This is a genomic window from Sphingomonas yabuuchiae (assembly GCF_001477495.1).
GTDB lineage: Bacteria > Pseudomonadota > Alphaproteobacteria > Sphingomonadales > Sphingomonadaceae > Sphingomonas > Sphingomonas yabuuchiae_A.
In genome coordinates this window covers 55232-112902 of sequence record NZ_LDTF01000009.1, presented here as the reverse complement: position 1 = coordinate 112902, position 57671 = coordinate 55232, and the positions used below count along the sequence as shown (strand labels likewise).

Here is a 57671-nt window from a genome sequence, read left to right as displayed (position 1 = left end):
CGCCGGTGTCGAGGTCGTTCATCTGCGTGCGCAAGGCATTGCGCCAGTCGGTCACCTTGCGGGTGAAGACGATATAAAGGACGACCATCGCGATGGTGGTGACGACCAGCACGGGTCCGAAGCTGCGCCCGAAGATCGCCAGGACCAGTCCCAGTTCCAGCACGGTCGGCGCGATGTTGAAGAGCAGGAAATACAGCATCGTGTCGATGCTCTTGGTCCCCCGCTCGACGACCTTGGTGACGGCGCCCGTCCGCCGCTCCAGATGGAAGCGCAGCGACAGGCGGTGGAGGTGGCGGAACACGTCCGCTGACAGGCGTCGGGTCGCATCCTGCCCGACCATCTCGAACACCGCATTGCGCAGATTGTCGAACAGGGTGGTCGCGAACCGCGCGCCCGCATAGCCGACGACCAGCAGGATCACGAGCGTCACCGCACTCCGATCGTTCGCCGCCATCCGGTCGACCGCATATTTGAACGTATAGGCCGCCCCCAACACCTGGACCAGCTTGGACAGGATGACGAGCGCCATCGCCGCCACGATCCGCAGGCGCAGGCCGGGCTCTCCGGCGGGCCAGAGATAGGGGAGGAAGCGGCGGAGCGTCGGGATCAGCGGCCGGTCGGCCGTCCCGGCGGTGGGATCGATTGGGGGCATGTCCGAACCATGTCGGATGATCGGGCCTGCAGTTCAATCCCGATGGCATGGCCGACGCAGCTGTCCCTAGCGAAAAAGGCAATCTGTCCCGCCGCCCGACAGGCGCGAAATCGGAACCTCCGGCCGCGCTGATGTGTTTTTCCTTCCAAGTGGAGGCGGTTATGCAGCCAGTTTTTTTCGTGATGGCGATCCTGGGTTGTGGCGACGGCAGCGTGGACTGCACGGAGGCGCGCATGGTCCCCGCCCGCTATGAAACCATGGCGAAGTGCCGGGCCGACCTGGCCAACCGCATCGCCGCCAACACCGACGTCCCCTATCCCGTGATCGGCGCCGATTGCCGCCGCATGGGTGCACAGATGGTCAAGACCGAACGCAAGCCGACCAAGGGCTGAAGCCCTTTCTCCGTTCTGGCTGAACGGGGGTATGTGCGCGGGCTTAACGCGGTCGTGTCCACAGCCCTGGATCGCGTGGGGTAATTCGCATCCTATCCCGTCGCGCGGCCTGGATGCTGGCGCGCGTCATGAAGCCGAGCTTCTCCAGCTTGCCGGTGCCGACCCGCCCATCCCAGGCCCTGCGCCCGCGCTTGGCCACCTTGCGCCCGATCGCGCCATAGATCGCCGCCGCCGACAACACCGCCCAGGCCGAACGATAGGAGAGCGCGGGCGTCCCCATCCGCGCACTCGCCTCGAACAAGGCGGCCTGATCGGTCAGTCGCCGTGCCAGGGCGCTCAGGCCGGGCCGGTGCGACGGCGCCATGATCGCGTCGGGCGCGATGCTCTTATAGGCCAGCCACTGGCGCGGCAGATAATGCCGCCCCGCCCCCGCATCCTCGGCGATGTCGCGCGCGATATTGGCCAGCTGAAACGCCATGCCCAGGTCGCAGGCGCGGTCGAGCACCGCGTCATCGTCCGGCGCGACGCCCATCGTCACCGCCATCATGCAGCCGACGACGCCCGCCACGTGATAGCAATAGCGGTAGAGATCGTCCTCGGTCTCCGGCCGCCAGTCCTGGGCATCCAGCGCGAATCCGGCGATCAGGTCGCGCGGCCAGCGATGCGGCATCCCTGTCTCGGCCACGACCACACGGAGCGCGTCGAAGGCCGGGTCGCCGACCACCCGGCCAGCCAGTGCCGCCTCGGTCTTCTCGGTCAATTCGGCCAGCCGCACGGGCGCATCGGCGACGCGGGTCATGCCATGGCCATGATCCTGCCCGTCGGCGATATCGTCGCAGCGGCGGCACCAGGCATAGAGCAGCCAGGCCCGCGCGCGCGTCTCGGGATCGAACAACAGGCTCGCCGCCGCAAAGCTCTTCGAGCCCCTGGCGATCGAGGCCCGCGCCGCCGCCACCAGCGCGTCGCGCTCGGTCGGGGCGGCGGCGTCGCTCACAGATCGTCCGCGTTCATGCGCACGATCGGCTGGGTCGGCACATGCGCGCCCATCCGGTCGAGCAGGCCGTCGAGCGTGGTGTCGACGATCAGCAGCTCGCGATGCTGCGGCCGTAGGAAACCGACCTCGCCCATCTTCTCCCAGAAGGCGACGAGATGGTCGTAATAGCCGCCGGTGTTGAGCAGTCCGACCGGATCGGCATGATAGCCCAGCTGCGCCCAGCTCAGCGCTTCCCACAGTTCGTCCATCGTCCCGGTGCCGCCCGCGATGGTGATGAAACCGTCCGACAGGTCGGTGAACGCCTTCTTGCGCTCGTGCATGCCCGGCACGACGTGCAGCTCGGTCAGGCCGCGATGCGCGACCTCGGCATCGACCAGCGCCTGCGGGATGATGCCGATCACCTCGCCGCCCGCCGCCAGTGCCGCATCCGCCACCGCACCCATCAGGCCCAGCCGCCCGCCGCCATAGACGACGCCGATCCCCCGCTCCGCCAGTCCACGCCCGACCTCGCGCGCGGTCTCGATATATTGGGGGTCGGAGGGGGTCGCCGACCCGCAGTAAATGGCCAATCGCTTCATGGGCCAAAGCGCTAGGCCATGGGGCCGGACGGGGCAAGCGGGGTTGCGATTCACATGATGCCGATATCATGCAGCCATTGTCGGACCTGGCCGGGCCAGCGGGTCGTGATCGGATCGGCGGTCGGGCGCAGGCCGAAGGCATGGCCACCCTTGGCATAAACCCGCATATCGACGGGCACACCCGCATCGTTCAGCGCCAACGCATAGGCCAATGGCTGGCGGATATCGTCCGTTCGATCGTTCATCGCATGGAGGATCAGCGTCGGCGGTGCCTGGGGGCTGATCGTTACCCAAGGACGTAGCTCCAGGCTGTTGCGCCCCTTGCTGTCATCCAGCATTCGCGCGGTGTAGGCGATGATCGCGAAATCGGGCCGGGATGACAACCGATCGGCTGCGTCGGTGGCGGGATAGGTCCGCTCCGTCGTATTGCTCATATTCGCGACCAGATAGGCCCCCGCCGAAAAGCCAATCGCGCCAATCCGGTGTGGATCGATGCCATAGGTCGCCGCCTGCGCGCGCAGCAATCCCATCGCACGCTGCGCATCCTCCAGCGCCAAAAGCCGTTTCGGCCGCTGCTGCCGGCCTTTCACGATAGGCCAAGCCTGCGGCACCCGATATTTCAGCATGGCGCATGTCATGCCCTGTCGCACCGCCCAGCCACAGATTTCGGTGCCTTCCAAGTCCGTCGCCACCACCTCGAACCCGCCGCCGGGCAGGACGAGGATCGCGGCCCCACTATTATGATCCTTGGGCCGATAGACGGTCATGGTCGGGCGCGTGACATAGCTGGCCCAATGCCAGAGGCGACCGCCGACCATGCCGGTGCCGTTGCCGGTCGCCTCCGGCCGGCCGCCGCTATCGGGTTTGGCAAGCGGTATGCCCTCGGGCCAGAGGGGAATCTGCACCCCGCCATCGGCGGGCTGCCACCCGCCGACGCGTTCATGCTTGTCGAGGGGCGGCGGCTTTTGCCTCGTCTCAGCCGATGCCACTCCGGCGATGATCAGCCCGAGGGCGAGCAAAATTCCGGACCGCGACACGTCTGCCTCCTCCACGATGGCGTTGAGGGAGGAATGCTACGAGGGCAGGATATCGCCGACAAAGCATGATGGCTCGCGCCAGGCGCGAATTTATCTCATGCCGCCACGGCGCGCATGAAAAGGGCGGCGCCGACCAGCGGCACCGCCCCTTTCGCTGTACCGTTCGGCTTACTTGCCGCGCAGCGTGTTCAGCAGCGCGAGGCCCACGACGCCGCCCAGGGCCGCAGAGGCGAAGGGGCGATCCTTCACGAACTGGCGCGCCTGGTCGAGCAGCGGGCGGACCGTCTGGTCGACGCTGGTCTTGGCATCGCCGAACGCCTTCTGCGTCTTGCCGCTCAGCTGTTCGCCCTTGCCCTCGGCTTCCATCGACTCGTCGCCCAGCATGGCGCCCATGCCCTGCTTGACCTTGCCGCCGAAGTCGGTGGCCGCACCATTCATCGTGTCGGTGTTCATGGAACATCTCCTCTTTGGCTTTGGGATGATGGAGGGTCAAAATCCCGGGGCGCACGGAAGTTTCCTGGTATCTTTGCACTATCGCGATAAGGAAATCCGGCCTCGGCCCGTGCGACGACGCGCCGGAGGGTCCCACCACCCTTCCCCCGCCCCCATGGCATCGCTACATGCACGGCGATGGTCGCCGACCCCCTTGCCAAGCTCCACGAAGTTTTCGGGTACAACCAGTTCCGCGGCGTGCAGGAACAGGTGGTCGACCGTGTCCTCAACCGACAGCGCACGCTGGCGGTCATGCCGACAGGTGCGGGCAAGTCGCTCTGCTACCAGTTGCCCGCCGTGATGATGGACGGGTGCTGCGTCGTGGTCAGCCCGCTGATCGCGCTGATGCATGACCAGCTGCGTGCGGCCGAGGCGGTCGGCATCCGCGCCGCCACGCTGACCAGCGTCGACCAGAATCGCGGGGAGACAATGGCGCGCTTCCGCGACGGCCAGCTCGACCTGCTGTACGTGGCGCCGGAGCGCGCATCGTCGGGACATTTCCGCGAGCTGCTCGCCTCCGCGCCGCTCAGCCTGTTCGCGATCGACGAAGCGCACTGCGTCAGCGAATGGGGGCACGACTTCCGCCCCGACTATCGCCTGCTCGAACCGCTGATGGACGCCTTTCCCGAGGTGCCCCGGCTCGCGCTGACCGCGACCGCCGATGCGCATACCCGCGCCGACATCGCCAAGCAGCTGGGTATTCCCGCCGAGGGGATGATCGTCTCGGGCTTCGACCGGCCTAATATTCGCTATGCGATCAGCCCCAAGGCGAATGTGAACTTGCAGATCGCGCGGGTGGTCGCCGACACGCCCGGCCCCGGCATCGTCTATGCCCAGACGCGCGCGGCGACCGAGAAGCTGGCCGAGGCGCTGGCGCGGACCGGCCGCCCGGTACGTGCCTATCATGCTGGGCTGGACCCGGCGGTGCGCGCGAAGAACCAGGCCGATTTCGTGGCCTCCGAAGACATGGTGATCTGCGCCACCGTCGCCTTCGGCATGGGCATCGACAAGCCGGATGTCCGCTTCGTCGCCCATGCGGGCCTGCCGAAGTCGATCGAGGCCTATTACCAGGAGACGGGGCGCGCAGGGAGAGACGGCGATCCGTCGGTCGCGCATCTCTTCTGGGGCGCGGACGACTTCGCCCGTGCGCGGCAGCGCATGGCCGAGGTCGAGCCGGAGCGGCAGGCGGGCGAGCGCGCGCGTCTGTCGGCGCTGGGCGCATTAGTCGAGACGGGCGGATGCCGCCGCCGCATCCTGCTACGCCATTTCGGCGAGGAACTGGCGGAGGACTGCGGCAATTGCGACAATTGCCTCGGCAGCCCCGATGCGGTCGATGCGACCACGACCGCGCAGAAATTCCTGTCGGCGGTGTTCCGCACCGGCCAAATGTTCGGCGCGGGCTATATCGAGCAGGTGCTGACCGGCCAGTCGACCGAGCGCAGCCTGATGAACGGGCATGAGGCGCTGTCGGTCTGGAACATCGTGTCGGGCGATGAGGTGGCGCTGCTGAAGCCCGTCCACCGCGCGCTGCTGCTGCGCGATGCGTTGCGCACCAATCACCATGGCGGGCTGGAGTTCGGCCCCGCCGCACGCGCGCTGATCAAGGGCGAGGCGCGGCTGTCGCTGGTCGTACCGCCCAAGCGCGAGAAGAAGGGCCGCCGCGCCGCGCCCGTCGCCGCCAATCCGGCGGACAATCCGCTGTTCGAGGCGCTGCGCGCCAAGCGCCGCGAGCTGGCGCAGGAGGCGGGGGTCCCGCCCTATGTCATCTTCCACGACTCGGTGCTGCGCGACATGGCGGCGCAGCGGCCGACCGGCCGCGCGGCGCTGTCGCTGCTGTCCGGCATCGGCGCGCGCAAGCTGGATGCTTATGGCGAGGCGTTTCTGGCGGTGATCCGCGACGCGGGCTAAGCTCTCGGGCCATGAGCGCCCCGATCCTGACCACCGACCGCCTGACCCTGCGCGGCCATCATCCCGACAATCTCGATGCCCTGGCGGCGATGTGGGCCGATCCGGCGGTTTACGGCATGATCGGCGGCAAGCCTCGCGCTCGCGAAGATGTCTGGATTCGGATGTTGCGGTCGGTCGGGTGCTGGACCGTGTTCGGCTATGGTGCCTGGGTGGTGTGCGACCGGACGACCGGGCAGGTGCTGGGCGATATGGGCCTGCTGGAATCGCGGCGCGAGATCACCCCGGAACTGACGGTGCCGGAGGCGGGGTGGACGCTGATCCCGGCAGCGCAGGGCAAGGGCTATGCGGGCGAGGCGATGCGCGCGATACTCGGCTGGGCGGAGGCGCAAGGGATCGGGCGGACCTGCTGCATCATCGATCCGGGCAATAGCGCGTCGATCCGGCTGGCAGAAAAGCTGGGGTACGGCGCGCCGGTCGAGGGGATCTATCATGAGCGGCCGATCCGGATTTTCCACCGGGGGTGATCCGCCCCTTGCCCAGCCTCCGTTCGCACTGAGCGAAGTCGAAGTGCACGGGATGCGCTCGCCGATAGTGTGAGGCGTAGGCTTCGACTTCGCTCAGTGCGAACGGATGTGGGGTTCGCGCGGACATGCGGAGACGCGGAGACGCGGAGGTGTCACGTCCGGCCGACAGGCCGCTCCTCCATCATCAACGATGCGGCAGGGGCAGCGGGCGAAGGAATGGCCGACGCCGACCCCAGACCCAACCCCTCTGCGTCTCCGCGCCTCCGCGCGAACAAAAGCCCGCGCACCGGACGTTCGCGGTTCAAGCCCCGCCCCCGATAGGGTACAAGGCCCCCGTGACGCTTGCCCTGATCCTGTCCGCCATCGCCATGACGCTGATCGTCGGTGTCCGCTATCTGCTCGCCTCGGGGGCATTCGCGCTGGCGACCAAGGCGCGGCATCCGAACCTCTATGCCGGGCTCGATCCGCAGATCCGGCGGGAAATCTGGTGGAGCCTCGCCTCCGCCGCGATCTACGGCGTGCCGGCCGGGATCGTCGCCTGGGGCTGGCAGAATCGCGGCTGGACGCAAATCTATGCCGACGTCCAAGCCTGGCCGCTCTGGTACTGGCCGGTCTCGGTGCTGCTCTATCTGATCGCGCACGACACTTGGTTCTACTGGACGCATCGCTGGATGCACCGGCCCGCCGTCTTCAAGGCCGCGCACGCCGTCCACCACGCCAGCCGACCGCCGACCGCCTGGGCCGCCATGGCCTTTCATCCGATCGAAGCGGTGACGGGCGCTGTGGTAATTCCGCTACTTGTGTTTCTGATTCCGATTCACATCGGCGCACTCGGCTTGGTGCTGACCATCATGACCGTTATGGGCGTGACCAACCACATGGGTTGGGAGATCTTTCCGCGATTCCTGTGGCAGGGGCACCTGGGGGGGTGGCTCATCACGGCAAGCCATCATCAACGGCATCATGAGCAATATGGGTGCAATTATGGACTCTATTTCCGGTTCTGGGATCGATTGTGCGGCACGGACCGGGGGCTCGGGGATTTCGGGCGCGCCCATGCGCAGGCCGCGCGCCGCGCTTCTGGTGCTGGCCGCCCTGCCGCTGATCAGCGCCGCGCCGGTCAGCCGACTGGACATCGGGATCGACCAGCTCCGCTCGGCCAAGGGCATGATCCGGCTGTGCCTGACCGCCGACCCGGATAACTTCCCGCAATGCGTCGACGATGCCCGCGCGCTGACCCGTTCGGTTCCCGCCGGGCAGCGGGGCATCCATCTCGACGGCCTGCCGCACGGCAATTACGCCGCGGCCGTCATCCATGACGAGAACAACAACGCCAAGCTCGACACGCTGGCGGGCATCCCGCGCGAGGGCTTCGGCTTTTCGCGCAATCCGGTGATCCGGTTCGGCCCGCCGCGCTTTGCCGCGGCGCGGTTCATGCTCGATTCTGTTGCCGAAACACAACAGATCAAAATGCGGTACATCTTCTGACACAATCCGCCGGAGCGAAATCGTTACCGTAGCGTTGCATTTCGGATAACCGAATTCAGGGAGTTTTCCGTCTTGCGCCTATTTTCGCGCGTTTCCGCCCCGCTAATCGCCATGGGTGCGCTGTCCCTGTCGGTCCCCGCTTTTGCGCAGGATTCCACAATATCCAGCAACCCCGCCGCCGCCGAGATGGCTGGCCAGCTGGGCAAGAACACCGTCACCGTAGGCCTGGGCGCGGCTTACCTGCCGCGCTACGAAGGGTCGAAGGACTATTCCTTCTCCCCCGCGCCCGCCGCGCTCGCCTATATCGACGGGCACACCATCACCTATATCGGCAACCGCATCTCGGTCGACCTGATCGGCGACAAGACCAATCGCGACTGGGATATCCAGGCCGGGCCGATCGGCGTCGTCAATCTCGACCGCACCACCACGTCGGGGATCGGCAACCGGCAGGTGGCCGCGCTGGGCAAGATCGGCGCGGCGGTCGAGCTGGGCGGCTATGTCGGCATCGGCAAGATCGGCGTCGTCACCAGCCCCTATGACCGGCTCTCCGTCTCGGTCAGCTATCGCCATGACGTGACCGGCGTGCACGACAGCGGCATCTGGCAGCCTTCGGTCAACTATTTCACGCCGCTGTCGACCAAGGCGGCGGTCGGCCTGTTCGCCACCGCCGAGCATGCCGGGCGCGGCTATGCCCGCCGCTATTTCTCGATCACGCCGGACCAGAGCGCGGCGAGCGGCCTGCCCGTCTATAATGCGCGCGCCGGTTGGAAGGACTGGTCGGTCGGCGGCCTCGCCACCTATTCGATCACCGGCAATTTGCTGAAGGGATGGAAGATCGTGGGCGGCCTGACCTATGGCCGCGAGCTCGGCAATTTCGCCGACAGCCCGATCGTGTCGCAGGTCGGCTCGCGCAGCCAGTGGCTGAGCGCGCTGGGCGTGGCGTACACGTTCTAAACCTCGATCCTCCCCGGCACGGGGAGGTGGCAGGCCGCCAGGCCTGACGTAGGGGGGGCTTCGGCACGGGACGTCCTTGGCGGAGATCCCCCTCCACCACCGCTTCGCGGTGGTCCCCCTCCCCGTGCCGGGGAGGATTTTCACTCCTGCGGGCATTCCCCCGGCTGGGTCACCGGCGCGCCGCCCATATACCATTGGCTGCGGTCGCCCATCGTCTCGCGGTCGTGGTAGCACACCCGCGCCTTGGACGATTTCAGGTCGATCTGGACCGTCCAGTTGTTGTCGGCGCAGTCATGCGGGGTACAGCCATGCGCGGCGATCCCCTGTTCCCCCTGGCGGAAGATCGGCACCGTCACTGCGCCGCGCGACATGATCCGCTGGACCAGCTTCTGGTCGCCGACCGCATCGTGCAGCGCGCTCGCCACCTCGGTCCGGTCGAAGAAGCTGACCCCATCGACCGCATCGCCGGGATAGTGTCCGATATAGCTGGTCAGCGGATTGACCTGCGCCACGCCCGCCATCGGGGTGGGCCGTGCCGTGCCCGGCGGGGTGAAGTTGCCTGGGGCGACATCCGAGTCGGTATCCCCACCCTGCCCGCCGCACGCCGACAGCGCGAGCAGAGCCAAGGGGGCAAGGATGGCGAAACGGCGCATGTCTCTCTCCTGACGAATCTCTTATCGGCGGGAACGCTTCGGGGCTGCGGCCGGTTGCCCCTTCATGTCATCCCCGCCGTCCCATGATGCCGCGCTGGTCCGCTTTGTCGAGGCCCAGGCGACCAGTTTTGCCACCGCGCTGGCCGAACTGCGATCCGGCCGGAAGCAAAGCCATTGGATGTGGTATGTCTTCCCACAGATCGCCGGGCTGGGCCGCAGCCCGACGGCGATATTCTATGCCATCGCCGATGCCGGGGAAGCGCGGGCCTATCTGGCGCATCCATTGCTCGGTCCACGCCTGATTGACGCGGTGGCCGCCGCGATCGCTGCGCCGGGTTCGGCCGAGGCGATCTTCGGCACGGTCGATGCGATGAAGCTGCGCTCGTCGCTGACCCTGTTCGCCGCCGTCGCCGATGATCCGACGCCGTTCCGCAAGGGGCTGGAGCGTTTCTTCGACGGGCGGGAAGACCCTGCGACTCGGGCGAGGCTCGACCATCCCTGACGGTAGTGGCCGAGCCTCCATCGGCTCACTTGCCCTGATTCACTTGATCGTGACGGGGCCGGGGCCGGTGACGCTGGCCGACTGGTCGGCGGTCAGCACGATCGTCCACTGGGTCGTGCCGTCGCATACCGCGTTCCAGGTCGGGTTGCCGTTGGTGGCGGCGGCTTCCTTCATCGCGGTGACCGACTGGCAGCTGGCGCCGCTGGGTCCGGCATCGCGGATCGCGCGGAACAGGACGCCGCGACGCTGGCCCTCGGGCAGCGCCCGGATCTTCGCCCCGAGCGTGTCGGCGGTCATCTCGGTACCGTTGGTGGTGACGGCCGCCGCGCTGTTATCGGCCGTCTCGGTCTTGGAGCCGCACGCCGCCAGCGGCAGCGCGGCGGCCATCACGGCCAGGAGAATCGTGGAACGCTGCATGATCCAGTTCCTTTCCTATCGGCGGCCGCAGGAGGGCGACCGTATCGCCTGCATAACGATCATCGGCGACGCCGGTTGCGCGTATCCGTCGCGAACGGCAAGACACATTCATGAGCGACGTTCGATTGCACGAAAGCTGGCTGTCGGTGCTGCGGCCCGAATTCGACGAACCCTATATGAAGGCGCTGAAGACCTTTCTGGCCGAGGAGCGCGAGGGCGGGCAGCGTGTCTTCCCCCGCCCGTCCGAGTGGTTCCGCGCGCTCGACCTGACGCCGCTCGATCAGGTGCGCGTCGTCATCCTGGGGCAGGACCCCTATCATGGCGAGGGGCAGGCGCATGGCCTGGCCTTCTCGGTCCAGCCCGGCGTCCGGCCGCCGCCCAGCCTAGTCAATATCTATAAGGAGATGGCGACCGACCTCGGCATCGCGCCGCCCTCCCACGGCCTGCTCGACCACTGGGCACGGCAGGGAGTGTTGCTGCTCAACTCGGTGCTGACCGTGCGCATGGGCCAGGCCGCCTCGCACCAGGGGCGCGGCTGGGAGCGGTTCACCGACGCCGTGATCCGCGCCGTCGCCGCCAAGGCCGAGCCGGTCGTCTTCATCCTGTGGGGTGCCTATGCCCAGAAAAAGGCCGGGTTCGTACGTGAGATGGGCGCGGGGCGGCACTGCGTCCTGACCTCGGTCCACCCCTCGCCCTTGTCGGCGCGGGGCGGCTTTTTCGGGTCGAAGCCCTTTTCCAAGGCCAATGACTTTCTGGTCGAGCATGGCCAACAGCCGATCGACTGGGCGCTGCCGCCCCTTTCCTGATCTGTAATCACACTGGCATCATTTGGCGTACGAGCGCATAGCGCCCGCCATTCCACCGATCAGGACAAGGATTTCGGGCGATGGCCGACGACGACTATGTGTATGACGAAGCGACCGGCGAATGGATCAGCGCAGCCGACGCCGCCGCCAGGGGCGGAGCGACCAACGACGATGACGCGGTCGTGGTGCGGGACTCGGTCGGCAATGTGCTGAACGACGGGGATCAGGTGACGCTGATCAAGGACCTGACCGTCAAGGGCGCAGGCCAGACACTGAAGCGCGGCACTCTCATCAAGTCGATCCGCCTGACCGGCGACGCGCAGGAAATCGACTGCAAGTTCGACGGGATCAAGGGCTTGGTCCTGCGCGCGGAGTTTGTGCGGAAGCGGTAAGGGTTGACGTTCGGGAAGCAGTAGGAGAGCTTCGGCTCATGCAAGCCGTCTCCTACGCCGAAGCGTCCGAAAATCTGGAGGCGATGATCGACAAGGTCGTCGCCGACCGCGCGCCATTGGCGATCACGCTTGAGCGTGGCGAAGGCGCGGTGCTGGTGTCGGCCAGCGAATGGGCAGCGATCAAAAAGACGATTTCCAGCCCCCGCTTGGCGCGCGTCGCTTAAGTCGACTCTGGTGGATTCCGAAATGGCAAGCGTTTCGGAAGTGCGCTGATGATCGAGGAGGCGCGCCCCGTGGCAATATTCCGCACGTCCGCCGCCCGATCCGCAATCGTCCGCGTAATATCACCCAGCCGTCGGCCGAACGTCGCAGCCGCGTCTCCTACCATACGCTTGAGTTCCGCAAGATTTTCCTTGGATAGTAGAGCCTTGATGGTGTCGACGGCAAAGTCGGCCACCGCCTTGATAAGTTGCCGTCCAGCGGCAAAGGCGTCTGCCACCGTGTCGAGAACCTTGGCGCGTTCGTCTTCGCTCAAGGCATTCCAACCATAATGAATCGCACCGATGGCAGCGCACGTCATCATGACGGGGTTGGCAAGAGAAGCGGTCCCTGCAACCGGCATCGCTCAGGCACCCAGGAGTGTCCTTCCCAGACCGATCAGCATCAGGCCATTATCGGAGCCTACACCGAAGCCAATCTGAACTGCTTCCAAGACATGTCCGCACCGGCTCAACAGCGCGTTGTCTAGCCCCTTGAGGGTTTCGATATGGCTTGAGACGAAGCTGGAGGCATCGGAAAACCCGTAAACCTGCGCAAGAGCCGTCACCCCCGCCGTCGCTACTTGAAGCATTGTCCCCCCTGCCCTGTAGTCTCAAGCTACACGCAAACGCAGGGCCACATCCACCAGTTATCTGCAAATTTTCTTAGTATTGGATCATTGGTGTGCCAGATTGAGCGAAGGAACAGGACGGATCGACATTCCTCCCCTGGCAGGGGAGGTGGCAGGCCGTCAGGCCTGACGGAGGGGTGTCGCCCTATCGATAGTAGGACACTCCTCCGCTTGAATGTCGACTGGACCTAGCCACGGACGCAAAGCCTAGACAGCGACCATTCCGCCAATCTTTTGAGAACGCGAAATTCTCGTGCTGGGCGTCGCCTTCGACTTCGGTCAGGCTGAACGGAGGTGGGAATTTGAGGCCGCACCCTGCTAGTGCGGCCCGCTTTCATCACTCCGCTGGAAGGTAAACCTCCCCGCCCTTCTCGCGGAATTTCTCGCTCATTTCCTGCATCCCCGCCTCGGCATCCTCGGCCGCGACGAAGGTTTCGACCGGCGCGTTCTGCTTGGCCGCGAATTCCCGAACCTCCTGCGTGATTTTCATCGAGCAGAATTTCGGACCGCACATCGAACAGAAATGGGCGGTCTTGGCGCCTTCCGCCGGGAGCGTCTGGTCGTGGTAGGATTCCGCCGTGTCGGGATCGAGCGACAGGTTGAACTGGTCGCGCCAGCGGAATTCGAACCGCGCCCGTGACAGTGCGTCGTCGCGCATCTTGGCGGCGGGGTGTCCCTTGGCGAGGTCGGCGGCGTGGGCGGCGAGCTTATAGGTCACCACGCCGACCTTCACGTCGTCGCGGTCGGGCAGGCCCAGATGCTCCTTGGGCGTGACGTAGCAGAGCATCGCCGTGCCGTACCAGCCGATCATCGCGGCACCGATGCCACTGGTGATATGGTCGTATCCCGGCGCGATATCGGTCGTTAGCGGCCCGAGCGTGTAGAAGGGCGCCTCGCCGCACGCCTCCAGCTGCTTGTCCATATTCTGCTTGATCTTGTGCATCGGCACATGGCCGGGGCCTTCGATCATCACCTGCACGTCCTGCGCCCAGGCGCGCTTGGTCAGCTCGCCCAGCGTGTAGAGCTCGGCGAACTGCGCTTCGTCATTGGCGTCGGCGATGGCACCGGGACGCAGGCCGTCGCCCAGCGAATAGGCGATGTCGTACGCCTTCATGATCTCGGTGATCTCGTCGAAGCGTTCGTAGAGGAACGACTCCTTGTGATGCGCCAGGCACCATTTCGCCATGATCGAGCCGCCGCGCGACACGATGCCGGTCACCCGCTTGGCGGTCAGCGGGATATAGGGCAGGCGCACGCCCGCATGGATGGTGAAATAGTCGACGCCCTGCTCAGCCTGTTCAATCAGCGTGTCGCGGAAGATTTCCCAAGTCAGTTCCTCGGCGATGCCGCCGACCTTTTCCAGCGCCTGATAGATAGGCACCGTGCCGATCGGCACCGGCGAGTTGCGGATGATCCACTCGCGCGTGTCGTGGATGTTGCGCCCCGTCGACAGGTCCATGACCGTGTCCGCGCCCCAGCGGATCGACCAGACCAGCTTGTCGACTTCGGAGGCGACGTTGGAGGCGACCGCCGAATTGCCGATATTGGCGTTGATCTTGACCAGGAAGTTGCGGCCGATCGCCATCGGCTCGGATTCGGGGTGGTTGATGTTGTTGGGGATGATCGCCCGGCCGCGCGCCACTTCGTCGCGGACGAATTCGGGCGTGACGTAATCGGGGATGCTCGCACCGAAGCTCTCGCCGTCGCGGACATACTCCTTCAGCATCTCGCGGCCCAGATTTTCGCGGGTCGCGACATATTCCATCTCGGGCGTGATGATGCCGCGCCGCGCATAGTGCATCTGGCTGACGTTCATGCCGGGCTTGGCCCGCAGCGGACGGTTCAGCCCGGTGCGCGGGAATTGCGGCACGCCGCCGGACCGGTCGGGGCCGAGCTGGCCGTTGTCCTCGGGGCGGATCTCGCGACCGTCATAGGCCTCGACATCGCCGCGTCCCTCGATCCAGTTGCGACGGATCTGCGGCAGGCCCGCCATGATGTCGATGCGGGCATTCGGGTCGGTATAGGCGCCGCTGGTGTCGTACACGCGCAGCGGCGGCTCGCCCGAGGAGGGGTCGAGATGAATTTCGCGCATCGCGACGTTCAGCGGGCCGACGTGAATCTTCTTCGAGCCACGAATGGGGCCGGTGGTCACGCCGATTTCGGCCTTTGCGGGGATATCTGCCATAGTTGTCCACTCCATGCGGAGGAAACGGACCATGAGAGATGGGGCCGCTCCCTCCCTACGCCGGTGTCAGCCGGATCAGGTTCAGCGGGTCGGGGGCTCTTGCCCCCCTCTCAAGCGCAGGCCAGCGCTCCCCCGGGGATGGACCCGTCATAAGCGAGTTCGCGGCGGATAAGAAGCGGTTTTGCGTGAACGTGGATCAGCCCCGTGATGCATACAAAATGCCCCGACCGGCCAGGGGACTAGCGACCGATCGGGGCATACGGCCCTTGGAGGGGACCTTGGGAGGGGGTTTTAGCCGCTGGCTGCGCTGGTGCGGACAGTGCCGTTCAGGCCGCTGGGGAAGAAGCCGCCGCCGTTCACCGCCGCCTTGTTGAGGTACACGACATTCAGCACTTGGCCGGGCGTGCGGACAAAGGCGATGGCGTTGGAATCGGCGGGAACCAGGTTCGCCACCTGCGCGCCGTTCACCGTCGCCACCAGGCCCTGGTCGAGATCGGTCGAGCCGTCCAGGCTGTCACGCGCGTCCGAGATCTTGCCCGCATTGGTGATCAGCGACGCGGTGCTCAGTCCCTTGCGGTACAGCGTCGTGCGGACCAGACCGGCGTGATAGGCCTCGGCCGCGTGGATGCCCGCCGCCGCCTCGACAAAGGTCTTGTTGGTCAGCAGGGTGACGCCGCCCATATAGGCGGTGACGCCGACATCTTCGAACAGGAACGCGCCGAGCAGGAAATTCTCGTCCGAGGCGTAAGGGTCGAAGGTCGATCCGCTGCTGATGACGCCCGCCGCGACCGCCGCCGCCGTGAACGCGCCGTTGGCGTCGCCCGACAGGTTGATCGCGGGCTGCGCCACCGCCGCACTGCCCAGCGCCGTGCGCAGGAAGGTGACATGGGCGATCTCGTCATAGGCGATCTCGCGCGCATATTGCGCCACGATCGGGTCCTTGAACTGGACCTGACGCGGCTGGCCCGCACCATTGGTGGCGCTGGTGTTGATCGCGACCGAGCCTTGCGAGCCCATGCCGCCGAGCAGCGACGAGGACAGGCCCGCACCGAAGGCGGCGTAGCTGTAGAATTGCGCTTCCAGATATTCGAGCTGGAGCGCGAAGTTCAGCACATCGGCATCCGTCACCGAGCCGGTCGGGGTGGTGGTGGGCGTCGGCGTGGGCACGACGATGACGTTGTCGCCATTGTCACCGCAGGCGCCCAGCATCGCCAGGCCGCCGACGGCGCCAGCCCCGGCGGCCATACGCATGAAACGGCGACGATCGGACCGGCGCTTGGCGGAGGCTTCTTCGATAACCTCGAGAATGCAGCGTTCTTCGCTCATGATTCAAATCCTCTCCAGAGGAGGAAAAAGGGGATCAGTTCGCCACGCTCGCGCGCAGATTGCCGTTGACGCCGGCCGGGAAGAACCCGCCCAGCGTGGCGGCCGCCTTGTTCAGGTACACGATGTTGAGCACCTGACCGGGCGAGCGACTGAACGCGATGCCGTTCGTGTCGAGCGGCACGATGTTGGACACCAGCTGTCCGTTGACCATCGTCTGGGCGATCCCCTGGTCGAGGTCGCTCGAACCGTCCAGGCTGTCGCGCGCGTCCGAAATCTTGCCTGCCGCGGTGATGAGCGACGATTCCGGATTGGGGTCGGCATAGCCACGGGCATAAAGCGTCGTGCGCACGATCGCGGCGTGATAGGCCTCGACCGCCAGAATGCCTGCGGCGGCCTGCAGGAAGGTCTTGTTGCTGATCAGGGGCGAAGCGCCCTTATAGGCGGTCACGCCGACATCCTCGAAGATGTACGCTCCCAGCAGGAAGGCGGTGGGCGAGCTGTACGGGTTGAAGGTGCCGCTGGTGATCACGCCCGCGGCCAGCGCCGCCGCCGTGAACGGACCATTGGCATCGCCCGAGATGTTGATCGCGGGTTGCGCGACCGCCGCACTGCCCAGCGCGGTGCGCAGGAAGGCGACATGGGCCGCCTCGTCCGCCGCGATCTCGCGGGCATATTGCCCGACAAGCGCGTCGTCGGCGCTGCCGGTCGCGAAATTGACCTGCTGGCCGCCGGTCACGGCACCCTGGGTGCCGGTGCCGGTCAACTGGCTGGAGGCCAGGCCGGTGCCGTTGGCAGCGAAGGCATAGAACTGCGCCTCAAGATATTCGAGGTTCAACGCAAAGTTCAGGATGTCGGTGTCGGTGATCGTCGACTGGGCCCCGGCCTTGCCCGCCAGGGAAAAGGCGGTCACGCCGGCGGCTGCCGCGCCCATCGCCGTCTTGAAGAATTCGCGCCGCATATTGCGGCGCTCGACCCGTGCATCGAACGCGTCGAGCAGTTGTGCGCTTTCCGTCATCATGCTCCTCCCGATCAGGAACCAGCGGCCATCTCTTCTGTTATAGCGTAACGATCAGAAGTACGTGCCGTGGAGATCGCGCCAAGGCCTACCGGGGGGCAGGGTCTTAGCCGAACCAGAAGTCAAAACGTCGATCCCGACAAAAAGACGCACGAACCTAACAAAAATCAGATTTTCATCGGGCTTTCACGACAAAAGGTTCATGGCGCAAGCCGAGCCGACTGCGCCTCGGCCAGATAGACCGAAAACAGCTGGTCCGGATCCGTCCAGTCCATCACCGGAGTCCAGCCCCCCGCCCGCAGCAGGATCTTGGCATCGCGCGGGCCATATTTATGGCTGTTCTCGGTATGGATCGTCTCGCCCGCCGCCATGGCGAAGGGGCGGCCTTCGATGGTGAAGTCGACATCCTGCTGCGCCGCCAGATGCATCTCGATCCGCGAGCGGTCGTCGTTCCAGATCGCACGGTGGCGGAAGGCGTCGACCGGGATGGTGCCGTCCAGCTCGCGGTTGATCCGGTCGAGCAGGTTGCGGTTGAACGCCGCCGTCACGCCCTGCGCATCGTCATAGGCGGGGACCAGCACCTCGCTGGGCTTGGTCCGGTCCATGCCGATCAGCAGCATCGCGCCTTCGCCCAGCGAGCCCCGCATCGCGCGCAGCAGGTCGGTCGCCATGGCGGGCGTCATGTTGCCGATGGTCGAGCCGGGGAAGAATCCCAGTTTGGGGGCATCCGCCACCATCGCGGGCAGCGTCAGCGGGCGCATGAAATCGCCCTCCAGCGGATGGATGGGCAGGTCGGGAAATGCCTGTTGCAGCCCGCGCGCGGATTCGCGCAGGAAGTCGCCCGAAATGTCGATCGGCACATAGGCCGAAGGTTCGACACAGCGCAGCAGGACCGGCGTCTTGGTCGAGGAGCCCGAGCCGAACTCGACCACCGCGCGCCCCTTGCCGACATGCGCGGCTAGATCAGGGCACATGGTCTTCAGGATCGTCGTCTCGGTCCGCGTCGGGTAATATTCCGGCAGGTCGGTGATCGCCTCGAACAGCTCGGACCCCTTGCGGTCGTAGAACCAGCGCGCCGGGATGGCGCGCGGACGACGCTCCAGTCCGGCGAGGACGTCGGCGCGAAAGGCAGGGTCGGCCAGCGACATCTGGCCGTCCTCGATCTCGGGCTTCAGCATGATTACAGATCCTTTGCCAAACGGACGCCGGTGAACTGCCAGCGCTGATGGGGATAGAAGAAGTTGCGGTAACAGGCGCGGGCATGGCCCCGCGGCGTCGCGCAGCTGCCGCCGCGCAGGACGAACTGCCCGTTCATGAACTTGCCATTATATTCGCCGACCGCGCCCTCGACAGGGTGGAAGCCGGGATAGGGGCGATAGGCGCTGCCGGTCCATTCCCAGACATCGCCGAACAAGGCCGGGCCGCCCGCCGAGGGACGCGGCTCGATCGCGCCCGCACGGTCCAGCTGGTTGCCGCCCGATGCGTCCTGCGACGCGGCGGCCGCCTCCCACTCGAATTCGGTCGGCAGGCGCGCCCCCGCCCAGGTGGCGAAGGCGTCCGCCTCGTAGAAGCTGACATGGGTGACCGGTGCGGCCGGATCGATCGGACGCCGCCCGTCGAGCCCGAACCGGGTCCAGCCGCCATCGCGCTGCTCCCAATAGAGCGGCGCGGCGATCCCCTCGCCTTTCACCCAGGCCCAGCCATCGGACAGCCAGAGCCGTGCATCATGATAGCCGCCATCGTCGATGAACTGCATCCATTCGGCATTGGTGACGGTGCGGTCGGCGATGGCATGGCGTTGCAGCAGCGCCTGATGGCGCGGCCCTTCACAATCGAAGGCGAAGCCCTGTCCGTCATGGCCGACCTCGACGATCCCGGCCTTGCCCTCGATCCAGCCGATGGGGCCGGGCATGGCGACGGGGGCCTTGGGCTCGGGCGAGTAGAGCGCGGGTTCGAGCGGATTTTCGGAAAAGAGGTGCAGGATGTCGGTGACGAACAATTCCTGATGCTGCTCCTCGTGGTGACAGCCCAGCGCCACCAGTTCGAGCGCCTCGGCGGGCAAGTCGGGCAGCGCCGCCAGCAGGGCGTCATCGACATGGGCCCGATAGGCACGCACTTCGTCCAGCGTCGGCCGGGTGATCATCCCCCGGCGGTGGCGGGCGTGACGCTTTCCCTCCGCCTCATAATAGCTGTTGAAGAGAAAGGGGAAACGCGGGTCGTGCAGGCCGTAATCCGGCACATGGTCGCGCAGCACGAAGGTTTCGAAGAACCAGGTGGTATGCGCCATATGCCATTTGGCGGGCGAGGCGTCCGGCATCGACTGGACGGTCGCATCGGTGTCGGAGAGCGGCTCGGCCAGCGCCAGCGTCAGCCCGCGTACCGCCCGGTATCGGGATGCTAGTCCATCGGCGAAATTAGAGGCCGCCGCAGAGGACGGGACGAGGGTCGGCATTGGGCGCTCCCCGGGATCATGGAGACGCCGGTCGGCCCCTTACCGTACCATGCGCGCCCCTCCTGGAACCCAAAGAACGTCCGATGCGCCGCTTTGGTTCATCGTGCGCGCGGCAACAAAAAGCCAATCGGACAATCGGTTGAGATAGGCGAGCGCGGGCGGGTTGATCGCTTCCTGCTCGGCCAGCGCGACGGCGGCGCGCTCGGCCCGCCGGGCGATGGCGCGCGCCAGATGCAGATGTGCGGACGCCGCGCTGCCGCCGGGCAGGATGAAGCTGGTCAGCGGCGACAGCGACGCGTTCATCGCATCGATCTCCGCCTCCAGCCGCGCGACCTGTTCCGGGACGATGCGCAGCGCCCCCTCGATCTTGTCGGGCGTGGCGAGATCTGCGCCCAGATCGAACAAATCGTTCTGGATCGTCGTCAACCGTTCGGCGAGCGGCCCCTCGACCGACAGCAGGGCCACGCCGATCGCGCTGTTCGCCTCGTCCACCTCGCCGATCGCGACCATGCGCGGCTCCGCCTTGGAGCGGCGCGATCCGTCGACCAGCCCGGTCGTGCCCTCGTCGCCGGTGCGGGTATAGATTTTCGTCAGCTTGACCAAGGGATCAGGTCCGGCCCGCCATGAACAGCAGCAGCACGACCACGGTGATCGCCAGCGCCTGGAAGAAGATGCGCTGCTGCATCATCCGGTTGGACTTGAGCTGCGAGGCGGTCGGCCCCTCGCCCTTGGCTTCGGCCGTCGCCTCCTGAAGAAAGGTGATGATGCCGCGCACCAGCGCGACCAGGGTGGCGAGCATCGCCGCGATCAGCAGGATCACGAGAAAAGTGGTCATGGCGCGGGAGCTTACGCCTCCCCCAGCCGAAATCCAGCGGGAAGCATATTGCGGCGCAGCGCATCGGCCAGGGCACGGCCATCCTCGCCCGCCTCGCGCATCACCGCCAGGGCAGGCGCGCCGTGCCGCTTGGCCAGACGCTGGCCGTCCACGCCGACGATCAGCGGGTGGTGATGATAGAGCGGCGTCGGCAGGTCTAGCAGCGCCTGGAGCAGTCGGTGGACATGGGTGGCGTCGAACAGATCCAACCCGCGCACCACGTCGGTCACGCCCTGCGCCGCATCATCGACCGTCACCGCCAGATGATAGCTGGCGGGGGCATCCTTGCGCGCCAGGATCACGTCGCCATGGGAAAGCGGGTCGGCGGCGACCTCCCCCGCATGCTCGTCATGCCAAGTCAGCGGCCCGGCCCTTTCCACGGCGCGCGCCATGTCGAGCCGCCAGCTATGCGGCTCCCCCATCCGCGCGGCGCGCGTCTCGGGTGACAGATGGCGGCACGTCCCCGGATAGAGCGGCGTCGCGCCGTGCGGCGCGGAGAGACTGGCGGCGATCTCGGCGCGGGTGCAGAAACAGGGATAGAGCAGGTCCGACAGCCGTGCCTGCGCCGCCGCATAAAGGTCGAGCCGCTCCGACTGGAAGGACAGCTCGTCCCATTCCAGCCCCAGCCATGCCAGATCGCGCAATATCGCATCGACATGCTCGGGCCGGCTGCGCGTGCCGTCGATATCCTCGATCCGCAGCAGGAAACGCCCGCCCCCCGCACGCGCCAGATCGAATGCACGCACCGCCGACAGCGCATGGCCCAGATGCAGCCGCCCGGTCGGGCTGGGCGCGAAACGCGCAGTGCGCGGCGCTCCGTTCATCGCCCACCCCCTTGACCGCGATTCCAATCCCATGCTGTCATAGCCATGTCACGCGCCTGCGCGAAGAGCGTCGGCGTACATCGATGGGAGGAGCTGTGTTTCATCCCGACTTGATCCGACACCCGGACAGTTGTCCGGCGCTCGTACTGAATGCGGACTATACGCCGCTGTCCTATTATCCGCTGTCGGTCTGGCCCTGGCAGACTGCGGTGAAGGCCGTCTTCCTCGACCGGGTGGATATCGTCGCCCATTATGAGCGCGAGGTGCGCAGCCCGACCGCCAAGGTCAAGCTGCCCTCGGTCATCGCGCTCAAGCAATTCGTGAAGCCGTCGCAATTCCCGGCCTTCACCCGCTTCAACCTGTTCCTGCGCGACCGCTTCTCCTGCCAATATTGCGGATCGCATCGCGACCTAACCTTCGACCATGTCATCCCGCGCGCGCAAGGCGGCCGCACCACCTGGGAAAATGTCGTCACCGCCTGCGCGCCCTGTAACCTGAAGAAGGGCGGCCGCACCCCGCGCCAGGCGGCGATGCCGCTGCATATCGAGCCGATCCGCCCGACAAACTGGCATTTACAGGAACATGGCCGCAGCTTCCCGCCCAATTATCTGCATGAAACATGGCACGACTGGCTCTATTGGGACGTTGAGCTGGAAGCGTAACGAAGCGGGAGTGTCGAATGCGTGGATGGGCAAAGGGCCTGATCAGCCTGGGATTGATGGCACTGGCCGCCACCACCGCCGCCTGTGGCAAGAAGGCGGAGAACCGTGCAGAGGCCGACCGCGCTGCCGCCAAGGCGGGCTTCGTGCCGCCCTCCGTCACCAGCCGCATCGACTTCGGCAGCATGATGGCGCGCCGCTTCCGCGAACTGGACCGCGACGGCAACGACATCATCACCGCCGATGAAATGCCCACGACCAATTCGCGCCTGTGGGAGCTGGATCGCAACAAGGACGGCGAGATCACCGAGAGTGAGTTCTTCGAAGGGATGCTTGCGCGGTTCGACCGGATGGACCTGAACCGCGACGGCACCGTCACCTCGGAGGAGCGCGAAGCGTCGCGGACAGAGCGGCCTGCTACGCCCAGCAATCCGGTCGCGACCGGTGCCGGGGCGACCGCGCCGGGGAACGCGAACTAAGGCGACCCGGCTGTCGTCCGCCGGCCACCTGAGACCGGTCACGTAATCCAGGTCGGTGCCGAATAGGCTTCATGCCACCGGCCCCTGGCATCGCGAACCAGCGTTGTCGCCCAGCCTCCGCCGCCGTGGAGCCCGGTCGATCCGAACGTCACGACCGCGTGATGACCCGAGGCGTCGACGGCCGCCAGTGCGATGCTGATGAACGTCACTTTGCCGTCCTGTCGCCGGAGCACCCGATCGACCGCATCGGCACCATGGGCGACATGATGCCGATCCAGGAAGCGGCGGATCGACGGGCATCGATGGACCGCGCTAAACCACAGATTTCGAAGGCGATGGGTCCGCGTGATGGCTGGACCTGACGGCACCGGCAAATGATGCGCCTTGGCATAGGGCGTGGGCGACCATTGATAGTTGCCGGGTTCGAAATCCCGCTCGTCGGCCTCTGTCCATTCGCTATAAATGACCGGATCACCCCGCATGGCGACCTGGGACCGGATCAGCGCGAACGACGCTTCGCAGGCGGCCTGGGTCGGCACGATCCGCTTGCGGGATGCCTCATCTCGCACCGGATCGGCGACGAGAGCCAACGCCAGGACAAGAAGGCCGATCATCGTCGCGCTCCACCATCGGCCATTCGGCCCGCTTTATGACACAAGGCGGGAACGAAGATCACAATCTGCCAGGCGATCCATAAGCCGAACCACCCCCATAACGGGGCGGGGGTCGCGGCCATCGCCCGCGCCACGCGCCGTGACGATCTCGTGCGGACACAGGCCAGCGGATAGAGGATGGCCAACGGAACCGACAATGCCGATGCGCCGCCCCTGCCATGTCTTGCTCCCGCCAGCCCGAAGGCCAGCGCCTGGGCCAAAAGCCAGAAGCCAATACCTGCGGCGACACCCATCCCGATTCTCAAATGACGCGTGCCCCCTTTGTCCAATGCTGCGGGACGGATGTAGCCCGACAGCCCCGTTCTTCGCCAGCCAACTCAAACCACCACGTAATATCATCGCAAAATTCGGCCTCGATATTATACCAAAATTACCCGGCACAATCGGTTGACGCCTACCCTATTGCGTTGCAGCAATAGCGCCCATGACGACTTTGCCTCCGATCGCCAACAATGCCGATATCCGCTTCCTGGGCGCGCAGCTCGGCGATGTGATCCGCCGTTATGGCGGTGACGCGCTGTTCGAGGCGACCGAGGCGATCCGCCGCGCCTCGGTCGATCGCTATCGTGGGCTGGGGGAGGACGGTTCGGTCGATCTCCAGCTGGAACGCCTCGCGCTCGACGAGACGCTCGATTTCGTGCGCGGGTTCATGCTGTTCTCAATGCTCGCCAACCTGGCCGAGGACCGGCAGGGTATCGCGCGCGAGCCGGGCACCGACATTGCCGAGGTGCTGGCGACGCTGTCCCAACAGGGGATCGACCGCGACGCTGCGATGGAATTGCTGGCGCAGGCGCTGGTCGTGCCCGTCCTGACCGCGCACCCGACCGAGGTGCGGCGCAAGAGCATGATCGACCACCGCAACCGCATCGCCGAACTGCTGGCGATGCGCGACGCGGGCCGGGCGGTGACCCCCGATGGCGACGATGTCGAGGCGGCGATCGGTCGCCAGATCGCACTCCTGTGGCAGACGCGCGTGCTGCGCCGCGAACGGCTCTACGTCACCGACGAGGTGGAGACGGCGCTGTCCTATCTGCGCGATGTGTTCCTGCCCGTCCTGCCCGCCTTGTACCAGCGCTGGGACAAGGCGTTCGGCGCGCGCGTGCCCGCCTTCCTTCGCCCCGGCTCTTGGATCGGCGGCGACCGCGACGGCAATCCCTTCGTCACCGCCGAGTCGCTGACCACCGCGCTCGCGCAGGCGGCGGACGCGGTACTGACCCATTATTGCGAGGGCGTCCACGCGCTGGGCGCAGAACTGTCCATCTCGACCGGTCATGCGCAGGTCGACGAGGCGGTGCTGGCGCTCGCCGATGCCAGCGGCGACGAGGCGCTCAGCCGCTCCGACGAACCCTATCGTCGTGCGCTGTCGGGTATTTATGCGCGGCTTTCGGCCACGCATCAGACGCTGACCGGCAAGACCCCACCGCGCCCCGGCCGCCTGACCGGCGCGCCCTATCCCGACCCCAAGAGCTTACGCACCGATCTGGTCGCGATCGCCCGCGGCCTCGCGGCACAGGGCGACGGTGCGCTGGCGGGTGGTGGGGCGCTGGGCCGTCTGATCCGCGCGGTCGAGACGTTCGGCTTCCACCTCGCCACGCTCGACCTGCGGCAGAATTCGGCGGTGCATGAACGCGTCGTCGCCGAGCTGCTGAAGGTCGCCGGGGTCGAGGCGGATTACTTGGCACTGGACGAGGATGCGCGCGTGGCGCTGCTCCGCCGCGAACTGGCCAATGCCCGGCCGCTGTTCAGCCATTATGCCGAGTATTCGGACGAGACCCGCTCCGAACTGGCGATCGTCCAGGCCGCCGCCGATGCGCACGCCAAATATGGCCCGAAGTGCATCACCAACTATATCGTCTCGATGGGCAAGTCGGTGTCCGACCTGCTCGAAATCAACCTGATGCTGAAGGAATTCGGCCTTTACCGCCCCGGCGAGCCCGCCACTGCCGCGATCATGGCGGTGCCGCTGTTCGAGACGATCGAGGATCTGGAGGCAGGGCCGGAGATCATGCGCGCCTATTTTGCGCTGCCGGAGATCGCCGCGATCGTCCGGGCGCGGGGCCATCAGGAAGTGATGATCGGCTATTCGGATTCGAACAAGGATGGCGGTTACCTCACCTCCACCTGGTCGCTGTCCAAGGCGTCGAGCGCGTTCTGCCCGGTCTTCGACGAACTCGGCGTCAGGATGCAGCTGTTCCACGGACGCGGCGGCGCGGTCGGGCGCGGCGGCGGCAGCGCCTTTGCCGCGATCCGCGCCCAGCCGCACGGCACGGTCCAGGGCCGCATCCGCATCACCGAACAGGGCGAGGTGATCGCCGGCAAATACGGCACCCGCGATTCGGCGCTAACCAATCTGGAGGCCATGGCATCGGCGACGCTGCTCGCCAGCCTCGAGCCCGACCGGCTGTCGGCGGCGGACACCGCGCGCTTCACCGCGGCGATGGAGGCGCTGTCGGCCACCGCCTTCACCACCTATCGCGGGCTGGTCTATGGTACCGAGGGCTTCCGCACCTTCTTCCGCCAGATGACCCCGATCGCCGAGATTGCGGGCCTGAAGATCGGCAGTCGCCCGGCCAGCCGCAAGAAATCCGACGCGATCGAGGATCTGCGCGCCATTCCCTGGGTGTTCAGCTGGGCGCAAGCGCGGGTGATGCTGCCTGGCTGGTACGGCGTCGGCACGGCCATCGCGAATTTCGAGGACAAGGCGCTGCTCGCCGAGATGGCGAAGCACTGGCCCTTCTTCGCCGCCACGCTGGCGAATATGGAGATGGTGCTCGCCAAGTCGGACATCGGCATCGCGCGGCGCTATGCCGGGCTGGTCGAGGACGAGGGCCTTCGCGACGCGATCTTCGGGCGAATCCATGACGGCTGGCACCGCGCGCGCGACGGCCTGCTGACCGTCACCGGCCAGACGCGTCTGCTGTCCGACAATCCGGCGCTGGAGGCATCGATCCGCCTGCGCCTGCCCTATATCGAGCCGCTGAACCTGCTGCAGATCGAGTTGATGAAGCGCCACCGCGCGGGCGAGGACGATCCGCGCATCGGCGAGGGCATATTGCTGTCGATCAACGGCATCGCGACAGCCCTGCGCAACAGCGGGTAAGCGCGGTGGCGGATTTCGTCGTTCATTACGAAGGTGGCCTGCGCTGTCATGTCGCCCATCCCGACAATGGCGCGGTGCTGGTCATGGATGCATCGCCAGAACTGGGCGGCCTTGGCGAGAATTTCTCGGCCAGCGACCTGCTGTCGGTATCGCTGGGCGGGTGCGTCCTGAGCATCATGGCGATGGCAGGCCGTGTCGCCAGGCTGGAAATGGCGGGTGCGACCGCGACCGTCACCAAGGAAATGGGGAATGCGCCGCGTCGGATCACGACGCTGGGCGTGACGGTGCGGGTGCCGGGGCAGTACGATGCGGCGCAGCGCAAAAGGCTGGAAGCGGCGGCGGCGGCCTGCCCGGTCCATGCCGTGCTGGGCATCGACGCGCCGATCATGATCCTGTGGGATGACATGAACTAAAATCCTCCCCGGTACGGGGAGGTGGCAGGCCACAGGCCTGACGGAGGGGGGCTTCCATAGAGGCTGCGCCTCGCCGCACGCCCCCTCCACCATGCTACGCATGGTCCCCCTCCCCGTATCGGGGAGGATGATGTCCTACTGCCGCTTCTGCCGCGCTTCCTCCGCCGTGAACCCCTCGACCATCGTGCGGAAGGTCGCCTCGGCCACGTCGGGGCTGATACCCGCCTCTACCGCCTTGGCCCGGATGCGCGCCAAGATCTGGCGAATCCGCGCATCGTCCCGCACCGTAGCGGCGGAGGTCTTGAAGCGCCCGGCCTGCGCCACATAGCGCGACCGCTCGGCCATTAGACGCAGAATCTGGTCGTCGATCCGGTCGATATTGGTGCGCACCTCGCCCAGAGTCCGGCAGCAGGGCGTGGCAGCCATCTCTGCCGAGGCAGGCGCGGACAGCAGGATGGCGAACAGCGCGGAGCAAGCGGGCAACAGACGCATCCGGAATCTCCGACACGGGACCGATATCTGGTCCGGTACGGCCGCATTTTTCCCGCCGCCAGTGACATCGCCGTCACGGTGACATCCTCCCCGGTACGGGGAGGTGGCAGGGCGAAGCCCTGACGGTGGGGGGCTTCCTCCTGAGACACACCTTGCGGCGATCCCCCTCCACCATGCTGCGCATGGTCCCCCTCCCCGTTCCGGGGAGGATCGAATTGTCGATCAACCTACCCTGTTCGGTCGCGCTCGGCCTGTTGCATCACGGCCGCCATCGCTCTGTCCCCCGCCGCGTCCGATGCCGCCAGCCCGGCGATCACGCCGCGCCGGTTGGGTTCGGGGTGGTGCTGGGCGATCTTCCACACCCCCTCCAGCCGGGCAACGCACAGGGTCAGGCCGACGATGCCGCGCTGCAAGCCTTGGATGAAATCTGCAGGCGCATCGTCGATCGACCAGGGTTCGACCTGCCCCGCTTCCTTCGCCTCCGTCAGGCGCGCCAGATGGGCCGCCAGCCATTCGGGATCGCGCGTGACCGACAGGACCCCATGCGCCTGCACCACCACGTAATTCCAGGTCGGCACGACCTTCCCATGCTCGCGCTTGGCGGGATACCAGCCGGGATGGACATAAGCGTGCGGCCCCTGGAAGATCGCCAGCGCCGTCGTACCGCCCTCGGCCAGCCGCCAGACCGGATTGGCGAGCGCCACATGCCCTTCCAGCATCAGCGCCTCGCCATCACGCGTTGCGATCATCGGCAACGACACCGCCTCGGGCACGCCGTCCCGCGCGACGACCAGCGAGGCGAGGCCGATCACCGCCACCGCGTCCAGCAGCACGTCTTCGCGGGTCTCGGCGAAGGCGCGCGGCGGATAGCTCATGCGAGCGCCCGCTGCCGTTCGCCGCGTTCGTGCGCCAGCAGCCACTGCTTCACCGCCAGCCCGCCCGCAAAGCCGGTCAGAGTGCCGTTCGCACCGATGACACGGTGGCAGGGCGTGACGATCGACAGCGGGTTGCGCCCGTTCGCCGCTCCGACCGCACGCGATGCGCCGGGCCGTCCGATCGCAATGGCGAGCGCGGCGTAGCTACGCGTCTCGCCATAGGGAATGGTGCCCAGGCCGGTCCACACCGCCTTCTGGAAATCGGTGCCGACAGGGTCGAGCGGTAGGTTGAACACGCGGCGCTGCCCATCGAAATATTGCGACAGCTGACGCACCGCCTCCGCCAGCACCGCATGCGCAGGATCGTCGCGGCGGTCGGGCAGCGTCACCCGCCCTTCCCGCTCCTCGGCCCACAGGATCGCGCGCAGGCCCTGCTCGCTCGCGACGAGGATCAGTTCGCCCACCGGCGAGGCCATGGTGCATTCGCTCAACATGGGTGCGATCCTAGCGCAGGAACGCACGCGATGCGTCCCGCTTCTTGCGGTCAAACCCGAAAGGGTGCCGCGATCTCGGGCGTGACGCGCAGCAGACGGCCGGTGGCGCGGTCGATCAGCGCCCAGGTCGTCACCGCCTCCACCTTCACCTGGCCCTGCGCATCCAGAAAGCGGACATGCCGGTCGAAGCGCGCGCCCTTGGGCGGGTTGGGAACCCAGGTTTCGGCAGTCACCGTCTCGCCCGCCACGACATTGCCGCGATAGTCGATCTCGTGCCGCGTCACGACCCAGATATGGGCGGCGGCATGTTCGGGGGGCACGACCGATTCCCAATGCGCGCCAGCAATCGCCTGAATCCACTGGACCCAGACGGCGTTGTTCACATGGCCCAGCTCGTCGATATGCTCCGGCCCGGCGGTGAAGGTCATGGTGAAGCGGCTCATGCCTGTTCGTCCGATTCCCTGTATCGCAACCACAGCGCGCGGACGCCCCAGCCGATCGCGGCGGCGACCATCACCAGCCCCGCCGCCATCAGGATGTGCGGCAGCGTCGGGCGATAGCGCGCGGCGAGTTCGTGAAACGCCTCGCCGAACAGATAACCGATGCCGGTGAAGATCGCTGCCCAGCACAAGGCGGATGCGGCATTGACCGCGACGAACAGCCGGGTCGACACATGGCTGGTGCCCAGCGCCACCGGGCTGATCGTGCGCAGGCCGTAGAGAAAGCGGAAGGCGAAGATGAAGCCGACCGGGTAACGCTCCATCAGCTTCGTGACGCGCGTATAGACGCGCCGCTTGCGCAACTTGGCCACCCAGCGCCCGTCGCGTGCGCGGCGGCCGATGGTGAAGAAGACCTGATCCGCCAGGAACGACCCGATTGCCGCGGCCAGGAAGGCGGCGGGCCAGCCGATCAGCCCCTGATGCGACAGGATGCCGCCGGTCACGACCGCCGTCTCGCCCTCCAGCCCGGCGCCGAGTGCGATGGCCGCGACACCGTAGCGCGCGACGATCGCCTCTATGCTCAGGATTCGACTCCCATCTGCCACAGGATGAAGGCGTGCTCCTCCGCGCCTTCGCGCAAGGACTCGAACCGGCCAGACTTGCCGCCATGGCCTGCGCCCATATTGGTCTTGAGCAGCAGCAAATTGTCATCGGTCTTGGTCGCGCGCAGGCGGGCGGCCCACTTCGCGGGCTCCCAATAGGTGACGCGCGGATCGTTCAGCCCGCCCGAGATGAACATCGGCGGATAGGCTTGCGGCCGAACATTGTCATAGGGGCTGTAGCTGCGGATCAGCTCGAACGCCTTGGCGTCCTCAATCGGATTGCCCCATTCGGGCCACTCGCCCGGCGTCAGCGGCAGCTCGGCATCCATCATCGTGTTGAGCACGTCGACGAACGGCACGTCCGCGATGACCGCGCCCCAGAGTTCGGGGTCGGAATTAACCACTGCGCCCATCAGCTCGCCGCCCGCCGAGCGGCCTGCGATGGCGATCTGGCCCGCCTTGGTCCAGCCGCCCTCGATCAGCCCCTTCGCCACGTCGACAAAATCGTGGAACGTGTTGGTCCGCTTCTCCAGCTTGCCGTCCAGATACCATTGCTGGCCCAGATCGTCGCCGCCGCGGATATGCGCGATGGCATAGGCAAAGCCGCGATCGAGCAGACTCATGCGCCCCGTCGAAAAGCCCGGCGGGATGGCATAGCCATACGCGCCGTACGCATAGAGGAACAGCTTGCCCGATCCGTCGCGGGGAAAGTCCTTCGGGTAGACGATCGACACCGGCACCATCGTCCCGTCGCGCGCGGCGATCTTGAGGCGCTCGGTCCGGTATTGGTCGCCGTCATAGCCCGATGGGATTTCCTGCACCTTCAGCACGGTCAGGCCGCCGGTCGCCACGTCATAGTCATAGACGGTGCCCGGCGTGACCATCGACTCGTATCCCAGCCGCAAGGTCGACACGTCGTACTCGGGATTGTCGCCCAGCCCGGCGGTATAGCTCGCCTCGGGAAAGTCGATCCGCTGGGGCACGGTCGGCGTGTCGTAGCGATGAATGGCGATGCGGTCCAAGCCGTCCTCGCGCCCCTCGACCACGAAAAAGTCCTTATAGCACTCCACCCCGGTCATGTAGAAATGCGGGTTGGGCGCGATCAGTTCGTGCCAGTCGCCGGGATGGTCGATCGAGGCGGTGCAGAGGCGGAATTGCGGGTCGACGTCGTTGGTGTGGATGAACAGCGTACCGTCATGCTCGTCCACATCATATTCGCGGCCCTCCTTGCGGGGGGCGACCAGGATCGGTTCGGCGAAGATATTGTCGGCGGGCAGCAAGCGCACCTCGCTGGTGACATGGTCGCCGGTCGCGATCACGATCCAGTTGCGCGCCGAGGTCTCGGCGACGGCGACGCGATAGCCTTCGTCATCCTCGTGGAACAGCTCGACATCCTCGGCGACATCGGTGCCCAGCTTGTGGAAGCGCGCATTGTCGGTCCGCCACTGCGCATTCGCCACGCCGTAAAGAAAGCCGCTGTCGTCCGCGACCCAGACGATCTCCGACAACATGCCGGGGATGACATCGGGCAGATGCTCGCCGGTGGTCAGGTCCTTGACCCGCACCTCGAACCGTTCCGAGCCATTGTCGTCGATCGCATAGGCCAGGTAACGGCCATTGTTGCTGATCGAGAAGGCACCCAGCCGGAAATATTCCTTGCCCTCAGCCAGCGCCGGTTCGTCGAGCAGCAGTTCGTCGGGGCCGCCCGCGACCGGCTTGCGCCACCATTTGCGATATTGCCCGCCCGTCTCGAACCCGGTCCAGTAAATCCAGTCGCCGTCCTTTTGCGGCACCGAGGATTCGTCCTCCTTGATCCGCCCCTTCATCTCTTCGTACAGCCGGTCGATCAGCGGCTGGCGTGGGGCCATGACCTGCTCGAAATAGGCGTTCTCCGCCTCGACATAGGCGAGCACGTCCTTGTCCTCGACCTCCGGATAGGCGGGGTCCTTCAGCCATGCGTACGGGTCGGTGATGGTGATCCCGTGCGCGGTGAAGCTGTGGGGACGGGTCTGGGCAATGGGCGGCGTCGGCGCGGGTTCGGTCATCGCCCGGATGTAGCTAGGGTTAGGCCCCGCCGGAAGGGGTGAGGGACGGTTTCTCCCAACCTCCGTTCAGCCTACTCCTACATCCGTTCACGCTGAGCGACGTCGAAGCGCACGTTCCGCGCTTGGCCAACGGATTCCCTTGGCCTTCGACTTCGCTCAGGCTGAACGGACGGTAGGATATGGGGCGTTATTTGCCCGCCCACCCATTCGCCAGCGTCCAGCGATCGCGCCAGCGCAGCACCGGCGTCTCGCCCTCCCATTCCACCGGCAGCCAGACATAGCGCCCGTCGATCGCATTTTCGGGCCGCCAGCGATCGGCCATGAAGATGAAACGCGGCTCCGCCCCCGGCCGCTGGGGCGGCAGCGGCAGGACGAAGGTGGATTGCGAGTGGAAGGTCGTCTTCCGGTCCTCCTCGCTGCCGCGCACCGGATTGCCCAGCGAACGCCACGGCCCCGTCACCTTGTCTGCGACATAGACCCGCCCTGGATTGGGTCGCCAGCCGGTAAGCCCCGAGGCGAACATGTAATAGCGCCCCTTCGCCTTGAAGAGCGCGGGCGCCTCGTTTCCTCCATCGGGCAGCGCACGGACATAATAGCCGTCATGCCGCGTCCAGTCGGGCGCCAGCCGCGCGATCTGGAGCGTGGCATTCTCTTCGGAGGCGTAGATGTGCCAGGCGGTGTCGCCATCGACGAAAACCGTCATGTCGCGCGCCATCTGCCCGCCGGGAAAGTCGCGCGCAAGCGTGGTGCCGGGTGCCTTGTCCTCAGGCGTAGCATTGGCAGGCCAGATGCCCGGATTGACACGGCCAGCGCGCAGGAAGCGGAACGGCCCCTGCGGCCGGTCGGCCACCGCGACGCCCGCCTGCGCCGCGCCGTAGCCCTTGCCGCGCAGCTCCAGGTGGAACCACATCACGAACGTTCGAGTGCGGGGGTTATAGACGACCTTGGGCCGCTCGAGGATGCAGCCGCGCGTGATCGGGCTGTCCGGATCGTCCGACACGGACAGCGCCACCCCTTCGTCGCGCCAGTTCACCAGATCGGTCGAGCTATAGGAATGGACGCCGACCAGCGCGGTATTGCCGCCCTCGCCCGCCGTCTTGTGCTCGCCATGCCACCACCAGCGACCGGCATGGCGCAGCAGGCCGCCGCCATGCGCATTGATCGCGACGCCGTTCGTGTCGTTCCACACTTCGCCGGGCCGGAAGGCATCCGGTTCGGCCGCTCGCGCCGCCTTGCCCATCAGCGCCACCGCGCCCGCCCCGGCCAGGACACTTCGCCGGTCGATCATCATAGCATCCTCCCACCTGCCGCCATTCCCGGATCGTATATGGTCTGACAAGATCGGCAAGCCCGCCGTGAGGCTCGACGCTGTGCGGGCGGAGGGCTAGACCGGCCGCGTTTCCCATTGCTGTCAGGCCGTTCCATGTCCCATTCCGCCCGCCTTGCCGCCCTCCGCGCCGAACTCGCCGCCCGGGGGCTCGACGGTTTCGTCGTGCCGCTGACCGATGAGCATATGAGCGAATATGTCGGCGACTATGCGCAGCGCCTTGGCTGGCTGACCGGCTTTGGCGGCTCGGCGGGGTCGGCGGTGGTGCTGACGACCAAGGCGGCGATCTTCACCGATGGGCGCTATACCCTTCAGGTGCGCGAGCAGGTGTCGGGCGAGGACTATGCCTATATTCCGGTGCCGCAGGACAGCGTGGCGGGCTGGCTGGGTCGAGAGACGGCGGCGGGGCAGCGGATCGGGTACGACCCGTGGCTGCACACCCGCCAGCAGGTGGCCGACATGACCGCCGCGCTCGCCGACCGCGAGGCGGAACTGGTCGCCGTCACCGTCAACCCGATCGACGCGATCTGGACCGACCGCCCCGCCCCCTCCCCTGCCGTGCTCACCGTGCAGGACGAAGCGGTGGCGGGCGAAAGCTCGGCCGCCAAGCGCGCGCGGATCGGCGAATGGCTGGCCGAGCAGCGGGCGGACGCGGTGGTGCTGTCGGCGCTCGACTCGATCGCCTGGGCGCTGAACGTGCGCGGGACCGATGTCGCGCATACGCCGGTCGCGCTGTCCTATGCCATCGTGCATGCCGACGGCGAGACCGACCTGTTCGTGTCCCCTCAGAAGATCACGCCCGAGGTGCGGGCGCATCTGGGCAATGCGGTACGGCTGCACGACCGCGCGGCGTTCGAGGGGTATCTGACCGGCTTTGCGGGCAAGCGTATCGTGGCCGATCCCGAGCGCGCCGTGGCCGCCATCGCGCAAGCGCTGGAAGCAGGCGGGGCCAAGGTGCTGGCGCTTCGCGACCCGGTGGTGCTGACCAAGGCGATCAAGAACCCCGCCGAGGTCGCCGGGCACCGCGCCGCCTCGGTCCGCGACGGCGCGGCGATGGTGCGCTTCCTGCGTTGGGTGGAGGAGGAATGCCCCAAGGGCGGCCAGACCGAGTTGTCCGCCGCCGCACGGTTGCTCGCGTGCCGTGAGGCGACCGGGCTGCTCAAGGACACCAGCTTCTCGACCATCTCGGCGACCGGCGCGCACGGTGCCAGCCCGCATTATCACGTTACCGAAGACTCGAATGCTGCGATCGAGCCAGGCCAGCTCTTCCTGATCGACTCCGGCGGGCAGTATCAGGACGGCACCACCGACATCACCCGCGTCATGCCGATCGGTACGCCCACAGACGAAATGCGCGACCGCTTCACCCGCGTGTTGAAGGGGCATATCGCCCTCGCCACCGCCGTCTTCCCGGACGGAACGTTGGGCGGGCATCTGGATTCGTTGGCGCGGCGGCCGCTCTGGGAGGTCGGGCTGGATTACGCCCATGGCACCGGCCACGGTGTCGGCGCCTATCTGTCGGTGCATGAGGGGCCGCAACGTATCGCTGCGCCCAACTATCCCGGCGGCGCGGCGATGGAGCCGCTGCGCGCGGGCATGATGCTGTCCAACGAGCCGGGTTATTACAAGGCGGGCGAATATGGCATCCGCATCGAGAATCTGGTGCTGGTCGAACCGCGCGCCATCGCGGGTGCGGACCGGGACATGCTGGGCTTCGAGACGCTGACCCTTTGCCCGATCGAGCGGACGCTGATCGTGGCGGAGTTGCTGACCGCGGAGGAGCGGGACTGGCTCAACGCCTATCATGCGCGGGTGGCGGAGGTTCTGGCGCCGGAATTGGAGAGCGCGGATCGCGACTGGCTGCTGGAGAAGTGCGCGGCGATCTGATTCGCACGCGACGCCGCGAGGACGCGAAGAAAAAGAAGGTTGGTTCGCGCGGAGGCGCGGAGACGCGGAGGTGTCTCGCCTGCCGCGCCAGCGGCCCTCTTATCTTCCGCGCTAACGAATAGAGGGCGCTGCGCGCGGCCCGACCTCTCTGCGTCCTCTGCGCCTCCGCGCGAACCAACCTTCTTCTCCGCGCCTCCGCGTCTCCGCGCGAACCAAAGCTCTTTGCGTCATCGCGGCTTCGCGTGAACAAGAAAACGCCGCGTAGGAGAGGCCTCCCACGCGGCGTTTTGCGCGCCTCTCACGGCAAAGGAACTGGACCCCGGCCTTCGCCGGGGAACAGAAGAGGGTTTGCTCGCCCTCCCCTTTACCGGCCCAGCAGCACCCGCGCTTGCCCTGCGATCTGGGCCAGCATCGCGGCGTTGGGCTGGGCGGCCAGGCGGGCGCGGTCGATCACCGCCTTGAACTGGCCGACCCGCGCGGCATTGCGCTCCAGCCAGGCCTCGACCGCCGCTTCGGGGTCGGTCGCGCCTGCACGGCCGAGGAAGTCGAGCCGCTGCTGCTGGAAATCGCGCGCGAGGCCCGCGATCAGCAAACGCTCCCACGGATCGCTCGGGCTGATCCGCGCCGCCTGGCCCTGTGCCCAGTCGAGACCGAGCGCCTGACCCAGGCGGGTGAAGGCATGGGTCAGCCGCGTCTCGTCGAGCGACAGCCGCTGGCCCAGATCGGCCAGGCCGACCGCGCCGTCGAGTTCGGACACGCGCACCACCCGCGCCGCGAGATCGGCGGGCGCGCCCGCTTCCTCCAGCGCCGCGACGACCCGCGCGCTCTGCGCCTTGGCCTCTTCGCGCAGAAGCGCGGGCGTTTCCGCCGCCAGCCGCGCAATGCCCGGCTGCAACCGCTCCAGCGCCGCGCCGGGCGAGGTGCCCGAAGGCATGGAGCGCAACAGGTCGGCGATCTGCGAACGGGTCGCGCGCGCCACCTCGTCGAACAGCGCGATACGCGCCGCTTCGGGCATCGCCGCCGTCTCGATCGCGGTCCACAGGGCGGGCAGATCGAACAGCCGCTCGACCACGACGAACATCGCCGCGATATCGGCCATCGCCGCGCCCTCTTCCTCCGCCAGCTCGAACGGATGGAGGATGCCCATCCGATTGACGATCCGGTTGGCGAGCTTCGTCGCGACGATCTCGCCGCGCAGGCGATGCTGGTCGATCGCCTCGCCGAACGCCTCTTGCATCGCGGGCGGGAAGGCCGCGCGCAGATCGGGGAGCAGTTCGTCGTCCAACGCCAGCGCGCTGTTCTCGATCGCGTCCTGCAGCGTCAGCTTGGCCGTCGCCAGCAGCACCGCCAGTTCGGGCCGGGTCAGCGGAATCCCGTCCTGCCCGCGCCGCAACAGCACGTCGTTGCTGCCCAGACCCTCGACCGCGCGGTCGAGCCGCCCGGCGCTCTCGAAGATTTCGATGACGCGGACATAGCTTGGCATCGCGCCCGCGCCGTCCGCCTCGGCGATCGACAGGCCCAAAGTCTGGAGGCGGTTATCCTCCAGTACCAGATGCGCCACGTCATCGGTCATCGAGGCGAGCAGCGTGTTGCGGTCGCCCTCCGCCAGACGGCCCTCGATCATCTCGCGGTTGAGCGCGATCTTTATGTTGACCTCGTTATCCGAGCAGTCGACGCCCGCCGAATTGTCGATGAAGTCGGTGTTGATCCGGCCACCGCGCTCGGCAAAGGCGATGCGCGCGGCCTGCGTCACGCCGAGGTTCGCGCCCTCGCCGATCGCGGTGACGCGCAGATCCTCGGCATCGACGCGCAGGCGGTCATTGGCCGGGTCGCCGACCTGGACGTTATTCTCCGCCGCCGCCTTGATGTAGGTGCCGATTCCGCCGAACCAAAGCAGGTCGGCCGGGGCCTTCAGGATCGCCGAGATCAAAGCCGCCGGTTCCAGCGAGGTGGCGGTGATGCCCAAAGCCTCGCGGATTTCGTCCGACAGCGGGATCGTCTTGGCCGAACGCGGGAAGACGCCGCCGCCCGCCGAGATCAGGCTGGTGCCATAATCCGCCCAGCTCGACCGGGGGAGCGCGAACATGCGCGCCCGCTCGTCCCAGCTCGTCGCGGGATCGGGGTTCGGATCGAGGAAGATGTGGCGATGGTCGAACGCGGCGACCAGCTTGATCGCCTTGGACAGGAGCATCCCGTTGCCGAACACGTCGCCCGACATGTCGCCGCAGCCGACGACGCGGATGGGTTGCGTCTGCACGTCCACGCCGCGCTCGGCGAAGTGCCGCTGCACCGAGACCCAGGCGCCCTTGGCGGTGATGCCCATCGCCTTGTGGTCATAACCCTGGCTGCCGCCGGAGGCGAAGGCGTCGCCCAGCCAGAAGCCGCGCTCCAGCGCCAGCGCATTGGCGACGTCGGAGAAGGTCGCGGTGCCCTTGTCGGCGGCGACCACGAAATAGGGGTCTTCGCCGTCCAGCACGCGCACGCCGTCCGGATGCACCACCGCGCCCTCGACGATATTGTCGGTGATCGACAGCAGCGCGCGGATGAACACGCGGTAGCTTTCCTTGCCCTCGGCGGCCCAGCCGTCGCGATCGGTGACGGGCGACGGCAGCTGCTTGGGATAGAAACCACCCTTCGCGCCGGTCGGCACGATGACCGCGTTTTTCACCCGCTGCGCCTTCATCAGGCCCAGGATTTCGGTGCGGAAGTCGTCGCGGCGATCCGACCAGCGTAGCCCGCCACGCGCCACGGGTCCGGCGCGCAGATGGATGCCCTCGACACGCGGGGAATAGACCCAGATTTCGCGCCACGGCAGCGGCGCGGGCAGCCCCGGAATCTTGTGGCTGTCCAGCTTGAAGGCCAGCGCCTCCTTGCCCGCCTCGGCAAAGGCGTTGGTGCGCAGCGTGGCGGCGATCATGTCGCGGAAGCTGCGCAGGATACGATCGTCGTCGATCGCCGACACGGCATCGAGGCCCGCCACGATAGCGGCATCGGCGGCGGCGATATCGCCGGTCGCCTTCGGATCATGCGCGGCGGTAAACCGCTCGATCAGCGCAGTCGCCAGCTTGGGCGCGCGACGCAGCGCATCGACCACCGTGGTCAACCCATAAGGCAGCCCCGCCTGGCGCAGATAACGGAACCAGGCGCGGAACAGCACCACCGCCTGCGGGCTGAGGCCGACATCGACGATCAGGCGGTTGAACGCGTCATTCTCCGCCTGGCCCTCCAGCACGGCGGCGATCGCCCCCTCCAGCACCGCCGCGCCCTTGGGCTCGGTGGTCGCCTCGGTCTCGACGATGAAGTCGTGGACGAAGGGATCGGCCTCGTCGCGCAGCCGCGTCGGCAGTTCGCCGATCACGCGGAAGCCGAAATTCTCCAGCACCGGCACCGCGTCCGACAAGGGCAGCGCGCCGTTCAGCTTGTAGATTTTCAGCTGGCGGTCCTGCCCCGGCTGGACCGGGAAAAGGCGAACCGACCGGCTCCCCTCATTCTCCAAGCTCGACAGGCGCAGAATGTCGGCGGCGGCTTCCGATGCGTCGCTGACATTGCGGTAATTGGTCGGGAAGCCATTGGCCCAGCGCAACGCCAGACGCGCGGCGCGCGGCGCGGGAATTTTCTCCGCCAGCGCCGCCTCGACATCGGGCATCCAGCCGCGCACCATCTTGCGCAGCCGTTCCGACAAGGCCGCCGTATCGGGCAGGCGGCCGTCCTGGCGCAGGTCGATGGTGTAGCGGATCAGCGCGACGACGCCGTCCTCCAGCGCGATCGACCAGTTGAGCAGCGAGCCATTGGCGGCCTCGCCCAGCATCTCGCCGATCGCGACGCGCCGCGCGGTGGTCAGTTCGTCGCGCGGCAGCCAGACAAAGGCGAACAGATGTCGCTGCAAGACCGAGCGGATCAGCACCAGTTCGGGGCGCGGACGGTCGGCCAGCGACATGGCGGTCAGCGCCAGCTGCTCCAGCGCCTCGGCCGGGAACGCCGTCACCAGATCATGCGGCAGCGCGGTCAGCGCATGGGTCAGCGCCTTGCCGGTATGGCCGCGCGGGTCGAAACCGAACTTGGCCTGGAGCGCGGCGAGGCGCGTGCGCAGCACCGGCACCTCATGCGGCGGGCTGGCCAGCGCGGCGCTGGTCCACAGCCCGGCATGGATCGACAGGCCGACGACGCGGCCCCCTTCCATCACCGGTACCAGCACCAGGTCGAGCGGCACCGAGCGATGTACGGTCGAGATCGCATTCGACTTGAGCAGCAGCGGCGCCGCCCCGCCCTCTACGAAATAATCCAGCGCGCGCTGGCGCGAGGTGTCGGCGAGCAGCGGCACCTTGTGCGGCGTCCGCGCGACGCCGAGCGCGGGCGCGTCGCGACCATCCTCATACCATTTCTCATGGCCCAGCAGCGTCAGCTTGCCACCCAGGAACCACAGAAGGAGCGCCGCGCCCTCGCCATTCTTTTCGCCCAACGTCGTCGCATCGGCGGCCAACGCGTCCTGCAACCCCGACCAGTCCGCGACGGCGGCCCGGACATCGGCCAGTACCGCGCGCAGATCGTCGACCAGCCCGCGCCGGTCGCGCGCATCGGCGCGTTCCATTTCCAGATAGATGAAAGATTCGGACTTTCCGCCCGTGCCGATGGCCTGAAGCTGTCCCTCGCCGTCGCGGGTGACGGGCAGAACGGGGTGGATCACGCGGTCGATCGCGATACCGTCCGCGCCGACCATCGCCGCGATCGAATCGACCAGGAAGGGCATGTCGTCATTGACGATGGCCAGGCGCATCCGGCGATGCGTGTCGTCGCCCGACATCGGCTCCAGCGCGATCGACGGTTCGCCCGGCGAGCGCTGTTGCGCCACGCCCGCGACGAAGGCCGCCGCAGCAGCCACCTCCGCGGGGCCGAACCCCTGCAACTCCGCCGGAAGGGCGCCCTGGGTCAGCCGCGCGGCAATCGCGTCGGCCATCGGATGCGACATATTCGGTGCCATGGTGCCAAGTCCTAGGCCGGGCTCTCGCGGCGCTCAACCCTTCGCCGCCAGAGAAAAGATGTTGCGCCGCAGCGCAATTTTCATTGCGAAGCGCGCAACACCCTTTCGGCCAAGCGCGCGTCTCCAACCACCGTTCCAGTGATGGCAACGCTACCATCCTCGGCGACGTGCCCGACCATTACAACGGGTGCGCCAGGCTCCGCATCGATCGGCCCTGTCATGTTAGCGATAGCTTTTACTCCCCCACCGCTGGAGGACGACGGGCCGTTCCATAGCGCGGCAGCCGAACCCGGTGGCGGTGGCGTAATCGCCTCGCCAGCCGAATCCATCAATTCCGAATCAAGCGTCGCCTGCAACAGCGGATCGGCCACTTCCTTCCAGCTCAGGACGCCGTGGATAAAATCGATCATCAACCCGTCGGACGAATAAGGCAGCAATATCCCGCGATACAGCGTCATGCGCCCGCGCGCGTTGACGAACTCGGCCTCGAAACCGGCCGGAACCTGATCGGCCAGCACATGGTCGAAATGCCGGGTCAGCCGCGCCAGCAACGACGCCTCGGGCAATTCCCCGATCCGCGTCGGTCGCGCCACCGTGCCGCACTCCTCGCGCAGCGCCTGGCCGATATAGGCGATGGCCGGGTCGATCCGGTCGCCGCGAAAATCCAGCAGCACCGAATTGGCGGCAAAGTCGCCGATCGCCTCGGTATCCAGCGCCCGGATCGAGGGAAACCGCGCCTCCCCCGACAGCGACACCCAATGATGATAGGCCCGCGCATGAAGCCGCCGCTCCGCCCCGCCCAGCCGCGACAACGCATCCTCCGCCCCGCCCGCAATTTCGCCCGCCGGACGAGCCGAAACAGGATTCCGGGGATTTTGCGGCTCGCGGTCCATGACGGTCTTCCTGGTCATGATCCTGTCATGCCCCGACATAGTTAACCATAGATGAAGATCGCAAAGCCGCTTGCCAGCCCCCCAACGATCTGTTAAGCGCCCCCACCTGACCGGACACCAGCCGGTTCACGAGACGGGCCGCTTTAGCTCAGCTGGTAGAGCATCGCATTCGTAATGCGGGGGTCACAGGTTCGAGTCCTGTAAGCGGCACCACTTCCGGTCAAAACCGGGCACCATGGATATGGCGGCATCGCCGTCCCGCACGACTGCGCTTTCCAACGCTGCTTTGCTGCCCTGGATGTGGATGGTTTGGTTGTCCACGCGGACATTGTCGATCAGCAGCCGGACATAGGCTTTTCGCAGCGCCGGGTTTCCGCCCCTCAGCTGTTCGCTGATTAGCTTGCCGAACTTGGCGATCGTTTCCTCACCGATACGCTGCGGTCCTCGTTCAAGCTGAAGCGTCAGGCTACGCGCGCTGGCGTCCAATTGCGCGACGTTCTGACGGTGCTGTGTGAGTCGCTCGGCGAACAGCGGGTCCTTGGCCGACATCACGCCCTCCTCAAGCGCTTCCAGCAATCTTCGCATGCGCTTTTCCGCTTCGATCTTCTCCCGCCTGATACGCTCGAGATCCTGATGTCGCTGCGCATCCGCGGTATCGGATTTTTCGAGGACGGCCTGCAGCAGTTCGAGGAGCCGGTCGCGCTGGAGGATACGATCCGCCAGAACGGAGAGGACGATGCCGTCGAGCTTGTCCTGGCGGATCGCGCGCGTCTCACAGCGCCCGGCACCACCTGTCAGCTTCGCGTTGCAGGCATAGTAGATATATTGGCCCGACTTGCCGGTGCGGATCGTCATGCCAGCCCCGCAGCCGGGTGCGTTGCACTTCAGGATACCGGTCAGCAGCGTAGGGCCGTTGGTGACACGCGGCGGCGTCACCTTGGGGGCAGCCCTCGCACGACGTGCCGCGACCTCTGCGATGATTTTGGGCGGGACGATTTCCGGGCATGGCACGATGATGCTCTCTTCGATCGAGGGCTTTCGACCTTTGCTGTCGGCCGTTCGATCGAGATAATGGCCGCCGTAATGTTGGCGGGTCAGGATGCCATCGACGCTGCTGTGGAAGAATTCGCGGCCACGCATCCGGTATCCCAAGGCGTTCAGATGCTGAGCGATCGCACGTGTGCCCATTGGCGTGCCGTGGAGGCCGCTTCGCGCCAGATCGTAGATCATTCGAACGACGGCGGCTTCTTCCTCCACGATGAAGAGTTTGCGGCGTTCCTTGCGTCCTTCGATGACCACGGTGCGAGCCTGGTAGCCGAACGGCACCGGCCCGCCGTTGAAATATCCTGATTGTGCATTTCCGCGTCTATCGCGCCGCGTGAATATGGATGAGTCGAGGGCGTGCTTCTCGTTGAAGACGCCGAACAGGCCGCGCATGAGCTGACCATTCGCGTCTTCCCCGAATTCTTCGGTCAGCGAGATGAGCCGCACGCCAGCCTGCTCGAGTTTATGCTCGCTGTTGACCTGCGTCAGCAGCCGTCTGGCAAAGCGTGACAAGGCGTAGACATAGATGATGTCCACCGGTCGCTCCGGCCCCGTCGCCTTGGCCATCATTCCGTCGAATTGAGGGCGACGGAGCTTGCGGCCGGAGACGTTCAGTTCCTGGAATATCTCGACCAACTCGACGCCGTCGCGCTTCGCCCTGTCTTTGATCGCGGCGATCTGGGCCGCAATACTGGCATTGTTGCCGTCCTCGTCATCATTGCTGACGCGGACATACCCATAGGCGCGCAGCGGCTCGCTCATGCTTTTTCATCCTGAAATTAATGCCCATGCCGCCCGGCAGTATTCTTATCTTCTATGCTGAACAGCTCGGTCAGGGCCTCGCCGAGCATGCTGACGATCAGATCGACCTCACCGGGCAGAAGCCCGATCACAGGGGGGACGTCGACGATGACCTCAGGCGAACACGGGGCTCCAGCCGTTCGAGCAGTTGCGTCTTTCGCAAGAGGAGGTGGCACCGGCGGCATGGTGACCGAGCGGTGCCATCCTTCTCAGATGTTTGCGGTCCACCTACCCCAAAATTGATCAAAAGCTTGTGGCATCATCATCAATGAACGTGGACGGCGCCCTCACAAAAAGACCCAAATGCGGACATTGGCGCTGGCTCAGCAGCGCCCCAGATGCGGACGTTCGTTCATGTTTTGAATCGGGTTCGGAAGCCCACGCCGCTCCCGATGCTAAACGACGAGATTTGGAACATTTCTGCCGTTCCCAAGCGACACGTGGAACGGCAGCTCTTGTCAGGAGCCGACGTCCGGCGGTTGTCTAACCGTCATCGCAGAAAGACAGACATGGGCCGCGGAAGGTCCGGGCTTCCGGCTTCGGCCGCCTGGAGTCGAAGCGGCTGGCGAGCAATATCGGATGATGCAGGAGATTGACGCCGCCAAGCCGTTCCCCGCCTGACCTCAGCCACGCGCGTCGATCCAGCGCTGCGGGATGAGCCCTTGTCCACGCCACCGCGCGACCACGGCATCGGCGAACCAGCTGTCCCGGAGATCCGCGTGGTCGGTCACGATCACTTGGAGGCTCGGCGCCAATTCGACCGTCACGTCGAACATCAGCTTGAAGAGCTTAAACACCGCTTCACGGTCGGCGTCCGGCAATCCGGAGACATCGCCGTCGCGATCCTGCTCGGCTGGGTAATGGGCCTGCGAGGGCTGGTCGAAGAAGATGAACCCGGGAACCGGGCGATCCTTCTGCCGAAACCAGCGATGGAGCGCGAGATGGGCGAGCACATGATAGCCCACCCAGTTCTCACCGCTTCCCATGCGGAACAACGGAACCGGTCCATCGAGCGTGTCCGCAACGACGGCGAGCTGCTTGATGTCAAGCCTCAAGCGGCTTCCGCTGTGCTCGAGGTCCAGTTTCTCTGAGTCGCGCGTCATAAAGTCGCCGATTAGATTGAGGATCGAGGTCAGTCGCTGTTCTGTGCTCTCAGGGTCGACCAGCTTCTCCAGCGCCTCGACCCGCTTGCGGGCAGCGTCGAGCTCCTCGGTCGATGCGGCCGCCGCGGGCGGCGGGGGCAGCGTTTCCAAGAAATAGGCGATGCGCCCCATCGTCCGGGCAAGCCTCAGCTGGCTGTCGCGCTCTGATCTGAAGGCGTCATCCTGTTTGGCGAGCGTATCGATCTGATCCTGATTGCGCTTAAGCGCGTCCTCGATCCTCTTCTGCTGCTCGACGAGATCCCCCTGCACTTCCTGCAGGCGTGGCACTTCGCGCCGAACTTGGCTCAGTTGCTCTTCGATCCCGCTCAGAGTCCTGTGCATCTCCGCCGCCGAAGGAACATGGACGTCGGTCGAACCACACAGGGCGCAGGCCTCGACATCGCCCTTCGTGACCAAACCAAGGCTTGCCAGCCTTGCTCTTTGCTCTTCGGCTTCCTGCGCGAAGCCACCGGCGACATCCTCGACCTGCCGGATCTGGCGCAGGCGCTCCTTCAGCACGGCGAGCTCGCGCCGCAGCCCGGTGCGCTCACGGCGAAGGACAGCGATCGGCTCCGTCGAATCGGGCGGCACCGGCACTTCCTGAATAACCGGATTGATAGCGCGAAGGCCGCCGAGCGCGAGGTCCTGTGCGGGCGGCGGGCCGGGAGGAAGCAGACCGACCGACTGCGCCTCGCGAAACATGTCTTCGGTGCGTGCCGCCGACAGGCTGGCAAGCTGCTCGCGCTCGCCGGCCAGCTTAAGTAATTTCCTCAGTTCCTTACGTTCGAGATCAAGCTGGACCTTAAGCCGCAACACGTCCTCGTCGATCGCGCCAAGAAAATAAGGCAGCACATCCTTGATCGTCTGCGGTAGGAACGGCTCGCTCTGGCGATGGAACAGGATCTTGCGGCTGTCGATCTCATCTTGGTCCTGGATGCAGAACATCAGGGCATGGCGAATGTTAGCCGCGATCGGGTTGCGTGTTTGGCCCTCGGGGACTGTCGTCACATTTTCGGAGATGCCGACCGACGATGTGAGGATTGCTTCGATGTCCGAAACGCCGATATTGGGGGTCCAGTCGGCGCGTTCGGGCATCGCCACGTCCGCGCCGACGGCGTAATAGACGTCCGGATTGCGTGTTTTTGGCGGTCTGGGGTTGCGCCGCGCGAGAAAAATCCGACTGTCATCCCGGTCGAGCAGGATGCCATACCATGCGACATGCTGGCGGATCACGCCGTCCGAGACGTGGCACTGCTCTCGACCGAAGCAATATTCGATAATGTCGATCAGGGACGACTTGCCAGTTTTCGACGCCCCGGTAATGATGCTCAAGCCCGAAACGTTGAGCTTGACCGAGTTCATTTCGCCATTGTGCCCATAGACGCCGATTTCCAAAATCCTGAGGCTCACGGGGCGACTCCAAGCATAGATAAGATGGTGGACTGACGATCATCCTTGGGGATCCATCGCCCCACGAAGCGGGCCGCCTCGTAGCAGTCCTTTATTTCCATCGTGTCGGTATCGAGCCGCGGCGGATCAGGTTTGAAGCGGTACGCCCCCGGTCTGAGACCGTCCCCAGCAATGGTCAGCCAGTCCTGCGCACAACCGAGCTGGATCGCCTCGCGGGTCGTATCGACCAGTTCCCGGCAGAGTTTGGCGAACTCTGCGTTGAACTCTGGATGCGTTGTCACCCAGCTCGTCATTCGCGTCTTAAGCGTGGGCAGCGCGCGGCGTACTCGCGCATTGAGGACGATCGGTAGGACGAGAAAAGCATGGGCGAGCGGAAGCGCACGGCTCGTATCACCCTCCTGATAGCCCCGGGTCGCAGCGCGCAGGAGCAGAGCGCAGAAGACCGGATTGAAAAGGGTCTGGTCCTCGATGGACCGATCATTCCATGCCGGGCTCATCGTCACCCCCTGGCGCAGCTGGGCTCAGGCGCTCGACATAATGCGGGTGCCACCCGATAATATGATCGTCTGACAGCATGTGATACGATCCCTGCGAGACATACGCCTCGATCACTTCGCGAAGCGGAATGGCATTGCCGGTGGTCGTCGAGAAAACGTCCATGCCGATATCGGCCAGCTCGGCCTCCGACATGTTCTCGCGAAGGCGGCCCTCGGCGACACCTCTGCGCCGCTGCCAGTGCTCGGTCAGCTGGCGCCCATAATCGGTGAGTTCGTTCTGCCGGAGCAGACCGTCCCGCGTCCAGCGCGAGCGTTGCTCGCGCGCCCGAAAATAGTCGATGATCGCGATCTTCTGGCCAGTCGGGCCAAGGCCGATGAGCTTGAGCTGCTCGACGAACGGGCGCTGCTCCAATAGCCCGACTGTTTCGCCCGACGGATCTGCCGTGCCGTAGTCGATCGGCAGCTGGTCCGGTCCGAACTCGTCGCGCAGATCATCGATCTTGGAGTCGATCAGCGACACCGGAATAAGCTTTCCACCCGAGGTCGCTAGGGCGTCGATCACGATCGCGAACCACCATCCCTCGAGCCTTTCGCGAAATGCCGTCATATATTCGAGCCGACACGCACGCTTGAGCGCCGCCGCCAGCTCATCTTTCACGTCCACGATCGTCGGCGAGGCGTCGAGCATCTCGACCATCCCGATAATCTGCTCGCGCATTTCGGGTGTCTGCTCGAGGAACACCTTGGTTGCCCAGGCGACCTTTTTGCTTTTTGATTCCGCGGCCGAAATCGCGAGCTTCTCAGCGGCCTTCGTAACGTCCCGGCCCCTGGGGCCCGGCCGGAGCAGCGAGACCGCCGTATCCGCGCCAAGCGTCGAGGTCGTCACGAAGGTGAGCTTAATCTTTCCAAGCTCGGCCGGATGATCCCTCACCCGCTTGGTCCAGATACCTATCGTGTTCCAGAACTGAACCGCCCGGTCGCTCATAGGCTTGGGCTTGAGACTGTGCTTCGACTGCAGAAGCTCTTGCGGCGAGCCGTTGTTGGAAAAGGCGATGTCGTCGAAACACTCGATCGAGACCTCGAGCCCGGGCGTCACGTCCTGACGCTTCAAGGCTGCGAGAAGCGCGTACCGGCACTGAAAAAGATAACCGCTCGCCGAATCGGCTGCTGAATGATCTGCCACAAGCCCCCCCCCTGGCACATAGCTACTGAGATTAGGCTATCTAAGGCAAGTAACCATCCTGAGTTCGAAGCTCAACTTGGCGATGACTTCGGTCCGTTGCTCACCTATCTAGCTGTCAGACGCACAGCGGGGAGACGTGATGGGCATCGTCAAAGCCTGGATGATGGAGATGCAAGAGCGCGGTTACAGCGAGTCCGACGACTATGTGTGCGCCGCCTGCGTCACGGATCCTTTTCTCGCTGAGTGGATCGCTGGGCATGCTGAGGCGAATGCCTGCAGCTTTTGTGAGGCCGTGTCCGACCAGCCCATTGCCGCTCCCTTCGAGGACTTTACCGGCGTCGTCCTCGGCGGGCTCGGCTTCGATTGGAATGAGCCGACCCAAGAAGGGATCACGTATATCACGCGTGAGGGCGGTTGGCAGGCGTCGCTCTCGACGACTGCCGATGTGCTCTACGATGCCGGATTTTCTGAGAATGACGATATGATCGCGGCGCTCGACGACATGATCGACTGCGAAGCCTGGGTTGAACGCGAATTTTATCGCGGTACCGACAGTCAGCGACTCAGTTGGGGCTGGGACAGTTTCAAAACCTTCACCAAGAACCATACACGCTATTTCTTTCTCCAGGCGCCGGGCGATGGTTATGACGAACTGACGCCAGCCGAAGTGTTGGCAACTGTTTCCGACATGATCAGGACGAAACTCGCCGATGAGGGGCTGATCAAAACGATAGGCAGGAACACTGACCTGATCCGCATTCGCGTGGACGATCAGCCGCAGACGACAGCGTCGGCGATTGGAACGCCAAAGCCTGAACATGCACGTCAGTCGAACCGGATGAGCCCTGCTGGTATTCCGATGTTTTACGGCGCGTTCGACCTAGACACGGCGCATGCTGAAACCTTCGATCCGGCCACGCATGCTGGGAAGGCACTGTCGGTAGGAACCTTCCGATCCCTGCGTGACCTCACATTGCTCGACTTGGCCGAGCTGCCGCCAGTGCCGAGCGTCTTTGATCTTGATCGGCAGCCGCTAATTCATTCTCTACGGTTCCTTCACGCCTTCGCCGCCGACATCTCACAACCGATCGCGCGAGATGGCCGCGAGCACATCGAATATGTCCCCACCCAGATCGTCACCGAGTATTTTCGCCGGCTCTTCCGATCGGCGGATGGTCGTAGTCTCGATGGCATCATCTACCGGAGCGCCAAGCATGCCGGGGCCAATGCTTTCGTTCTCTTTTGCGAAAACGAGCAATGCATCGACGTCGACGCCCCGGAGGACGAGGCATCGCTGCTGCGTCTAGCGTCTGTCTCTTACCAATAGGCGGGCCTCATCCATGCCGTGTGGCCGCAGGCCAACGAAGGCCGAATTTCTGCTCGCGCATCCACTCTGCTGCTTTTGTGGGGGGCGACGGCCCGCGGTCGAGCGTGATCATGCCCCGGCGCGGATCGTGTTTCGTGGCAAGCATTGTCCAGACGATTTCGAGTTTCCGGCCTGCGCCGAATGCAACCGCGCCATGGCGCTGAGCGAGCAGGTGACCGCCTTCTACATCCGCAGCATCGACCAGACATATGACCAGCTCGATGCCGAGGAGTATGGCAAACCGATTCGCGGCATCGTCAACAATGCTCCGGAAGCTTTGCCTTATCACGACCGCAGTCGGCCGCCCGCCCGCAGCGCTCAGCGGCGACAGTTTTCAACTATCGTTTGCCCAAACGCCGCACGTCGCCGACCGGCCAATATCGGTCGCTTGCCTGACCGGAGCGACAGAGTCGCAGAAACGAGCGGCATTCGGGCCGGAAGCTGCCGTTCAAGGCCCCTTCGGGGAAAGACGCATTTTGGTCGCCTGCTGCCGGATGCGGAACGCCGCGTCGTGGGACTTATCCGTCATTCCGCCCGTTTCGCCAGATGTCAGCTTCCGACACGAGCCGACATTCGTACTTGCGTCCACCTTGGCTCATTGAACGAGCAAGACTGGCCGTTTTGAGGCCGGCAGGTATCGGGAGACAACTTACACGCCGCAGCGCCAAGCATCTGCTAGTGTAGGCGCATGATGACGCGACAGACACTCCCATGCCCGTGATCGCGATGCTAGAAATCGAGTCCGGCTCGCCGGATCTCTGGCCCGCGGAGTTTGCCGACTCGCTCGGCTACGCAAGCTGCGCCCGGGTTCGCGAGACTCTGTGCCTTGCTGCGATCGATCACGGCGCTGCGGATATCCGCGAAAGCCTCACGACCTATACAAAGCGATCCGCGGTCGGGGCGGCCGAGATTTGGACTGCGTTTCCCGAATATAGATGGGAATATTTTGTCAAGATCGAGCGCATGACGCCCGGCGGCCCCGCGCGCGGCGAAATCCGGCTGGGCGATGTCGTGAACGGCGACCGCCTGACCGAGATGACGCTCACGCTCTATGATCAGCCAGGGGTCGGTGGCCCACCGCCAAATCCCACGGCACGCGAGACGATCAGCGTTTCCAAGACGGATCTGGGTGCGTTCGCGTTCCTCTTGGACACGGGCATCCCGCAACCTGTGACACCATCCCAAATCGAAAGTGTTAAGGGCAAGGAACTATATTTTTGCCGCATCTTTTCGATTGTGGGTCTGCCCGACCCCGAGATCGTTCCGGGACTCCGCTTCCTAACGATGCGGGAATTCCTCGCGACCGACTGTCTACAGCTAATCGCCACCCATCACGCGCGGCAGGCAGCGAACGTCGAACGGTTCAGCAGCGCGGGCACCAAGATTCCGTCGTTCCAGATCACGCTGCCGCCGGACGCCAGCGGCATTTTCCTGGCCGATCTGTCAATAATGAGCAAATCCTACGCTGATGCGCTTGTCAGCCGCCTGCTCGCCGCGGTCGCGCTTACCTCCGGCGTGTCGGGCCAGATCACCCTACAAATGAATATAGAGGATGATCGTTATTCGTCCCACGCGCGTTCAGAACAATGGGGCCGCCCTTATCAAACCGGCGCCGGCGTCTGGCAGAATGTCGCCTGGGCTGACAACCCCGTCCTACGGACTCTCATCACGCTCATCGCCCGATCGACGGAGAGCAAGTTCGTCGCCGGCAAGGAGGATTACCGGCTGCTTGCCATCGATACGGTGGAGGACAGTCGCCGACCCGGGGTCGCCGTGCTGCAACTCGCCCAGCTCTGGATGGCGATAGAGCGGCTGCTGTCTTTCAAGAACGAAACCACCGTTCAACTTGCGCTCGCTTTGTCCGCGCTGTCCCCCGCTGCTGAAAGGGTCGCGGCTTTCGATGCGCTCAAGAAATCCTATAATCTGCGCTCGCAGATCGTTCACGGTTATGCCTTCAGGCGCGATGACAGCATCAACGCCGAGCTCCAACAACATGCGCAAACTTTCCGCGAATTGCTGGCGCTCGCGCTCGACCCCATGATGACCAACGGCGACAGCTTGCGTGCCGCGATGGTCGCGCACGTCCTATCGGGCGAAGCCTCACCGATGACGGCCAAACCAGCCCTACCTTAATTATCAGCATCAACGCGGCGCCTCCAATCAGCGCGCCACTTCAGCAGCACCGTCTCCGCCGCGACGCTGCTATCCCGTTGTAGGCGGACGGTCGCGATCTTGGCCGCGAGGCGATGCGTCAAAGCGGTTCGCTCAGCCCGACGGCGACATCGGCGGCGGATCGTCTTTATCGCCTCCGATTAGGCGTTTATCTCACCGTCCGGTCATCGCAGTGGCAACGGGCCGGCGCGGATGGAGGCTCTGGGGCAAGCGGCTGGCTACAGCGGTACGTGCTTGCGTATGACTGGCGACCACAGCGGCCTTGCTATCCTGCCCGCCAATCTTTGCGCTGCGACACTCGAATAGCTAATCTCCTGAGATGGCCCGAAATCCAAAGAGCAAGCCCTCCATCGCGGGGACGGACGCAACTCTAAGACAGAAGGGCGCTCGTAAGGGTTCAGAGAGAGCATCGGAGCCGGTTCTGGAGTTCAGGCGGCTCGTCGAACTTTTTAGATATCCGCGGGGCTCGACCAAGCCTACTGCCCTCACAAATTTCACTTTCCTCGCTGGTGCAGGCTTTTCCAAATCTTGGGACCCTGCTGCGCCGATCGGATCTGAGTTGTTCACCTTCGATACCGACCTGCTTGATGATGTCATTGATCCCAACGTCCTGACCCGCGCCTTCGGCGTAAGCACGGACGAGTTGAAGCCCGACGATATCCGGCAAATCACCTATCAGCTCGACATGTACGAGCGATACCCCGACATCCGCTCCCGTTACATCGACGATCAGAACACCGCCATGATCCGCGCGGCTTTGCGGGCAGCGGTAGTCGATAGATATGCGAGCTTCAGCGGCCTGAATTATTTTGACCCGAGCCTGTCCAAGTTTCCGCTTGCGGCGACGAGGGATCAGGGCGCGATTCTAGCGATGTTCGCGCACTTGCACCGTTGCATAGACGGATCCCAATTTTTCGCCGAAGGGATTCGGACCAATTTTGTCACGACCAACTATGATTATGTGATCGAAACGATCCTCGACAATCTGATCGCGCCCGACGATTCCCTCTTTCTCTACACGTATCGCGGCTTCACACCGCTTAGCATTTCGGGATACGGCAATCCCAAGCCGACCCAGGAGCATTGGATCGGCTCTCACCTCATCAAGCTCAACGGTGGCTTCGAGATTTTGCCCCAAAACAAGGGTTACGCGCTGGACTACGCACATCGGACAAAGGCTGAAATTCGCGCTGAGCCACCTGTTCTGATGCTGCCGTCGCGCGAGCAGGACTATAGCGACCCTTACTTCACCGCGATATTTCCGAAGGCCGTGAGGTTGATGCGTGACACACAGATTCTCGTACTTGTAGGCTACAGCCTGCCAGAGGACGACGCTTTGATGCGGTTTGTCATCCGCCAATTTGCCGAAGAGCCGGAAGATGGACGCGCGAAGGTCATATTCTATATCGACCCGAAGCTGGGCGCAGTGAAGATGCGAAAGAAACTGGCTGAGGTGTTCCCCTCGATGTCTATCTACCGTGTTCCCAAGGTCGTGACATTCGAAGGCAGCTTGGTAGAGTTCGCGCGCCAATATGTGTCACTGATTGACAAATCGGACCGCGGCATTTTGGATTGAGGATCAGCGGAACTGCGTACGCGAGATGGCCAAATGCACCAACTCGCTTCGTTCCCAGCGCGATCAAGAATGCAGCGATTGAGATCGCAATGAGGCAATCGGGCATTTGAATGAGGCATCCAGATTGTGGGCGTTTGAAGAGCAGACCGGTTGGCACGCTTGCTCCCGATTGGGGTCATGGCGGCGGGTGTTCGGGTATTAGGGAATATTCAATGCGGTGTCGGATATGCTCGACACGCTGATCGGTATGAAGAAACCCACGACATAGGGGTCGGCGTCCTGACCGCGCGCAAGCTTGATCCACTCTGCTTCCCACTCGTGTGCCCACAAAATATTCATCAGGAAAATATCCTGGCCGAGCGCAATCGCCTTTGTCGGGTGCTTCTTAAAAGCGTAATTATCGAATACAATTGACACCTACTTCGCGCAGGCGAATTCTAGCGGCCACGCTGCCTGCGCATCACACTGTCTAGTAGCGAGCTTCGTCGATGGCAGTCTTCATGACCAAGACGTGGGGCTTCGGCTCACCTTCGGGACCGCTGCAGTTCAGTACGAACGGCTGGCGCACAAACGCGCGCGGCGTGCTGCAGCCTGGCGATCTGGTGGTGATCGTCGGCACCAAAGGCGACGAGACCGAGATCGATGAACGAGGACGCATTCTCGGCTTGATGGAGCCGACGCGACACATCGTCTCATCGTTAGATTATGATCTGGCCCGCGGACCGCAGGACTATGACGCAGCGGGAAATTATAAATGGCCCTTCGGGCTCGAGTTGATGCGTGCTTGGCGGTTCGACGGTTCGCGGCCCTTGCTCACAGAAGTCACTCAACGACATTTTCACATGGACTCAGCGCAGGGCATTGTCCCCCTCGAACCAGCGGAAGCGCGCGCGATCCTCGCTCTGCCGCGAAGCGAGGTCGGCCTGCTCAGTTCCATTGCCGCCCGTGCAAGAGTGGAAGGCGCGAATGCTGCTCGGCGCAAGGCCGCTCCGCCTCCGACCACGGAAAGGCGCGGCGTGATGCATATGCGGCGCGCGCCTGCGTTCACCTATGCGATGATCATCGAAGGTTCAAAGGCCGGTGCCTTCAAGATCGGTTGGGCGTTCGATTGGGAGCAGCGCGAGCGCCACTTCAATCATTCTTCGATGCCGACGCTCGGTGGGCTGCGGTACAAAACGCGCTTCCATCAATTGTTTGCAACCGCACGCGACGCTTTCCGAATGGAACAGGCCTTGTTGCGCCACTTCGACGGGCGACGTCACCGCGACAATGTGGAGATCGTGTCGCCGCTGACCGTCAACGAACTAGATCGAGCTTGGATAGATTACCTAGTCGCTTTGAGGCGCGCATAGCTGGGATAGCAATGCACCAAAAACCCGATAAGTGCATCTAGCTGACCGACTGGGTTGCGCGGCCGGAATGGCGGGTGCCAACAAGAGCCGCCGCTCACATCAACGACGCTGAATGTCTTGAGCTGGTCGGAAGCTGTCGCTGTAGAGACGACCCATACTCGGACATTCAAACGGCCATTCCCGCTTCCCAGCTCCGGACATTTGTTCATCGCTTCGCGACCGACCTGCTGGGTCGCGGGAATGGAGAAAATTGGGACTTTCCCGCCATTCCCTTGGCGACAGCGAACGACCGCTTACGATAGGAGCGGACCTCCAAAGTGCTAGCTCTTGCCACGGCTTAAAATAGGCAGACGCTGTCATTTGCTGACTGCGGGTCTAGCGGCATGCTTGTAAGATTGCAGACGGACGCTGTCTTCGCCATTCTGCTCATGTCGGGGTGCATAGCGGTTGGAGATCGAGCGGCTCATGATGATATCCTACGATCCGGGCAGTGTTGTGCTTGAACGAATGTGGCAGCGTGGCGTGCTAGGTCAAACGCGGCTGCTGGTTCTTTTTCTCGGAAGCGAGTATGATCGAGACTTCCTTGTCGAGGTCATCCGGTATGGGCACGATCTTGATAATCTTCTTCACGGGAAGTTTTGCATAGGTCTCTTGTTTATGCCGCCGCCGCCGGAGCGGCGGGAGCAGCTTCGTGCCGTTGAAAGGTTCAAACGCTTCCACGAACTGCCGTGGCGCGACGATCCCGAGTTGACCGAGCAGTTGGTTCGACGGATGTCAGCCGAGAGCTACAATCTGGCGCGCTTACTGAGTATCCCCCTTCAGGATCTGCCGGGCATCGCCTTTCTGTCAGCATCAGAACCCGACGCCGTAGCATTCATCCCTCTCGCACATTCTCCACTCACGCAGATTTACCCGGACTTGAGGCGCGTGATGAGCAAGTGGTACGAGGATAATAGGCAAACGTTCGAGCGGTATAAAGCGGACCTTCAGTTCGCTCAGAACGAGCAGGTCGCGAGCTTCGCTCGGCAAGTGCAGATAGAGATAGGTCGAAGCGGCAAGGCTGCTCACCTCGTTAAGAAGCTTCCACATGCGATTGGACGTGCAGAGGAGGACCCGTCGAACATCAGAAATCTGATGGTTCGACACGGCTTGAGCGTTGAACTAAGTGGCGTGTCCCTCGATGGTCATGCAATTGAGAAACGTATTATCGAGTTAAAGTCAAGAACTTCTTCGACCGCCAGCCCCCTGCCAGACTTCGATCTTGATCGGGTTCGTCGAGTTAGCAGGAAAATTCAGCTTGAGCACGCGGTTTCGGTCGGCGCCGAACGAGGCAAGGGGATCCTCGAATGGATCAAGCTGTTGAGAGAGACTCTTTCACCGCTTTAACCCGTGATCAACCCTGAGCGGGCTGATCCCAACCGATGCCGCTACTGTCAAATGCAGACGTTCAACTCTCGACATTTGAATGCCTTCAATTGGTCGCTTGCAGACTGACCGCACATAAAACGGAAAGCCGACAAGCGGACCTTCGTCCGGCCATCGTCTGATCGTATGAATTCCGAGCCGACCTCTTCGACGCCGTGTGTGCAAGGCCGCCTCCCGACAATCGCCCTCCAGCGGCGCGGCGCCAGCCGCTCCGAAAACGACGCAGCCTAGGATTCGTTCGCCTGCTTGCGCCGCACCGCAACGTTCTCGATAGTTAGGCGCGTAGGGGAGAATTAATGTCACATTCCGACCGGCACACCGAGCAGCGTCAGGGCGGCTCAGACGGCAACCTGAAGGATCGGCGCTCGCGGCAGCTGGTGGTCCGATGAACCGAGACGATCACCTCAACAACATCGCTAAATATGTCGGGCGCCTCGAGCACGAGATCAGGGCGCTCAACGCGGTCGGACGCTTCGACATCAACTCGGTTGCCGAGGATTTCCTCATACCGGTCATAAAACTGGTGTTCGATTGTCCCGACTTGCAGAACCTGAACAACGTCCGAGCCAACTTCCCGGCCGTGGACTTGGGGTGCACGACGAACAGGATCGCGTTCCAGGTGACCACCGACGGATCGAGCGGTAAGGTCGAAAAGACACTCGAGAAGTTTCACCAGCATCGCCTGGATAACACGTTCGATCACCTCTACGTCGTCGCGTTGACCGAGAAGCAGTCGTCGTACACGGCGAAGCGACTCGAGTTGGCGATCGGCGCGCTTGCCATCCCGTTCGACCCGGCCCAGCACATCGTCGATTGGCGCGATATCCTGGCGCGCATCCGGCACCTCGAGACGAGCAAGCTAGAGGCCATCGATCAGTATCTCGCCGCGAGCTGGGCTAAGCGCGACAGCAATGCAAATTTCCGTGATCAACTCGACAAGTTTCTCGCCTTTTCGACCGAGAAGATTGAGGTAGAAAAGACGTCGCGAAAATACATACCGGCGATCTTCGTGGAGACATACTCCACCAAAGAAGAAATGAGGCTTTTCGCCAATCCGTTGTTCTTCTATCGCAAGATCCAGGATAAGCTCCGCCGTTTCTCCTACGATCGTCTCAATGCCAGCTTGAGAATAGCAGCCCAGCCCGAACTGGTGTCGGACGTCGACGCAAGCCTGCTCAGCGCCGCGCCGGCGAGCTTCGCCGAGCTCAGCGCATGGCTCGACCGGGCGAGCGATTCGATCGACGTCGAGCTCGCCAAGGTCCGCCCTCTGTCGTGGTATCGTGGCGAAGGTGAGGCGCCCTACAAGCCAGCGGACCCAGACTCGGCGGGCTGGATGATCGCACGGCTCCAGCTGGAGGGGGCTGCCAGCGGGCTGACATCGCGTTTGAACGAAGCGCGCGTGCTGATCGACCTCATTCGCAACAAGATCTTCCTCGTCACCAGCATGGCCGGTCAAGGCAAGACCAACTTCGTGTGCGACCTGGTCGAGAATCAGTTTCGGCTCTTCGCGATTCCTTGCCTGTTCATACCGGCGCGCCAGCTGAACGGCTTCGCGCCGGGCAATCGGCTGTTCGACTATATAGCTCACAACCGCTATGCGCCAGACGGCACCAAGCTACACGATTATCTGACGCTGTTCGACCAAGTCGCACACGACGTGCAAAAGCCTTTCGTGATCCTGATTGACGGTATCAACGAGGTAACCAACCTCACCTCCTTCAACGAAGAGCTGAAGGCCTTCTGCGGTGCGGTTTGCCAATATGATTGGATCAAGCTCGTTATCACCTGCCGCAGCGAATTCTTCGACGAGCGCTTCGCGACGATGCTCAACGAACCGTTCGCGGCCCATATCCACCGCGTGAACGACTTGCGGTCGAAAATGACCGAACTCAGTAAGGCGCGGCTGTTGAAGGCCTATCTTGCGCATTTCAGCATCAAAGGGTCGCTGCAGGGGCAAGCCAAGGCGTTCCTCGAGAACGATCTCTTGCTGCTGCGAATCTTCTGCGAACGCTATGAGGGCAGCGATATCGGGTATGTGACCGACATTTACAAAGGCGACCTCTTTGCCGACTATCTGCGCAAGAAGATCGACTCCTTTCCGCAGCAGCACCAAGCTAAGGCCTTGCCCACCTTGTTCAAAATCGTAGCGGCGATGCTCGCCGCGGACGATTTTTCTAAGCTGTCGGTGCGCGATTTTACGCTTGAGGAACACGAGATCGTCCGGCGCTTCGTCGAGGACGACGTCATCCTCCGCCGGGAAGTCGAAAGCGACGGCCTCGCCGCAGCCGGCGACCTCGCCATCTCCTTCACTTATGACGAGCTCAGGGACTTCGTAATAGCCTATCGAATGGTCGATCGAGCTGCTGCCGACCAGGCCCAGGCGCTGACCGAAATACTGGCCCGCTTGTCCAGCCGCCCGGTCTACGAAGGCGTCTACCGCTATGCCTATTTGCTCGCGCGCAGGGCGAACAACCCAGCCGCCATAGCGGCCTGCGAAAACGCGACGAACTTCACCGAGCATTTCAGCCTCAACGTCCACCTTCTGCCCCCCGCGGTGCAGACGAGCGAAGACGTCGCGCGCGTCAAGGCCATCCTGGCGGACGCCGGCGCGACCCGGCGCCGCCGCCGCATTGCGCTGTTTCTGCTGTACCGGCGCGACGCAGCCGAGTTATTGAACATCTCGATCCTCATCGATCATTTGAACGGCCTTGACGAGGAGGAGCACGCCACGTTCATCCGTGCGATCTTCGGCGGCCATCGCGATTACGACCCCCAAGCCTGGCGGCAAAGTATCGACGAGCTGGTGACGGACGTCGGGAAAGACGAAGGCGGCCGAGGATTGGTGCGATACGCCCCCCATTGGCTTGCGTTCTTCCTACATGCCGCCGCACATGCTGGCTGGCTCGAACGCGAGCGCGTCTCCACTTTGTTCCAGGAAGCAGGGGACGCCGCCAATTGCGTCGAGGCCTTGGCGCTCGTCCGGCCGGC

At 64.7% G+C, this 57671-nt stretch carries 54 protein-coding genes, 1 tRNA gene and 1 riboswitch (2 of these 56 running past the window's edge); of the genes, 24 read left to right on the top strand and 31 right to left on the bottom strand.

Translation table 11 applies throughout. From position 1 onward, the window contains the following. Positions 1-652 carry the 5' end (the start) of an ABCB family ABC transporter ATP-binding protein/permease gene (locus NS355_RS03655; RefSeq protein ID WP_058744437.1) on the bottom strand. The gene continues 1175 nt to the left of window position 1, outside the view, so only the first 652 of its 1827 coding nucleotides appear in the window; the start codon lies at positions 650-652; the stop codon falls past the left edge of the window. Positions 653-699: 47 nt separating this feature from the next. On the opposite strand from NS355_RS03655, the gene NS355_RS03650 reads away from it, so the two are divergent. Beyond that, positions 700-1044 (top strand): hypothetical protein, encoded by a 345-nt coding sequence (locus NS355_RS03650; RefSeq protein WP_244489541.1) that lies wholly within the window; start codon positions 700-702, stop codon positions 1042-1044. A gap of 43 nt (positions 1045-1087) precedes the next feature. On the opposite strand, the gene NS355_RS03645 is transcribed toward NS355_RS03650, so the two are convergent. The 4 genes from NS355_RS03645 to NS355_RS03630 all read right to left on the bottom strand — a co-directional run bounded on the left by NS355_RS03645 (position 1088) and on the right by NS355_RS03630 (position 4106). After that, positions 1088-2038: a phytoene/squalene synthase family protein gene (locus tag NS355_RS03645; protein WP_058744435.1), complete on the bottom strand. Its 951-nt coding sequence runs from the start codon at positions 2036-2038 to the stop codon at positions 1088-1090. After that, complete coding sequence (locus tag NS355_RS03640; protein WP_058744434.1) at positions 2035-2616, bottom strand: TIGR00730 family Rossman fold protein; 582 nt, start codon at positions 2614-2616, stop codon at positions 2035-2037. The genes NS355_RS03645 and NS355_RS03640 overlap by 4 nt, the downstream gene beginning before the upstream one ends. 50 nt (positions 2617-2666) lie before the next feature. After that, complete coding sequence (locus NS355_RS03635) at positions 2667-3653, bottom strand: alpha/beta hydrolase (protein WP_209445011.1); 987 nt, start codon at positions 3651-3653, stop codon at positions 2667-2669. A gap of 168 nt (positions 3654-3821) precedes the next feature. Further along, positions 3822-4106 carry a CsbD family protein gene (locus NS355_RS03630; protein WP_058744432.1) on the bottom strand — a complete coding sequence of 95 codons (285 nt, stop codon included), beginning with the start codon at positions 4104-4106 and terminating at the stop codon, positions 3822-3824. A gap of 177 nt (positions 4107-4283) precedes the next feature. On the opposite strand from NS355_RS03630, the gene recQ reads away from it, so the two are divergent. From recQ to NS355_RS03605, 5 genes are all read left to right on the top strand, one after another. Beyond that, on the top strand, positions 4284-6053 hold the full coding sequence (recQ, locus tag NS355_RS03625) for a DNA helicase RecQ (RefSeq protein ID WP_058744431.1): 1770 nt from the start codon (positions 4284-4286) through the stop codon (positions 6051-6053). Positions 6054-6064: 11 nt separating this feature from the next. Then, entirely contained in the window at positions 6065-6577 is a 513-nt protein-coding gene (locus tag NS355_RS03620; RefSeq protein WP_058744430.1) for a GNAT family N-acetyltransferase, read from the top strand. A 368-nt stretch (positions 6578-6945) separates the two neighbouring features. Next, positions 6946-7779 carry a sterol desaturase family protein gene (locus NS355_RS03615; protein ID WP_244489543.1) on the top strand — a complete coding sequence of 278 codons (834 nt, stop codon included), beginning with the start codon at positions 6946-6948 and terminating at the stop codon, positions 7777-7779. After that, positions 7745-8065, top strand: a complete 321-nt coding sequence (locus tag NS355_RS03610; RefSeq protein WP_345938787.1) for a DUF2141 domain-containing protein — start codon at positions 7745-7747, stop codon at positions 8063-8065. The genes NS355_RS03615 and NS355_RS03610 overlap by 35 nt, the downstream gene beginning before the upstream one ends. Positions 8066-8137: 72 nt before the next feature. Then, the gene (locus NS355_RS03605; protein WP_244489540.1) at positions 8138-9022 is read left to right on the top strand and encodes a MipA/OmpV family protein; all 885 of its coding nucleotides are present in this window, start codon (positions 8138-8140) and stop codon (positions 9020-9022) included. Between the two features lie 140 nt (positions 9023-9162). Here NS355_RS03605 and NS355_RS03600 read toward each other — a convergent pair whose 3' ends face one another. Next, positions 9163-9675 (bottom strand): hypothetical protein, encoded by a 513-nt coding sequence (locus NS355_RS03600; RefSeq protein WP_058744427.1) that lies wholly within the window; start codon positions 9673-9675, stop codon positions 9163-9165. Between the two features lie 64 nt (positions 9676-9739). Between NS355_RS03600 and NS355_RS03595 the strand changes: the two genes are divergently transcribed. Next, positions 9740-10177 (top strand): DUF1810 domain-containing protein, encoded by a 438-nt coding sequence (locus NS355_RS03595; RefSeq protein ID WP_058744426.1) that lies wholly within the window; start codon positions 9740-9742, stop codon positions 10175-10177. 39 nt (positions 10178-10216) lie between these two features. On the opposite strand, the gene NS355_RS03590 is transcribed toward NS355_RS03595, so the two are convergent. After that, positions 10217-10594: a hypothetical protein gene (locus NS355_RS03590; protein WP_058744425.1), complete on the bottom strand. Its 378-nt coding sequence runs from the start codon at positions 10592-10594 to the stop codon at positions 10217-10219. A gap of 110 nt (positions 10595-10704) precedes the next feature. On the opposite strand from NS355_RS03590, the gene ung reads away from it, so the two are divergent. The 3 genes from ung to NS355_RS03575 all read left to right on the top strand — a co-directional run bounded on the left by ung (position 10705) and on the right by NS355_RS03575 (position 12016). Beyond that, a complete protein-coding gene (gene ung / locus NS355_RS03585; protein ID WP_058744424.1) occupies positions 10705-11400 on the top strand; it encodes a uracil-DNA glycosylase in 696 nt (231 codons plus the stop codon). Positions 11401-11480: 80 nt separating this feature from the next. After that, positions 11481-11792, top strand: coding sequence for an alkylphosphonate utilization protein (locus NS355_RS03580; protein WP_058744423.1), 312 nt, complete (start codon positions 11481-11483; stop codon positions 11790-11792). Positions 11793-11830: 38 nt separating this feature from the next. Beyond that, positions 11831-12016 (top strand): type II toxin-antitoxin system Phd/YefM family antitoxin, encoded by a 186-nt coding sequence (locus NS355_RS03575; RefSeq protein WP_058744422.1) that lies wholly within the window; start codon positions 11831-11833, stop codon positions 12014-12016. Here NS355_RS03575 and NS355_RS03570 read toward each other — a convergent pair. The 10 genes from NS355_RS03570 to gluQRS form a co-directional block, all read right to left on the bottom strand. Then, the gene (locus tag NS355_RS03570) at positions 12013-12327 is read right to left on the bottom strand and encodes a hypothetical protein (RefSeq protein ID WP_153008027.1); all 315 of its coding nucleotides are present in this window, start codon (positions 12325-12327) and stop codon (positions 12013-12015) included. The genes NS355_RS03575 and NS355_RS03570 overlap by 4 nt on opposite strands. A 90-nt stretch (positions 12328-12417) precedes the next feature. Continuing rightward, positions 12418-12642 carry a hypothetical protein gene (locus NS355_RS03565; RefSeq protein ID WP_058744420.1) on the bottom strand — a complete coding sequence of 75 codons (225 nt, stop codon included), beginning with the start codon at positions 12640-12642 and terminating at the stop codon, positions 12418-12420. A gap of 376 nt (positions 12643-13018) precedes the next feature. Next, entirely contained in the window at positions 13019-14866 is a 1848-nt protein-coding gene (gene thiC, locus NS355_RS03560; protein WP_058744419.1) for a phosphomethylpyrimidine synthase ThiC, read from the bottom strand. Between the two features lie 48 nt (positions 14867-14914). Next, positions 14915-15005: riboswitch (TPP riboswitch) on the bottom strand. A gap of 152 nt (positions 15006-15157) precedes the next feature. Further along, positions 15158-16192: a ferritin-like domain-containing protein gene (locus NS355_RS03555; RefSeq protein WP_058744418.1), complete on the bottom strand. Its 1035-nt coding sequence runs from the start codon at positions 16190-16192 to the stop codon at positions 15158-15160. 34 nt (positions 16193-16226) lie between these two features. Continuing rightward, a complete protein-coding gene (locus NS355_RS03550; protein WP_058744472.1) occupies positions 16227-17207 on the bottom strand; it encodes a ferritin-like domain-containing protein in 981 nt (326 codons plus the stop codon). A gap of 200 nt (positions 17208-17407) precedes the next feature. Continuing rightward, a complete protein-coding gene (gene egtD / locus NS355_RS03545) occupies positions 17408-18385 on the bottom strand; it encodes an L-histidine N(alpha)-methyltransferase (protein ID WP_058744417.1) in 978 nt (325 codons plus the stop codon). 2 nt (positions 18386-18387) lie between these two features. After that, complete coding sequence (gene egtB, locus NS355_RS03540) at positions 18388-19659, bottom strand: ergothioneine biosynthesis protein EgtB (protein ID WP_058744416.1); 1272 nt, start codon at positions 19657-19659, stop codon at positions 18388-18390. Between the two features lie 39 nt (positions 19660-19698). Further along, positions 19699-20262, bottom strand: a complete 564-nt coding sequence (locus NS355_RS03535; RefSeq protein ID WP_058744415.1) for a cob(I)yrinic acid a,c-diamide adenosyltransferase — start codon at positions 20260-20262, stop codon at positions 19699-19701. A 4-nt stretch (positions 20263-20266) separates the two neighbouring features. Next, complete coding sequence (locus tag NS355_RS03530) at positions 20267-20494, bottom strand: twin transmembrane helix small protein (RefSeq protein WP_056435854.1); 228 nt, start codon at positions 20492-20494, stop codon at positions 20267-20269. Positions 20495-20505: 11 nt separating this feature from the next. Then, positions 20506-21357 carry a tRNA glutamyl-Q(34) synthetase GluQRS gene (gluQRS, locus tag NS355_RS03525; protein WP_058744414.1) on the bottom strand — a complete coding sequence of 284 codons (852 nt, stop codon included), beginning with the start codon at positions 21355-21357 and terminating at the stop codon, positions 20506-20508. A 95-nt stretch (positions 21358-21452) separates the two neighbouring features. Here gluQRS and NS355_RS03520 point away from each other — a divergent pair, with 95 nt between their 5' ends. Together NS355_RS03520 and NS355_RS03515 are read left to right on the top strand one after the other, a co-directional pair. Then, complete coding sequence (locus NS355_RS03520) at positions 21453-22019, top strand: HNH endonuclease (protein WP_042485172.1); 567 nt, start codon at positions 21453-21455, stop codon at positions 22017-22019. Positions 22020-22036: 17 nt separating this feature from the next. Next, entirely contained in the window at positions 22037-22495 is a 459-nt protein-coding gene (locus tag NS355_RS03515) for a hypothetical protein (RefSeq protein ID WP_058744413.1), read from the top strand. 38 nt (positions 22496-22533) lie between these two features. Here NS355_RS03515 and NS355_RS03510 read toward each other — a convergent pair whose 3' ends face one another. Then, positions 22534-23109: a hypothetical protein gene (locus tag NS355_RS03510; RefSeq protein ID WP_058744412.1), complete on the bottom strand. Its 576-nt coding sequence runs from the start codon at positions 23107-23109 to the stop codon at positions 22534-22536. A gap of 484 nt (positions 23110-23593) precedes the next feature. Between NS355_RS03510 and ppc the strand changes: the two genes are divergently transcribed. Both ppc and NS355_RS03500 read left to right on the top strand, forming a co-directional pair. Continuing rightward, positions 23594-26269, top strand: a complete 2676-nt coding sequence (gene ppc / locus NS355_RS03505) for a phosphoenolpyruvate carboxylase (RefSeq protein WP_058744411.1) — start codon at positions 23594-23596, stop codon at positions 26267-26269. A gap of 5 nt (positions 26270-26274) precedes the next feature. Then, the gene (locus tag NS355_RS03500; protein ID WP_058744410.1) at positions 26275-26682 is read left to right on the top strand and encodes an OsmC family protein; all 408 of its coding nucleotides are present in this window, start codon (positions 26275-26277) and stop codon (positions 26680-26682) included. A gap of 135 nt (positions 26683-26817) precedes the next feature. On the opposite strand, the gene NS355_RS03495 is transcribed toward NS355_RS03500, so the two are convergent. The 7 genes from NS355_RS03495 to NS355_RS03465 all read right to left on the bottom strand — a co-directional run bounded on the left by NS355_RS03495 (position 26818) and on the right by NS355_RS03465 (position 32918). After that, positions 26818-27174: a chorismate mutase gene (locus tag NS355_RS03495; protein WP_058744409.1), complete on the bottom strand. Its 357-nt coding sequence runs from the start codon at positions 27172-27174 to the stop codon at positions 26818-26820. 227 nt (positions 27175-27401) lie between these two features. Then, positions 27402-28049: an FMN-binding negative transcriptional regulator gene (locus tag NS355_RS03490; protein WP_058744408.1), complete on the bottom strand. Its 648-nt coding sequence runs from the start codon at positions 28047-28049 to the stop codon at positions 27402-27404. After that, the gene (locus NS355_RS03485) at positions 28046-28543 is read right to left on the bottom strand and encodes a methylated-DNA--[protein]-cysteine S-methyltransferase (RefSeq protein ID WP_058744407.1); all 498 of its coding nucleotides are present in this window, start codon (positions 28541-28543) and stop codon (positions 28046-28048) included. The genes NS355_RS03490 and NS355_RS03485 overlap by 4 nt, the downstream gene beginning before the upstream one ends. A gap of 50 nt (positions 28544-28593) precedes the next feature. After that, positions 28594-28986: an acyl-CoA thioesterase gene (locus NS355_RS03480; RefSeq protein WP_058744406.1), complete on the bottom strand. Its 393-nt coding sequence runs from the start codon at positions 28984-28986 to the stop codon at positions 28594-28596. Further along, the gene (locus tag NS355_RS03475) at positions 28983-29588 is read right to left on the bottom strand and encodes a DedA family protein (protein ID WP_244489539.1); all 606 of its coding nucleotides are present in this window, start codon (positions 29586-29588) and stop codon (positions 28983-28985) included. Before NS355_RS03475 ends, NS355_RS03480 begins: the two co-directional genes overlap by 4 nt. Continuing rightward, positions 29564-31630: a S9 family peptidase gene (locus NS355_RS03470; RefSeq protein ID WP_058744405.1), complete on the bottom strand. Its 2067-nt coding sequence runs from the start codon at positions 31628-31630 to the stop codon at positions 29564-29566. Before NS355_RS03470 ends, NS355_RS03475 begins: the two co-directional genes overlap by 25 nt. Positions 31631-31817: 187 nt before the next feature. Next, positions 31818-32918 (bottom strand): glycoside hydrolase family 43 protein, encoded by a 1101-nt coding sequence (locus tag NS355_RS03465; protein ID WP_058744470.1) that lies wholly within the window; start codon positions 32916-32918, stop codon positions 31818-31820. Positions 32919-33053: 135 nt separating this feature from the next. Between NS355_RS03465 and NS355_RS03460 the strand changes: the two genes are divergently transcribed. Next, positions 33054-34844: an aminopeptidase P family protein gene (locus tag NS355_RS03460; protein WP_058744404.1), complete on the top strand. Its 1791-nt coding sequence runs from the start codon at positions 33054-33056 to the stop codon at positions 34842-34844. A gap of 364 nt (positions 34845-35208) precedes the next feature. On the opposite strand, the gene NS355_RS03455 is transcribed toward NS355_RS03460, so the two are convergent. Together NS355_RS03455 and NS355_RS03450 are read right to left on the bottom strand one after the other, a co-directional pair. Beyond that, positions 35209-39810, bottom strand: a complete 4602-nt coding sequence (locus NS355_RS03455) for an NAD-glutamate dehydrogenase (protein WP_153008026.1) — start codon at positions 39808-39810, stop codon at positions 35209-35211. 92 nt (positions 39811-39902) lie between these two features. Beyond that, the gene (locus NS355_RS03450) at positions 39903-40733 is read right to left on the bottom strand and encodes a hypothetical protein (protein ID WP_153008025.1); all 831 of its coding nucleotides are present in this window, start codon (positions 40731-40733) and stop codon (positions 39903-39905) included. 119 nt (positions 40734-40852) lie between these two features. On the opposite strand from NS355_RS03450, the gene NS355_RS03445 reads away from it, so the two are divergent. After that, positions 40853-40928 (top strand) — tRNA-Thr (locus NS355_RS03445). Here the strand turns inward: NS355_RS03445 and NS355_RS18105 are convergent. From NS355_RS18105 to NS355_RS03420, 4 genes are all read right to left on the bottom strand, one after another. Continuing rightward, positions 40899-42521, bottom strand: a complete 1623-nt coding sequence (locus tag NS355_RS18105; RefSeq protein ID WP_084787463.1) for a recombinase family protein — start codon at positions 42519-42521, stop codon at positions 40899-40901. The two genes, NS355_RS03445 and NS355_RS18105, sit on opposite strands and share 30 nt — an antisense overlap. A 662-nt stretch (positions 42522-43183) precedes the next feature. Next, positions 43184-45112, bottom strand: coding sequence for a DUF3732 domain-containing protein (locus tag NS355_RS03430; protein ID WP_153008024.1), 1929 nt, complete (start codon positions 45110-45112; stop codon positions 43184-43186). Then, positions 45109-45609: a three component ABC system middle component gene (locus NS355_RS03425; protein WP_153008023.1), complete on the bottom strand. Its 501-nt coding sequence runs from the start codon at positions 45607-45609 to the stop codon at positions 45109-45111. Before NS355_RS03425 ends, NS355_RS03430 begins: the two co-directional genes overlap by 4 nt. Continuing rightward, on the bottom strand, positions 45590-46792 hold the full coding sequence (locus NS355_RS03420) for an ABC-three component system protein (protein ID WP_153008022.1): 1203 nt from the start codon (positions 46790-46792) through the stop codon (positions 45590-45592). The genes NS355_RS03425 and NS355_RS03420 overlap by 20 nt, the downstream gene beginning before the upstream one ends. A gap of 139 nt (positions 46793-46931) precedes the next feature. On the opposite strand from NS355_RS03420, the gene NS355_RS03415 reads away from it, so the two are divergent. From NS355_RS03415 to NS355_RS03385, 8 genes are all read left to right on the top strand, one after another. Next, on the top strand, positions 46932-48119 hold the full coding sequence (locus NS355_RS03415; protein WP_058744396.1) for a HEPN-associated N-terminal domain-containing protein: 1188 nt from the start codon (positions 46932-46934) through the stop codon (positions 48117-48119). Positions 48120-48312: 193 nt separating this feature from the next. Beyond that, a complete protein-coding gene (locus NS355_RS18545; protein ID WP_153008020.1) occupies positions 48313-48783 on the top strand; it encodes a hypothetical protein in 471 nt (156 codons plus the stop codon). An 86-nt stretch (positions 48784-48869) separates the two neighbouring features. Continuing rightward, a complete protein-coding gene (locus NS355_RS03410; RefSeq protein WP_058744395.1) occupies positions 48870-50291 on the top strand; it encodes a HEPN domain-containing protein in 1422 nt (473 codons plus the stop codon). A 598-nt stretch (positions 50292-50889) separates the two neighbouring features. After that, positions 50890-51906, top strand: a complete 1017-nt coding sequence (locus tag NS355_RS03405; RefSeq protein ID WP_058744394.1) for an SIR2 family protein — start codon at positions 50890-50892, stop codon at positions 51904-51906. A 150-nt stretch (positions 51907-52056) separates the two neighbouring features. Next, positions 52057-52320, top strand: a complete 264-nt coding sequence (locus NS355_RS18540; RefSeq protein WP_153008018.1) for a hypothetical protein — start codon at positions 52057-52059, stop codon at positions 52318-52320. 86 nt (positions 52321-52406) lie between these two features. Continuing rightward, positions 52407-53258: a GIY-YIG nuclease family protein gene (locus tag NS355_RS03395; protein ID WP_153008017.1), complete on the top strand. Its 852-nt coding sequence runs from the start codon at positions 52407-52409 to the stop codon at positions 53256-53258. A gap of 465 nt (positions 53259-53723) precedes the next feature. Next, a complete protein-coding gene (locus NS355_RS03390) occupies positions 53724-54644 on the top strand; it encodes a hypothetical protein (protein ID WP_153008016.1) in 921 nt (306 codons plus the stop codon). Positions 54645-55068: 424 nt separating this feature from the next. Next, positions 55069-57671, top strand: the 5' portion of a protein-coding gene (locus NS355_RS03385; RefSeq protein ID WP_058744390.1) for an SMEK domain-containing protein. Its footprint extends 64 nt past the window's final position; the window shows 2603 of its 2667 coding nt (coding positions 1-2603); its start codon is at positions 55069-55071; its stop codon lies beyond the right edge, outside the window.

Bases quoted from the DNA above. Each gene is read 5' to 3' on its own strand.
- NS355_RS03580 (WP_058744423.1), top strand. From the start codon at position 11,481: ATGGCCGACGACGACTATGTGTATGACGAAGCGACCGGCGAATGGATC.
- NS355_RS03425 (WP_153008023.1), bottom strand. From the start codon at position 45,609: ATGAGCCCGGCATGGAATGATCGGTCCATCGAGGACCAGACCCTTTTC.
- recQ (WP_058744431.1), top strand. From the start codon at position 4,284: ATGGTCGCCGACCCCCTTGCCAAGCTCCACGAAGTTTTCGGGTACAAC.
- NS355_RS03550 (WP_058744472.1), bottom strand. From the start codon at position 17,207: ATGACGGAAAGCGCACAACTGCTCGACGCGTTCGATGCACGGGTCGAG.
- ung (WP_058744424.1), top strand. From the start codon at position 10,705: ATGAGCGACGTTCGATTGCACGAAAGCTGGCTGTCGGTGCTGCGGCCC.
- gluQRS (WP_058744414.1), bottom strand. From the start codon at position 21,357: ATGAACGGAGCGCCGCGCACTGCGCGTTTCGCGCCCAGCCCGACCGGG.
- NS355_RS03600 (WP_058744427.1), bottom strand. From the start codon at position 9,675: ATGCGCCGTTTCGCCATCCTTGCCCCCTTGGCTCTGCTCGCGCTGTCG.
- NS355_RS03495 (WP_058744409.1), bottom strand. From the start codon at position 27,174: ATGCGTCTGTTGCCCGCTTGCTCCGCGCTGTTCGCCATCCTGCTGTCC.
- NS355_RS03610 (WP_345938787.1), top strand. From the start codon at position 7,745: ATGATCCGGCTGTGCCTGACCGCCGACCCGGATAACTTCCCGCAATGC.
- NS355_RS03510 (WP_058744412.1), bottom strand. From the start codon at position 23,109: ATGATCGGCCTTCTTGTCCTGGCGTTGGCTCTCGTCGCCGATCCGGTG.
- ppc (WP_058744411.1), top strand. From the start codon at position 23,594: ATGACGACTTTGCCTCCGATCGCCAACAATGCCGATATCCGCTTCCTG.
- NS355_RS03470 (WP_058744405.1), bottom strand. From the start codon at position 31,630: ATGACCGAACCCGCGCCGACGCCGCCCATTGCCCAGACCCGTCCCCAC.
- NS355_RS03595 (WP_058744426.1), top strand. From the start codon at position 9,740: ATGTCATCCCCGCCGTCCCATGATGCCGCGCTGGTCCGCTTTGTCGAG.
- NS355_RS03630 (WP_058744432.1), bottom strand. From the start codon at position 4,106: ATGAACACCGACACGATGAATGGTGCGGCCACCGACTTCGGCGGCAAG.
- NS355_RS03410 (WP_058744395.1), top strand. From the start codon at position 48,870: ATGCCCGTGATCGCGATGCTAGAAATCGAGTCCGGCTCGCCGGATCTC.
- NS355_RS03460 (WP_058744404.1), top strand. From the start codon at position 33,054: ATGTCCCATTCCGCCCGCCTTGCCGCCCTCCGCGCCGAACTCGCCGCC.
- NS355_RS03390 (WP_153008016.1), top strand. From the start codon at position 53,724: ATGATGATATCCTACGATCCGGGCAGTGTTGTGCTTGAACGAATGTGG.
- NS355_RS18105 (WP_084787463.1), bottom strand. From the start codon at position 42,521: ATGAGCGAGCCGCTGCGCGCCTATGGGTATGTCCGCGTCAGCAATGAT.
- NS355_RS03530 (WP_056435854.1), bottom strand. From the start codon at position 20,494: ATGACCACTTTTCTCGTGATCCTGCTGATCGCGGCGATGCTCGCCACC.
- NS355_RS03640 (WP_058744434.1), bottom strand. From the start codon at position 2,616: ATGAAGCGATTGGCCATTTACTGCGGGTCGGCGACCCCCTCCGACCCC.
- thiC (WP_058744419.1), bottom strand. From the start codon at position 14,866: ATGGCAGATATCCCCGCAAAGGCCGAAATCGGCGTGACCACCGGCCCC.
- NS355_RS03465 (WP_058744470.1), bottom strand. From the start codon at position 32,918: ATGATCGACCGGCGAAGTGTCCTGGCCGGGGCGGGCGCGGTGGCGCTG.
- NS355_RS03575 (WP_058744422.1), top strand. From the start codon at position 11,831: ATGCAAGCCGTCTCCTACGCCGAAGCGTCCGAAAATCTGGAGGCGATG.
- NS355_RS03485 (WP_058744407.1), bottom strand. From the start codon at position 28,543: ATGTTGAGCGAATGCACCATGGCCTCGCCGGTGGGCGAACTGATCCTC.
- NS355_RS03455 (WP_153008026.1), bottom strand. From the start codon at position 39,810: ATGTCGCATCCGATGGCCGACGCGATTGCCGCGCGGCTGACCCAGGGC.
- NS355_RS03415 (WP_058744396.1), top strand. From the start codon at position 46,932: ATGGGCATCGTCAAAGCCTGGATGATGGAGATGCAAGAGCGCGGTTAC.
- egtD (WP_058744417.1), bottom strand. From the start codon at position 18,385: ATGCTGAAGCCCGAGATCGAGGACGGCCAGATGTCGCTGGCCGACCCT.
- NS355_RS03650 (WP_244489541.1), top strand. From the start codon at position 700: ATGGCCGACGCAGCTGTCCCTAGCGAAAAAGGCAATCTGTCCCGCCGC.
- NS355_RS03490 (WP_058744408.1), bottom strand. From the start codon at position 28,049: ATGAGCTATCCGCCGCGCGCCTTCGCCGAGACCCGCGAAGACGTGCTG.
- NS355_RS03515 (WP_058744413.1), top strand. From the start codon at position 22,037: ATGCGTGGATGGGCAAAGGGCCTGATCAGCCTGGGATTGATGGCACTG.
- NS355_RS03565 (WP_058744420.1), bottom strand. From the start codon at position 12,642: ATGCTTCAAGTAGCGACGGCGGGGGTGACGGCTCTTGCGCAGGTTTAC.
- NS355_RS18545 (WP_153008020.1), top strand. From the start codon at position 48,313: ATGGCGCTGAGCGAGCAGGTGACCGCCTTCTACATCCGCAGCATCGAC.
- NS355_RS03590 (WP_058744425.1), bottom strand. From the start codon at position 10,594: ATGCAGCGTTCCACGATTCTCCTGGCCGTGATGGCCGCCGCGCTGCCG.
- egtB (WP_058744416.1), bottom strand. From the start codon at position 19,659: ATGCCGACCCTCGTCCCGTCCTCTGCGGCGGCCTCTAATTTCGCCGAT.
- NS355_RS03450 (WP_153008025.1), bottom strand. From the start codon at position 40,733: ATGACCAGGAAGACCGTCATGGACCGCGAGCCGCAAAATCCCCGGAAT.
- NS355_RS03555 (WP_058744418.1), bottom strand. From the start codon at position 16,192: ATGAGCGAAGAACGCTGCATTCTCGAGGTTATCGAAGAAGCCTCCGCC.
- NS355_RS03395 (WP_153008017.1), top strand. From the start codon at position 52,407: ATGACCAAGACGTGGGGCTTCGGCTCACCTTCGGGACCGCTGCAGTTC.
- NS355_RS03615 (WP_244489543.1), top strand. From the start codon at position 6,946: ATGACGCTGATCGTCGGTGTCCGCTATCTGCTCGCCTCGGGGGCATTC.
- NS355_RS03620 (WP_058744430.1), top strand. From the start codon at position 6,065: ATGAGCGCCCCGATCCTGACCACCGACCGCCTGACCCTGCGCGGCCAT.
- NS355_RS03480 (WP_058744406.1), bottom strand. From the start codon at position 28,986: ATGAGCCGCTTCACCATGACCTTCACCGCCGGGCCGGAGCATATCGAC.